Below are 55113 nucleotides of genomic sequence, written 5' to 3' on the forward strand. Positions count from 1 at the left end.
GAAAGCGAGATAGATGCGACGACGCATTTCTACTGCGTCTTCAATGGTTTTTAACCCCGGAGCGTAGGGCTGCCATTGATCATTGCCAAAATAGTGATGACTGACTCCCGTGGCAATAACTAATTGATCGTAGGCGATCGGTGGGTGATCTTCCAAGATCACTTCTCCCTTGACCGGATCTATATCTATGGCATGATCGAGGAGAATATCTGTATTGTCATGACCCCGTAGGATTAAGCGCAAAGGTGAGGAGATATCGGCCGGAGATAGCGCCCCAGTAGCGACTTGATAGAGGAGGGGCTGAAAAAGATGGAAATTTCGCTTATCGATGAGGGTAACATGAACGGGGGCGTTTTTTAGGGCTTTGGCCGTGTATAAACCCGCAAATCCGCCGCCGATGATAACAACTCTTGGCTGTTTTTTAGTCATTGCTTAACAATAATTCATAAATTTTTCCCTAGTGTAGTCCGGATTGTCACAATTTAGCGGTGACAAGCGTTACCGAAAACAGTAGTCTTTACCCTAGAAAAAAATATAAATACTGGCTTTTTTGACCAACCAAGAGGGCAAAACTAAGGAAGTACAGGGAATCTCCCCAGAATTTGACCTATATATGCTCGAAAAACTTGAAAAGACCGCTACGCCGTTTTACCTAAGTTTATGACCTGGGTTAACCAGGTGGGAACTTATATTCCGCATTTCTGTTTCCGAGTACAAGCTCGGTTTACTACCACACGGATTGGTTATTCGCTCCCTTATCACAATCAAGCATAGATCAAAAAACTTGAAAGGCAGTCACCAACGTAGAAGCCCGATTTGTTCTCATCATAGCATTTTTTTTCTCAGAGGCAAGGGGGGAAGTGGGGAAGTGGGGAAGTGGGGAAGTGGGGAAGTGGGGAAGTGGGGAAGTGGGCAAACTGTCTTATCACCCTATCACCCTATCACCCCAAAACCCTATCTCCTATCTCCCGTCTCCTGAATACTGACTTCTAACACCCAACACCTGATCTTGTTGGCTCTGTGAAAGTCTGGGACTACAATAGAGAAAAGTGACAATTTTTGCCAGAGTGATTACCGAGGACTAATAAAGAATGACGGCTATCCTAGGGAAACCTGCCACGCTTAACACTCCGATTCTGCACCGTCTTGCCAATGGTTTGACGATTATTGCCGAAAGTCAACCGGTAGAAGCGGTTAATCTCAATGTTTGGCTGCAGGTCGGCTCGGCCTTAGAATCGGATCAGATCAATGGCATGGCTCATTTTCTCGAACACATGGTTTTTAAGGGAACCCCTAACTTAGACAGTGGTGAATTTGAACGGGCGATCGAATCGAGGGGAGCGGTGACTAATGCCGCTACTAGCCAAGAATACACCCATTATTACATTACCACTGCCCCGCAGGACTTCGCCCATCTGGCCCCGCTGCAGCTAGAAGTGGTTTTAGAAGCTTTAATCCCTGATGAAGCTTTTGAGCGGGAAAGACAGGTTATTTTAGAAGAAATTCGTCGTTCTCAGGATAATCCCCGTCGTCGCACTTTTTATCGCACCATGGAGACTTGTTTTCAAGTTTTACCCTATCGTCGTCCAGTGTTGGGTCCGATGGCAGTGATTGAAAATCTTACTGCTCAACAAATGCGCGATTTTCATCGGACTTGGTATCGTCCCGAATGGATGACGGTGGCGGTGGTGGGTAATTTGCCGGTAGATGATTTAATGGCTATTGTGAGGGATTCTTTAGATACTTTAGGCAGTAAGGGCAATTCTGGGCTTATTTCTCATCCTATCGCTAATCTACAGCCCGAAGCTCCTTTTAACGAGATTATCCGTCAAGAATACGAGGATGAAAATTTGCAGCAGGCCCGCTTAATCCTATTTTGGAAAGTGCCGGGGTTGAGAGACTTAGAAAAAACCTATCCTCTCGATGTTTTAGCGGCTATTCTGGGTCAGGGCAAGGTATCGCGATTATTTCAGTCTCTGCGCCAAGAAAAGGGCTTAGTTTCCCAAATAACTGCCAGTAATATGTCCCAAGCAGTGCAAGGGGTGTTTTCCGTGTCGGCCCAATTAGCCTCGGAAAATATCGAGCAAGTGGAGAGAGAGGTGGTAGCACAGATTGGACAAATTCAACAAGAAGCTGTGACAGTTTCTGAACTGGAACGAGTTAAAACCCAAGTGGCCAATCGGTTTATTTTTAGCAATGAAAGACCGAGCGATCGAGCCAACCTTTACGGTTATTATCATACTCAGCTCGGTGATTTACAACCGGCTTTTTGTTATCCCCAACACATTGAAGCTCTCACTTTAGAAGATATTCAAAATGCCTGTCAAGAGTATTTAAATCCCCACGCTTACGGTGTGGTGGTGGTAAGACCAATTCAGTAATCAGTGAACAGTAATCAGTAATCAGTGAACAGTAATCAGTAATCAGTGAAAGAGCCTAAATTTGTTGAAAATTGAAAACCTAAACCTGATAACTTAAAACTTAAAACTTAAAACTTAAACCTGATAACTGATAATTGATAATTGATAACTGATAATTGATAACTGATAACTGATAACTGATAACTGATAACTGATAACTGATAACTGATAACCTATGTGGACTCAAATTGCTCGACATATTACCCAAACCACAGAAAAACCCTTTGAAATTGAGAAAAGTCATCCCGTTAGTGGTGGCTGTATCAATCAGGGTTATGCCGTTAGTGGCAATAGTTTAATTTATTTTGTTAAGATTAACCAAGCGAATCAAGAGGCCATGTTTGCAGCCGAAGCTTTAGGATTAAAGCAAATTCACGCTACCAAGACTATCAGGGTTCCAGAGCCAATTTGTTGGGGAATTGCTGATAAGTCGAGTTATTTAGTGCTAGAGTGGCTAGAATTTGGCGGTGGCAATAGTCAAAGCTGGGAAAAAATGGGGCAAAATTTAGCTCATTTACATCAAGTTTCCCTGTCCGATCGCTTTGGTTGGCAGTGTAATAATACCATTGGTTCTACTCCCCAGATTAATACCATTAGTAACAATTGGGCGGATTTTTTCGCTTATCAGCGTATTGGCTATCAATTAAGACTTGCGAAGGAGCGCGGGGGCAATTTTCCCGACGAGGATCAAGTTATTCCCGCTATTAGCGAGATTTTGAGTCAGCATCAACCCCATCCCTCTCTCGTCCACGGTGATTTGTGGTCGGGAAATGCGGCAATTACCGTCGATGGGGAACCAGTAATTTTAGACCCTGCCACCTATTGGGGAGACCGGGAGGTAGATTTAGCCATGACGGAACTTTTTGGCGGTTTTCCGGCGGCTTTTTATCGGGGTTATAACGATGTTTTCCCCCTCGATGCCGGTTATCAAAAGCGCAAAACTCTTTACAATCTCTACCACATTCTCAATCACTTTAATTTATTTGGTGGTGGTTACGCTTCCCAGGCCAATCGGATGTTACAGGAAATTCTTTAAGGGTTTTACTTGTGAATCTTTACCAAGGATAAATTATGTCTGTTCGAGAAAATACTGTGATTAAAACTCCAGAGACAAAAGTATGGACTGATGCAGAATTTATGGCGTTACCTGACGATGGTAATAGTTACGAATTGGTCAAGGGAGAGTTAATTAACATGGGCAATTCTGGGGCTTTACACGGTTATATTGCCATTATTTTAAGTGCTGCTTTATTCGCTTTAGTAACATCTCGAAAACTAGGAGTATTATTGGACTCCAGCACTGCTTTTACTATGAAAAATGGCAATAAACGCTCTCCTAATATAGCTTTTTTTGCTAAGGAACGTCTGCAAGGATTGGAAGAATTGCCGACGGGTTTTTTAGAAGGTGGGCCAGATTTAGTGGTAGAAATTCTCTCTCCAGGGAATACAGTGGCAGAAATCGAGGACAAAATTGCCGAGTATTTTGCCAATGGTACTCGTTTGCTCTGGGTTATCAGTCCAGGTCAACACTATGTTTTAGTTTATCGTTGCGGGTACGAACCGCAGGGATTATTAACATCAGGAGATTTTTTGGAGGGGGAAGATGTGGTTCTGGGGTTCACTTTTCCCGTGGCCGATTTGTTTCAAAAACTATCTTTTTGACTCTTTCTTCTCAACAAATCGGCTAATAAATCGGCACTGTCACTAATAGCTAGATGAGAAGCTTCTTGAGCCATGGCGGCCAATTTTTCGGGATTAGACCATAAATCGAGGACTAATTCGCTTAAAAACTGAGCAGTTAACTCATTTTGACGATAAAGATAAGCGGCTTGAGCTTCGGCGAAAACTTTGGCATTATAGAACTGATGGTCTTCGGCAGCAAAAGGATAGGGAATTAAAATCGAAGGCGTACAAGTGATCGCTAATTCTGTTAAAGTGCTGGCTCCGGAGCGACTGATAGCCAGATTAGCTCTTTGCCATAATCCCGCCATATTGTCGTAAAAAGGCCAGGAAAAATAGTTAGAATGGCGTAAACTATCTGCTTCGGGGTCGTTTTCTCCCGTGAGATGCACGATATAAATACCTTTTTCTAACCATTGGGGAGCGCTTTGTCGGACAATTTGATTAAGAGCCACGGCCCCCTGAGAACCACCGGCAACGACAATTAAAAAAGCATCCTCTGGAATCGGTAAATCTAGGGACTGGGGAATGAGAAACTGCTTGCGTACTGGTGTACTAACCCAAATGCTGCGAGTGCCGGGTAAATAGCTGGCGGTTCCCTGAAAACCGAGGGCAACCGTATCGCACCAGCGACCGAGAACTTTAGTGACTTTGCCCGGTATGTAGTTAGATTCGTGTAGGATGACGGGAATATTGGCTAAACGAGCCGCTAAAATGGTGGGTCCTGCGATATAACCCCCGGTGGTAAAAACTGCCGCTATCTGACGTTTTTTGATTAAACTACGCACTTGCCAAATGGCCCGCAGTTGACCGAACAGAATCTTGAGAGTTTTTAACCCCAAACGGGATTGAAACCCCTCAATCGGGATGCTGTGCAGGGGATAGGTTTTTGGAACTAAGGACTGTTCCAGACGGTCTGGAACTCCTAACCATTCAATCTCGTAATCCGGCAAGCGCTCGGCCAGGGCCAAAGCGGGAAATAAATGACCACCAGTACCACTAGCGGCAATCAGGAGACGGGTTGGAGTGCGTGCCATAATTCGAGAGAGGGTAAATTCAGTCCTAGAATGAAATAATCTACCATAGTTATCGATCCTTACACAAACTATCACTAATGCGTAACTTGAACACGATTCCCGATAAATTTTTTCGTCAATCCCTCAATTTTTCTCTATCGTTGCTGTTAGGTTTGGGGTTAACTTTTACCCTTGCCAACAGTTTGCGGGCCGAAAAGCCAGAAACTGCTCCAGCTAATTTAAAAACCCTTATCTCCAAAATTGAAACGGCGGCTAATGAGCGAAATCTCAAGCAATTAATGGAGTTTTATAGTCCGAAATTTACTAACTCCGATGGTTTGACCTACGAAAAAACTAAAAAGGCTTTAACTCATTTTTGGGAACGTTATAACAATCTAGAATACACCACGACCCTCGAATCTTGGAGTCGTTCTGGGGACAAGTTAACGGCCAATACAATTACTAAAATTACCGGGACGGGAAAGGTGCAGGGAAGAGTGGTGGGAATGAATGCCACGATTCGTTCTCGTCAGCAATTTCAAGGGAATAAACTGGTTTATCAGGAGATTTTAAGCGAGAGGGTTGAGTTAAGCACCGGCAAAAATCCTCCCAGTATTCAAGTGAGAATTCCGGAAAGGGTGAAAGTCGGTCAAGAATTTGATTTTGATGTGATTGTTCGCCAACCTTTAGGGGATGATTTATTGGCCGGAGCGGCGATCGATGAGAAAGTAGATATTGAGCGTTATATTAATACAAAGCCTCTAGAATTGGAATTATTACAGTCCGGCGGTTTGTTTAAGCGGGTAAAAGCGCCGGCAACACCAGAAAATCGTTGGTTATCGGCGATTTTAATTCAAGGAGATGGGATTGTTGTCGTTACTCAACGGGTTAAGGTAGAAAAATAAATTTTATCTGGCGGCTTTTTTGGCATTCCCCCTCTAGAGTTACCATCTTAGCTGCCCATAAACCACTGAGTACCAGTAACTAAATAATAGGCTCCCGTCGCCATCAGTGCCACGCTACCTAAACGGATAATCGTCTCGGAATGTTGCAATAAATTCCGGCTTTGTTTGGCTAGACCAGTAAATAAACTGGCCAAGAAAATGAGAATTGTATAACCAAGAGCATAACTAACCATGGTCAGGGTGCCGAGGACTTGAGAACCAGTAGCGGCAGCGGCGGCCAAAACAGCAAAGAGGACAGGACTAGCACAGGGAGAGCTAACAAGAGCAAAAGTTAATCCGACTCCGTAGGGACCTGCTTGGGGGAGATTTAAGTTCATTTGCGGTAAAGGTAGCTTAATTACTCCCAATAACCACAGACCCATGACCGCCATAATCAAACCGACAACAATATTAATATAACCTCGGTACTCCACCATCACCGCCCCAGCAAAGGAAGAAACTAAACCAAAAAGACTTAAAATTGTCACCGCTCCTAGTACAAATAAACCTGCTTTGCTGAAGGCATCCCAACGAGATTCTATTTTCAGGGTGCCAATATAGCTGAGGTTAACGGGTAATAGTGCCAGAATACAGGGAGATATGCTGGCAATTACGCCCCCCAAAAAAGCTAAGGGCAGTAAAATTAGAGGATTGGTTGTGTCTTGTCGATCTAACCATTGCTGATAGCTATTTTCGACGATCGAGATTGCTCTTTCCAGAGGATGGCCGATAATTGGTCCGATAGTAAGGACTAAAATAAGAGCTAGAAGCCCTAAAACCAGATAAAATAATAATTTTTTCGATATTTTCGCTTTTTTGTCAGGTTTCAACCCTTCGACTGACTCCGATACTCGTCGCATAAAATTCTCCTGAAATGATCCAAAAAAATAAAATTGCCCCGGGAGTCCTTGGCGATCGCTGGTACTCCCCAAGCTGGGCAATCTTCGACTATTTTTTATTAATAGCCGAGTTCAGTACGGAGGAATAGGCAGATTTATCGGCATTATTCCGGTATTGTGCCAAAATACTACCCGTAGCGGGATCAATAATCGCAATCATGCCAGTTTGGGACTTATTGGCCTCAAAAAAACGACCTAGACCCAATTCTTGGGCTTTGCGGGCTGATTTGTCCGCTTTCGAGCGATCGCTGACATCTAAGACGATAAAATTAGCTTTACCCGCGTAATCTTTTTTAAGTTGGGAAAGAGTGGGGGCAACATTTTTACAGGCAGGACACCAACTAGCATAGATATCGACAACCACGGGTTTTCCTTGCAATTGTCGCGCTAAGGGACCGCCCACATTACCCTGTTTAGCAGCGCAGGGATTTTTCGAGGCACAGGGATCAGTGCTAGCGCAGGGATTTTTCGAGGCACAGGGATTAGCTTGGGCAATACTAAAAGTACCTTTACTGACCACTGAATCAGAATTAGTCAAGGTTTTCGCCGATGTTCCAGCTACCAGGGAAACCGTAACCGCTAAACTACTAAGACAAAGACCGAGCCATAATAACGCTGATGGTTTACGCATGAGTTAAATTTTCCAATTAAGATTAGAGATTTTTTGGTAAGTCAAGGGTATTACCCCGGAAGAATCCAGCTTGCCACCGGAGGAAACCGGTGTAGCTGACAGTTAAGATTAAATTCTAGAAACCTGAGTCTCAGATGAAGACCAGATAGATAATAGATAAAAAATCTGACTTTAACTGGCAATTGCCCTCATCCATCCAGGAGAATCGTCCTTCAATCTTTTCAGCAAAAATTCATCTACCGATCACGAAGGGATCATCTTTTCCCGAAATCTTGCTGATAAAATCAAGAAGAAACCCGATTAATTGCGGCTAAAAGACAACTTTTCGCCCTAATATGCTAATTTAAACCATTCAGATCGCAACTATGACAGGAAAAGACTGGTTGGTGGATAATCATGGGCAATGCTCGGCCTACGAAATAACCCCCGCAAAATCCGAATTATCCCATCCCTACTGGCTCTATCGCTTTTTATCCGATCTAGAAGATACCTTAACCCAGATTAGCGACGATCGCTCACGATTAGAAGCAATTCGGATTCTAGTTCGCCAACTCTTAAACAATTCGCCCTGGTTGGATATTCTTAGTTTAGAACCCAATCCCGAAACCGGTTGGGAGGTATTAACCCTCTACGATGAGCCATTTTTTCCCCTGACAGTACAACTGGTCGCTTGGTCTGTGGGTAGCACTTCCCCGATTCATAATCATGGTTGTTGGGGGGTAGTAGCTTTGTTAAAGGGACAGGAAAAAAATAGCTTCTGGCAACGTTCCCCCACCCCCGAATTACCGGATCAGATTAGAAAAGTCGGCGATCGCCTACTCGTCCCGGGTGATATTCTCTGTTTAATGCCGGCTGCTATTCACCATATAGAAGCGATCGGAGATGAGCCAACTCTGAGCTTTAACCTGTACGGTGAAACTAACTATAGTCAGCGTTTCGAGTTCGATCCCGGACAAGGTACGGCGAAAAATTTTTAAATCTCCCTATTTTTGATCACTAACCATACACCCATGAAGCTACCTCGCCTTGTCGGCATTTTTGGGCAATTTTTGCCTAGTAAACCTGTTTCTACTAGTTCGCTTCAGTTTCGCTTAACCTTAGAACTATTGACCATCTCGATTATCGGACTTGGTAGCGTAGCCATTTGGGCCGGTTGGCAAATGGAGCAGAATTTAGTCGCTGCCCATAAACAAACTCTAGAATATATCGCCAAGCGTTTTCCTGAGCAGTTGGAAATGTACGCTCAGATGGGATCTCTGACTACGGGATTAGAAAAAACCATTGAGCGAGTCTCCACTGCGGGGTTAGTCATCTGGGTTAAAAACTCCGATGGACAACTGTTGGGACAGTCTCCTAGGGTTGATGGCAATGTCACCGAGATGCGTGCGGCGGCATCCCTAACCAGAGTACCCGATGCACCCCAAATTATTCACTTTGATGGACGCGATATTGTTTTATGTGGCACTCCTCTGACTATCAAGGGTCAACTGTCGGGGAAATTGTATCTATCCCAAGATATCACGGCCGATCACCAGAAATATCAGGCGGGGTTATGGGGCTTATTTTGGCTGAGTATTCTCGTCCTATTGAGCTTAATTGTCTTAATTTCCCAACGGATCCGTCAGGCTATGTTGCCGCTGACTCGCATGAGTCAAATTGCTAGTGCCGTTTCTGCCGATGATTTAAATGGGGCGAAATTGCAACTTGAACAAGCGCCAGATGAAATTTTAGGACTAGCTACCGCTTTTAATCAGATGTTGTGGCGATTATCGGGAGCTTGGGAACAGCAACGTCAGTTTGTCGGCAATGTTTCCCATGAACTGCGTACCCCTCTAACAGTCGTGATCGGTTATTTACAAAGTCTCCAGCGACGCAGCACTAATTTAAATCCCTACCAACAGCAAGCTCTGGAAACAGCCACGTCAGAAACCGAGAGAATTATCCGGATGTTACAAGATTTGCTCGATCTCGCCCGTGCCGATAGCGGTCATCTCCATTTTCGCTCCCATCCTATTATTCTCAATACTTTGCTGACAGAAGTGGCAGCGATGAGTCAAAAAGTTAGCGATCGCAAGATGACTTTATTATTAACCAATGAAGATGTGGTAATTTGTGGCGACCAAGATCGATTACAGCAAGTTTTAATCAATTTGCTCGATAATGCGATCAAGTATTCTACCCCCGAGCAACCAGTCGATCTGATCTTAGAAAAGCAGGCTAATTCGGCTCTTATCCATGTACGCGATCGGGGAATCGGTATCTCTCTCTCCCATCAAAATCGCATTTTTGAACGGTTTTATCGGGTTGATGAGTCGATGACTCGCTCGCGAGACGGCACGGGTTTGGGTTTGGCGATCGCTAAAAGTCTAATTGAAGGAATGGAGGGTCGCATCACTCTCCGCTCTCAACCCGGTCAAGGCAGTACCTTTACTATCATTCTACCTCTCTGGCAACCGCAGTTATGAACGACCATATTCTTCTCGTAGAAGATGATCCCAAGCTCGCCGAATTTATCGCCACAGAACTTCATTTAGAAGGCTATCAAGTTACTATTGCTTCTAATGGCATGGATGGACTGAAAATCGCTAGGGATTCTTTACCAGATTTGTTAATTTTAGATTGGATGCTGCCGGTTATTTCTGGATTAGATTTATGTTTACGACTGCGAAAAACCGGGATGGAAGCACCGATTATTATTTTAACAGCTAAAGATGAAATCCCCGATCGAGTGACGGGCTTAAATGCCGGAGCCGATGATTATGTTACTAAACCTTTTAGCATGGAAGAACTCTTAGCTAGGGTGAAAGCTCGTTTACGTCGCACCCATGCCCAAGATTTAAATATATTTACTTTTGAAGATTTGACCTTGAATTGTCTTGCTCGGGAAGTGTATCGAGATAGTCAATTGATTGAATTAACGGCTAAAGAGTTTGACTTATTAGAGTTTATCTTACGTCATCCCCGGCAGGTACTCACTCGCGAGCAAATTCTTGAAACCGTTTGGGGTTACGATTTTATGGGCGATTCTAATATTATTGAAGTGTATATTCGTGCCTTACGGGTTAAGTTGGAGTCTGCTAATCCTAAACGTTTGATCCAGACAGTGCGAGGAGTAGGCTACGTTTTAAGAGATTATGCTTAATTGTGATTTATCAGAGGAACCGAGGGAGGAATTATTTAGCCCTGATTTGATCAAAAAGGCTGTAATAAATACTCTGATTAAATCTAGAGATGGGAAACATCCCTCGTCCATACTTTAAATTTTGTTAAATTTACTTGACCAAAAGACGTTGTTAGGGCAGCATCGACGGCATCTAAGCCGCGAGTCATTAAAATTCGCCCGATTCTGGGGGTGTTATGACGAGCATCAAAAGTGTACCATTGATGGTCTAAATAGACTTCAAACCAAGCACTAAAATCCATCGGTAGAGGTTGGGGAGAAATACCGATATCTCCGAGATATCCAGAGGCATAACGAGCAGGAATATTTAGGCAACGGCAAAAAGTCAAAGCTAGGTGATTAAAATCGCGACAAACCCCCGTTCTTTCCCGATAGACATCATAGGCGGTTTTCGTCACCCGCGCGTATTCGTAACCAAAACGAATGTGACTATGAACCCAATCACAAACCGCTTGTACCCTTCCCCAACCAGGGGGAGTTTGTCCGAAAAGTTCCCAGGCAGTTTCCGAAAGCAAATCTACTTCACAATAACGACTACTCATTAAGTAGGGGAAAACTTGGGTTGGTAACTCTGCTAAAGGAATTTCTTGGGCATTCCAATTAACAATATCGGGTTTCCATTCATTCTCGATAACTGCTTCATTGTGAACGCGGATCTGTCCGGCGGGTAAAATTAGACGACTGGTTCGATTACCGAAACTATCTAAAAATTCTTCTATTTTTGTTGCTGGTTGCACCCGCAAGTTTTCCGATTGTCTAACTTGATCTAAAATTGAGGGGTGTAGATAAAGTTTTAACAACATGACTAGGGGTAAAGGGGCATCAAAGCCAAATTCGTAACCAACATGGATTAACATTAGGCCTCCTATCTAGATGAAATTTTGTCAGGATTGGTAGAGATGGAACGCAAATAATCGTCAGACTGAAAAAATTTAGGCCTGACCACTTAGTTAAAAGTTTGAGGAGAAAGTAATAGTTAAGCTGAAAACCGATAAGTAGTCGTGCAAAATTAATTTCCCAGTGAAGATAGGCAAGAGGCAAGAGGCAAGAGGTGGTTAGATATATGTAATTAATTTTGCTTAGGTACTTAAGCTTGATACAGAGTTACTCTCATTGTAAACTACTTCAAATAAAAGCTTTGTAACTTTGAACACAAGCCATCAGCAGGATTAGATCTGTTAAAAAGAGTCCGAGGTGGATGGTTCCTCTAATAGACGGATTTCAATGGGGATGTAGGCCAGTTTAGCAAAAATCTTTTGTTGATAACTGACAGGCCACCATTCGTAAAGAAAAATTTCTAAAGGTCGCCAGAAGGCCACCCAACCACTAATTAATAATCCTTCTTCTAAGAAGTGAATAAATGTATCGCTGCCAAAACGACCAATTAATTCGCTGAGACTCAAACAAACAAAAAGAAAGGAGAGACCAATTATTAAAGATATGCGTCCCTGTCGCCAAATTGTGCGTAATTTTCTTTGTTCTCCCTGTTGGCGATAGTCAAAATAATTATGTAAAGCTGAGGGTAACAAATTTCGAGCATTATCCTGTTCTTTATCAGGAAGATAAAAGACTAATTTAAGGGAGGTATTGATGGGAAATTCATTCACAGAGTTAATAATATAATTTTCGGCATTATCATCTAAATCTCTATCTAAAAATGGCGAAGGATCAAGAGAATTAAAGACTTGCTGTAACTGATTAAGTTTAATTTCAATTAAGTAAGTTCCTTCCTCCTCTCGATAATAGGATTGTAATTTATTTACCAGTTTAGACATTAGTTGTTAATGTTAAGCAAATGGGGTGAACTGATACAACTAAAATCTACTACTAGAAGTTAATTAATCTTGCCTATGCAGGCTGAAGATTGAACTATCTCTGAGAATATTTTAGCTGTATCAGTCCCAGAACATTAATTTAATTTAGCGACCGAAACCGGCGTACCAAAAATAAGTGACCATGGGAATTACTGTAGCTAAAACCAGTAAAACTATCACCCAAATTGTGGCATTTTTATCGTCAGTTTCTTCTGCGGTAGTAAAGGTACTTTCGATATTAATTGTCGCTACTTCCGGCGGTCCGGGATCCGCTTCTCCAGAAAGTACCGCCGTTAGACGACGACTAGCATCGAGTAAAGCTTGATTATATTTTCCCCCATCTTTGAGGGGAACTGCCATAGTTTCCGAGAGGATACTATCGGCAATAGCATCGGTTAATAGGGTTTTTGCTTCCTCGCCAACCCGCATAGCTGTTTTATTGGTTAAAGTATCAAGGACGATGATAGTTTGATTAGTCCGATCTTCAGGATTAGGATACCATTCTCTCAGGATATCATCGGCTAAATTGTCAATTTTTTGACCGTAATCCAAGCGCCGGACTACCACCATTCTCACTTCTTGTCCGGTTTTTTCGGCGAGATTTTTCAGATCCTTATTTAATTTTCCCTCGTTAGCGGCACTAATGGCTGAAACAGGATCGACCACATAAGTGGGCGCTCCGGGGCTTAAAATAGGAAGGTCATAGACTCCCATGGCAGCAGCCGGTGACAGGGAAACACCCAAGACTACACAGCAGGAGAGAAGGAGAGAAGCTAATAATTTGAGCATATTGATTCGGTAAAATTCCTATAGAACATAATAGGGGAAAAGTTTACTGTTTTTTGATTAGGAAGACAGGAGATGGGAAGTGGGGAAGTGGGGAAGTGGGGAAGTAGGGAAGTGGGGTGATGGGGAAAATCAACTAATACCCTAAAACCCTACAACCCCAACACCCAAACTTTTTTAACTGATAACTGATAACTGATAACTGATTATGAGTGATTTTGAGGAACTAGAGTTTAAAAAACGGGAAAAACCCCTAGAAACGCAGTCCTATCGCGATAACTTGCTCTCGCGGGTGACAAGATTACTAATTTCTCAAGATGTCCACTTGGCGATCGATCATACCCTAGAACTGCTCTGTCAATTTACCCAGAGCGCTCACTGTTACATTATTCAATATTCCACCTGTCGTCAGCAGTGGAGTATGGTTTATGAATACTGTCACCCCGACTATCCGCAGGTTATCCCGATTCGGGAACAATCACAAAATCTCTCGACGGAAACCTTTCCCTGGTTTTCGGAACAATTATTAAACGGTATTCCAGTTAAACTGAACTCTTTAGACGATTTACCCGCTACTGCTATCCCTGAAAGAACTATTCTCGCTCATAGTCCTACTCCCTGTCTCTTAATCGTTCCCATGTGGGATAGTTGCGGGGTAACGGTGGGTTATCTGGGATTGGATGCAAGTGCAGAAAAGCAATGGACAGGGGAAGATGTCACCTTCGTCCGGTTGTTGGGAGAATTAATTGCGATCGCACAAAGTAGATATGAAGCGGAAAAAGAGTTAAAAGAAGCTAAAGAAGCGGCAGTTAAGGCAAATAAAGCTAAAAGTGAGTTTCTAGCTAACATGAGCCATGAATTACGCACTCCTCTTAATGCTATCTTGGGTTTTACTCGCTTAATATCCCGGGATAGCAGCATCAGCAGTGAATATCGCCAATATTTGGAAATTGTCAATCGTAGCGGGGAACATTTATTAGAGTTAATCAACGATATTCTAGAAATGTCGAAGATAGAAGCGGGAAGAACGGTTTTTAACCCCAGTAATTTCGATTTATACGCTCTTTTAGATAATATTGCCGAAATGCTCCGTCCCCAAGCGCAAGCAAAAGCTTTAAGCTTAATTTTTGATCGCAGCTCCGATCTTCCTCAATACATATGTACTGATGAAAGTAAATTGCGACAGGTGTTCATCAATCTCTTGGGTAACGGATTGAAGTTTACCGAGTCGGGAGGGGTAACTCTCCGGGGAAAAGTAGGGGAGAAAAGAGGAGATTACCAGCGATTGCTCTGGGAAATTGAAGACACAGGCGCAGGAATCGCCCCAGAGGAGATTTATAAGCTATTTCAACCCTTTAACCAAACGGAAACGGGACGAAAATCCCAACAGGGGACAGGATTGGGTTTACCTATCAGTAAAAAATTTGTTGAGTTGATGGGAGGTGCGATCGGGGTTAGTAGTATTCTGGGTCAAGGAAGTGTTTTTAGTTTTGATATTCAGGTGGGTTTAGTGGGGGAAAATGAGATTAAAACCGAAACCAATAGGGCAAAAGTGATCGCTTTAGAGGAAAATCAGCCTAAATATCGCATATTAGTGGTCGATGATCGACCAGAAAGCCGTTTACTGTTGCTGAAACTCCTGACTACCCTAGGATTATCCGTGCAAGAAGCTGCTAATGGACAAGAAGCGATCGCAATTTGGCAAGCATGGCAACCTCATCTTATCTGGATGGACATGAGAATGCCAGTGAAAGACGGTTACGAAGCAACCAGGGAAATTCGGCAGTTAGAGGCTGATAATCGCGGAAAAACGGTAATAATTGCCCTAACTGCCAGTGCTTTTGAAGAGGATCGCGCCTTGGTTATTGCCGCCGGTTGTGATGATTTCGTGCGTAAACCTTTCCGAGAGGAAGTTATTTGGCAAAAAATGGGCGAATATTTAGGATTAAAATATATTTATGCTGATAATGAGCCAAATCAGCCCAATTATTCGCCAGTTTTCCTCGATTCCCTGCAATCCCTATTAAAATTAATCAGTCCCGACTGGATTGGACAATTGCAACAAGCGGCGCGAGAATGTGATGATGAAAAAATTATCGCCCTAACCGCAGAAATTCCCCCCGATTATGCTATCCTTACCCAAGGTTTACAACAGTTAGCCAGAGAATTTTCCTTTGATGCGATCGAAAACATAATTAAAGATTTAAACATATCTTAAGAGAGTATTTTATCCATACCTCAAAAACGTGATATTCTAAAGGCATAAATCCCTAAATATGGCAATTTTAAAGGATGAAACTGTTAAAAATGCTCATCGGTACTTGGTTAATACTACCGATTTTTTCTGTTAATGCTCAAGTTCCCTCGCTGCCCCCAATTAAGCAAAATTCCCCCAATCTTGATGATCTACCGAATAATCCCACCCAGCAGAGAAATTGGGTTTGTAACCAAGGAGATCAACGCATTGCCGTGGCTGCCAAAGAAGTGCAAGGTTGGAAAGAATTAATTGAAAAACAAGGTTGGCAATGTAATGAAGGAAATACCGATATACCCGATCAAACTCTCAGCTTTTCCTGTGAACCAGAACAAACCATCGGCATCTTGACAGTTTACTGGTTAAATGGTAGTAATGGTCAACAACAATTAAGCCAATGGCGGGATAAATTAGCGGCACAACAGGGTATGGTTTGTACCATTAATAACGTGCAGTTATTCGATACTCAAGAAAATATACCCAACCCATCACAACCATGATTAAATTAGCAGTTTTGCCTCAATCTATCCTCCTGGGTATCGGTTTACTATTAAGCAATTCTCTGCCCTTACTTGCCCAATCTACACCCCTGAGCGTCGATAATTTAAGAAACACCGTCTATAACATTCCCAATCGGGGTTCCGTAATTGTCAGCGATGGTATTTTTCAATCCAATGAAGGACCAATTTTAGGAGTACAAGTCAGTCGAGAAGCCTTGATGGGGGACTATAATAATGATCAAAGGACTGATGGTATTGTCGTATTAAGAGTGATTACTAGAGAGCAACAGCAATTACATTATTTAGCCCTAGTGATTGATAATAATGGTACTGCCACTAACACCGATACTGTCCTGTTAGCCGATCGAGTAATTGTCGATAATCTGAGTGCTAAAGATGGTATGATCACCGTCAACATGAGAAGATTTCTCCCCCGGGATCCTTCCTGTTGTCCATCGGGAGTTATCACCCAACAATTTGCGATTAATCCTAGTATTAATCAATTGACTTTACTGAGTACCAACGAAAGTCAACCCACCACCCCCAATGTGCAGTTAGTACCTACTTCCCCCCTGAGAATTAATAATAGTAATCTCCCCTTTCAACCTCCTGCTGGGGCCATCCAAATCCGCTTTTAACCTTATTTTTGGTGCGTTACGCTTCCCTAACGCACCCTACCTTTTTACTTAACAAGAAATGGCCTACAAATATCCCATCCAACGCTGGTATATTGCCGCAACTAATCCCGAAAAAATCGAGGGGTTAGCGCGGGAAATGGGATTATCATCCTTATTAGCAACTATCTTAATTAATCGCGGTATTGATACCCCCGAATTAGCTAAAACTTATATAGATCCTGAAGCGGATATCCTACCCTCTCCCCTGGGAGAATTTCCCGACTTAGAAAAAAGTGTCAATTTATTAGTAAAAGCGATCGCTAGAGGCGATAAAATTGCTATCTGTGGGGACTACGATGCCGATGGCATGACCAGTACATCTTTACTGCTAAGAGCCTTGAGACATCTCGGTGCTAGGGTAAATCATGCCATACCTAGTCGCATGAAAGAGGGATACGGAATTAATCAGCGCATTGTCGAAGAATTTGCCGAATCGGGAGTCGGATTGATTCTCACCGTTGATAATGGTATTTCCGCTCACGAACCGATCGCCCTAGCGATAGAATTAGGATTAAAAGTTATTATCACCGATCATCACGATCTGCCGCCAATTTTACCAAATGCCTCCGCTATTCTCAACCCAAAATTATTAACCCCGAACTCTCCCTATCAGGGATTAGCGGGGGTGGGAGTCGCCTATATTTTAGCGGTGACAACTGCCCAAAAAATGGGTAAATTACAGGGATTAACCGAGTCATTATTATCATTATTTACCCTAGGCACTATAGCAGATTTAGCTCCATTAATTGGGGTAAATCGTCGCTGGTTAAAACGGGGTTTAAGAAAATTACCCAAATCCCAATTAGTTGGGATTCAATCCCTCATGCAAATAGCGGGAATTAGCGAGGAACAAAAGCAATTACAACCGGATGATATTGGCTTTAAATTGGGGCCGAGAATTAATGCCATTGGCAGAATTGGCGATCCCCAGATAGTTATTGAATTATTAACCACCGATGATGCGGGAATTGCCTTAGAAAGAGCGATGCAGTGCGAACAAATTAATCGTACCCGTCAAGAATTGTGCGAAAAAATTGAAGAAGAAGCGATTAAATTAGTAGAAGAAACGCCGATTCTTTGGCAAAAAGATCGAGTTTTGGTATTAGTCGAAAAAGATTGGCATCATGGGGTAATTGGTATTGTGGCCTCCCGTTTGGTGGAACGCTACGGAGTGCCAGTTTTTATCGGTACTTACGAGGAAGAAGATGCGGGTAAAATTCGCGGATCTGCCAGAGGAATTGAAGAATTTCACGTTTTTGAAGCCCTGCAATTTTGCCAAGATTTACTAGGAAAATTTGGCGGTCATAAAATGGCGGGGGGTTTTAGTTTACCCACAGCTAATTTACTAGCATTTAAACAAAGATTAAGTCAATTTTCTCACAAAATTTTACAAATAGAACAATTAAAACCTTTAATTAAAATTGATACTATCATCGATTTTAAACAAATTACTCTAGAACTTTTTCAACAAATTGATAGTTTGCAACCCTGGGGAATTGGCAATGAATTACCCGTTTTTTCGACTCCTAACGTGCGCGTAGTGGAACAGAAAACTATCGGAAAAAATCATTTAAAATTATTGCTGGCTCAAAGGGATGATACCAGAATTAAAGCCCTAGCATGGCGTTGGGGCGAATATTGTCCTTTACCAACTCGTTTAGATATTGCCTATAAACTTAAAGAAAATACTTGGAATGGTAATACAACCATAGAAATTGAATTAGTGGGAGTGCGATTACCCCAAGAAAATGATAATATTAAAAAAGCAATTTTTATGCACGCCGATAAAATGTATCAATGTAGTTTTTGGGGTGATTTAAACGAGATTCGCATCAAAAATGAACAGGGCGATATTTTAGTCGTGCAGAAAGGGCAGCGCATTGGTTTATTAGGCAAAAATCGGCAACAAGCTAGAGAAGTCAACGTGACTGAACCCCGTTTTTATACTTTAATTAAAGTTGCCATCAAAGCTTTGGCTATCTAGCAAAACCTCCAAAAAAAGCGCCTTGACAATGAACCAAACCATAGTGATCAAAATCGGTACTTCCAGTTTGACCGATAATGAAACCGGTCAATTATCCCTCTCCACGATCGCCGCTTTAGTGGAAGTCCTCACCCGGTTGCGCGCTGCCGGTCATCGGGTGGTATTAGTATCTTCCGGGGCCGTTGGGGTGGGCTGCCGTCGTCTGGGAATACAGGAAAGACCGAAAAAAATCGCCCTCAAACAAGCGATCGCCGCCGTCGGTCAAGGTCGTCTGATGCGGATCTATGATGACCTCTTTACCAGTCTTGGTCAACCGATCGCCCAAATTTTGCTGACCCGTCCCGAATTGATGGAACGCACCTGTTATGTCAACGCCTATAATACCTTTCAGGCTTTGTTTGAATTAGGGGTAATTGCCATTGTCAACGAAAATGATACGGTGGCGATCGATGAGTTAAAATTCGGCGATAATGACACTTTATCAGCCCTTGTGGCCAGTTTAATCGAGGCTGACTGGTTATTTATCCTCACCGATGTGGATCGCCTCTACAGTGCCGATCCGCGGCTATTTCCCGAAGCGGCGGCTATTGCCCGAGTTAGTCCCGCGGAATTAGCGCAACTATCGATCAATGCCGGTAGTAGTGGCAGTCAGTGGGGGACCGGGGGTATGGCGACTAAATTGGCCGCGGCCAGGATTGCCACCAGCGCCGGGGTAGAAATGGCGATTACTAGGGGAGGGCAGCCCAGCAATATCTTAAAAATTATGGCAGGAGAGGCGATCGGAACCCGTTTTGAGGCCCAAAAACGCAGTGATAACGCCCGCAAACGCTGGATCGCCTACGGACTAATGCCCATGGGTAAAATCTATCTCGATGGGGGGGCGATTCAAGCCATTTGTCAGGGGGGAAAATCTCTCCTCGCGGCCGGTATTACCAAAGTGGAGGGGGAATTTAGCGCCTCGGAATCGGTGCAATTGTGCGATCGAGAAGGCCGGGAAGTGGCCCGGGGAATTGTTAATTATAGTAGTGAGGAGATCGATCGAGTTAAAGGTCAACATTCCGAGCGTATTACCAGTTTATTAGGTTATATGGCTGCAGAAACCATCATTCATCGGGATAATCTCGTCATTTTGAGTGCCTCGTCCACTACCTCGACAAATAAGGGATAATTCCGCCACCCAGAGGCGGTCCAGCCAATGCCTTAAATGTAAAGAAATGTCTCAAAAAAACAACAAATTGTTAGACAAGCAAGGGAGTTAGACTAGGGATGTCCCCCGAAGTTCAACCCTGTGAGATTATAAATAAAGCGAAACTCAAAAATGTCTTTATTGCTGTTGGGAGAAACTTAATAATGCGAGACGCGGTAACTAGCCTGATTAGAAAATACGATGTCACCGGACGTTATCTCGATCGAGATGCGATCGATAATCTTAAACAATATTTTGCCTCGGGAACTGCCCGTCTAGCTGCCGCCACCCTGATTAACGCTAATTCGGCGGCGCTCGTGCGTGGGGCGGCGATTCGTCTATTTGAAGAAGTTCCCGAATTGATCCGCGCCGGGGGTAATGCCTACACCACCCGTCGTTATTCTGCCTGTCTGCGGGATATGGATTACTATCTCCGCTATGCCAGTTATGCGCTGGTGGCTGCCGATACTAATGTTCTAGATGAGCGGGTACTGCAAGGACTGCGGGAAACCTATAATTCCCTCGGTGTCCCCATCGGTCCGACGGTGCGCGGTATCCAAATCATGAGCGAAATGATTCAAACCATGGCTACTGAGGCGGGTATTGCCGACACCTCTTTGATCGCCGAACCCTTTGATCATCTCACTCGTGAATTAAGCGAAGTCTCTATTTAAATTCAGTTATCAGTTATCGCTTATCAGTTTTGTTCGTTCAATCAATGAGTTGATTTTTTGCTTGCTAGAATTGAGTAAAGTCTTCCGTTGCTACGGTCAGATGACTGAGTTTCTTAGTGGATTCTTTTCATGAACAGCGAACAGTTATTGCTATCGAGATGGCGTGATTTGCCGCCAGACAAACAGAGAGAGGTCTTAGATTTTACCGAATTTCTAGCCACACGTCTCTTGTCGTCGCCAGAATCAGAAGCTAGTCCGAACTTGTCCGCATCGCCAGAAAACTCTCAAACTCCCGATCGTCGCTGCCAGTCGATTCCCGCTTTGATCGAGGCAGTCAAACAACGCTATCGGGAATTACCCGATGATGTGAAATGGCTAGACAGTACGGTATTGATTCGCCAAGAGCGAGACGGGCGATGACAAATGCTTTTAGATGCGTTGTCGATGCCAGCGTTGCCATTAAACAGTTTATTCGCGATCCCCTTTCTGAAAAAACGATCGAATTATTTGCCCTTCTCGTCGAACCAGAAACGGAATTTTTGGTTCCTGATCTGTTTTACATTGAAATGGCAAACATTCTCTGGAAATATTTGCGGGCAGGACAATTGACTGCAAGGCAAGTTCAAGAGGCCTTGACCTTTCTAGAAGGTTATCCCCTGTGGGTTTTTTCTACTGTCCCTCTCATGAGAGAAGCTGTGAATCTCGGCATCGCCTATAATCTGACCGCCTACGATGGCTCTTATGTCGCCCTTGCCAAGCGGCTAGACGCACCCTTGTTGACCTTGGATCGGAAGTTATTCGAGGCTTTGGCTACCAGTTCCCTTGCCGTTTTTTGGTTCGACGATTTCCCTATCCCCTAAAACAACACTATTAACTCGCCGCCGGCGATCGAGCCATTGTTGTAAAATAATCGCCGCCGCTTCCCGATCGATCGCTCCCTTATCCCAAGAGGAAAACTGTTTTTTAGCTTTTAAGAATTCTTCCGCCTCCAGGGACGTGCAACGCTCATCCATGTATTCCAGGGGCAAATCCAAGGCGATGGCTAGTTTCTGGGCGTATTTTTGCACCTGTTGGGCCTGAAATCCTAACTCTCCGGCCATGGTATAGGGCAGTCCCGCCACCAAAATCTTAATATTTCTTTCCTTGACAATCGCCTCAAACTGTGCTATATCGGCAACAAAGGAAGAACGGATAATCGTGGTCAAACCGGTGGCAATTAAACCAGTGCCGTCACATCCTGCCACTCCCACCCGTTTTTTGCCGATATCTAAGCCCAAGGCGGCGACCCTTTCCATCACACTGGATGCCCCTGATCCGGGGGTTCCGAGGGGGGTTTAACTGGGGGAAGTTCTCCCGGACTGTCGAGGGAGTCTAGGGGGGGATTATTGGGCCATTTTAACCAAGACATCCGACTAGGGATCGGAGTTCGCGGCACCGGTTGTAAACCCTGCAGCATTTCTGCTAGGGCGGAATTTTCCGGCTTAGTTTCGCGGATTTTGTGCCATACCGAGCGCGACATCATCAGGGTGTGGGAACTGCGGATCGCTCCCAATTGTTCCAGATATTCCCGTCTTTCGTGCTGATAATCAGCCGATATCAACTCTAACGATCGAGGGGCATACTTGCGAGTGATCTGGGCCATCTGGATTAATAACTTAGGATAGAGCCAAGTGTAGGCGGGATGGACAATTAATTTCGCTTGATGGGGTCGCTCATCCCGATTAGATAGAATTAATTCAAAATAACCGATCGCCGCTTTTCGTTGTGGTTCAAAAACGTAACCGCGACTAATTTGCGGACCGCCGCACCAACTTTGACAGCGACCGAACAAACTATCAACTAAACTGATTTTAAAATCCTGGATATGGCGATCAAATACCTGACGCAATAACGGTGGCATAGACACACAATCTAACTGATAAAGTAATTGAGCGTCAGCATTGCTCACGGGCAGTAAATTCGGTAAATCTGCCTCTTGTTTGCTCAATTCCTGTAATAATTGCGGCGGTAAAGACCAATAGGTTAATTCTGCCAAAGGCTGAAAACCGTGTTGCCGAAAAAGTGCCAAACTGTCCTTTTGATTGATATTAACCTCTAACACCCAGGTGCGTGCTTCCCAAACCGTTTCTAGACAATAACGCAGTAATTGCGCCCCGATGCCCTTGGGTTCGCCTAAAGACTCCTCCGGATGCACCCGCACCTGTTCCACCCGCCAAGTGCTGCGACTACTATTAAAAGGGGTGACTTGGATTGCGCCGCGAATTTTTCCCTCTTCTCCCCGATTGGCCAGGGACTCGGCCACATAGACGTGAAAACGGTGTTGGAGAGGATTGGGAAAAAAACTGAGAATTTTAAACAACCCAAACCAAGGCCGCACCTGCTGCACCTGAGTGCGAAAATTTTGGGCGCGACGATCAATATCCTCATCGAAGTCATCCAGGGTTAAAGCTTCAATGTCTTCCAAATCCCGATACTGTACGGGACGGATTGGGCGATCGCTAAAATCGTCCCCTTGGGGAACAGGAGAAGTGGTCATGGCTCTGGGGTAAATATCGTCTATGCACCTATCTTACCGAAAAATTGGGTTGAAAGCAGCAATTCTCAGTTTTAGACACAGCAAGCCTTTTAGGGATTTAAAGAACATTTTAAAGGGGAATTTTTGGGGCAACTTTGAGTGTACTATCACGTCAAAAGCCTGAAGACTTGTAAAATGACATTCGCCATCCCATTGAATTTTACCCCGTATTATGGGAACTAACTCCCAAAAGTATTGCTACAGGGCAAATTTAGAATTGCTGGGGTTTTTTGGGCTAAATTTCCAATCATGACCATTCGATGCTACAATAACGGACGGTTAATCAGTCCGAATTTGCAGTAAAAGTCTTTGAGTCAATCTGTAGATACCACTAACACCCTAGACACTCTAGCTCAAGAACTAGCCGCCATTCAGCAGACCGGTTCTAAGCGCGTCGCCTTATTGGGTTCCCGTCACGTTCCCATCACACACCAGCAATTGATCGAAATGATGGCCTATGCCCTCGTGCTGGCGGGCAATCGGATTATGACCTCCGGGGCGACGGGAACCAATTCCGCCGTCATTAAGGGGGCAATGCGGGCAGATCCTAATCTGTTAACCGTGATCTTACCCCAAAGTCTCGATCGCCAACCCTTGGAATCCCAAGAACAACTTCAGCAGGTTATCCATCTGGTGGAATGTCCCGAAAATGACCATCTATCCCTAGGGGAAGCCAGCAGCCTCTGTAATCGGGAGATTATCAATCGTTGTCAACAGTTAATCTGTTTTGCTTTCCACGACAGTCAAACCCTTTTGCAAACCTGCGCGGAAGCGGAAGATCAACGCAAGCTAGTTACCCTATTTTATTTTGACTAAATTCAGCGATGAATCTCTCCGTCAGTGCCATTCTTCTCTATTCGATAGTGGCTGCCGCTATCTCTGTCTATCTACCTTTTCTGCTGGTGGCCTACGCTAGAGCTAAGGTGGGTTACAATACCTCCGCTCCCCGGGCAATGTTCGATCAACTCCCGTACTACGCCAAACGAGCAACTTGGGCCCATCAAAATGGTTTTGAAACCTTTATGATCTATAGTGCCGCCGCTCTCATGGCCTACGTCACAGGAGTCTCCTCACCCCTGGCTGCTAACTGCGCAATCGCTTTTGTAGTCCTCCGGCTTTTATTTTCCCTTTTTTATATCATTAATATCCCGATCGCTCGTTCCCTGATGTTCGGTCTTGGTTCTCTGTGTACTTATACTCTCTTTGGGTTGAGTTTAATCAAGATTCAGTAGAATTCCCGAAACCCGATGCAGGAGAGTGGAAAAACCCTATAGTTCGGGAGCGGTAAAGAATTTGCCTAACCCGAACTAAGGTTAATTTTGTTACTGATAAACCGGTAATTTGGGATTATCCACTGATAACAAACCGGTTAAAAGTGAGGCGGGTTTTTGACTATAGGGCCAGGCAAAAGCATGGCGAAAAGCCGCATCTTGACAAGCTTGTAATTGTCGAAAGTCGATCACGTCTAGGGTGAGTAAATTCTCGTACTCGAAGGGGAGCCGGACATTGTGTAAACCAGCATTATCGGTACAGATAGCAATATCAACCCCCGCTTCAAAACAGCGATCGAAGACTATCTTTAATTGCGATAAACTTTCGAGGGTGCCAGTTTTTAAATAGGTGGTGGGACAGACTTCTAAACATTGATGATGACGGGCAACTTCTGGCAGCAATTCTGGGTATTGTAGGGGAATTTGAATACCGTGACCGATTCTTTGCAGATAGGGTAGTAATTGGGGATAACAACCGTTCCTTGTTTCGTAAAGATGGCCGGTGGTATTTAAACCGTTTTCCCTAGCATAACTGTATAAACCAGCAAATTCCTCTAGTCGAGTTTGGTAGTAGGAATCGCCCCCGGCAATATCGATCGCACAGACGTATTCTCTCATCTCTAGGGCTAGATCAACGATCGCTTTGTTGACTTCGTAGGGAAGTCGCGAGTGCATACAGAGAATTTGACTGGTAATAATCGGATATTCGCTCATTTTCGAGGCTTGACCAACGATTTCGACAATCGATCGCATTTGCTCGATTCGCTCTGTTTGGTTCAAATGTTCGTCGGTGCGATAGTAGGGAGTATAGCGCAATTCTAAATAGGCCAGATTCTCGAAGATGTAAGCACCGCGAATCAGACGATAGATAAAATAGGGCAAAGTTTGCGCGGTTTGGACACTTTCGACGAGGGTGTGTAATTCTAAATATTCATCTAAACTATTGCGTTCGCGGGTGTAAAATTCCTCAAAAGCGTGATATTCTGGGAATTTATCCGCTAAATCTTGCTCATGTCTGTGAAAGTAGCGCCAGAGAACTCTTGGTACTACCGATCCCCCTAAATGCCGATGCAAATCCGCGTATAAAGCCACAACTCCGCTGCTCCTTAGTCTCTCAAATGTTCCTTAAATATAACGAAGTTTTACAATTGTTTGACAATCGTTCCCAAATAGTATCAGTACCTAGTTGGTGAACAGTGTGGGAATTATGAATTATGAATTATGAATTATGAATTAGGCTCTTCGGGACTTGGTATGGTTCGATATGGGAGCATAAATCGACTAAATCCTTATCTGGCAAGAGACTTAATTGATTAGTTCGCTCTAGATCAAAAATAATTGACAAAAATCACTAAATGCTTTTCTATATAAGGGTTCCATCCCTTATAACCCCTGTCCATTGCATAACAGAAACCGAAGAACCATGAATTATACTAAATCTGGTTATTAAAAACTGATTATTTATTCCCCTTTGGGCTCTTCTAGGTTCTGTGTGATGAGTTTAACTTACATTATGATCGATCTTTGTGTCCTTTGTGTCTTTGTGGTTCGTTCCACCCCCTCGCTAGGAGGAATGTATCTTAGAATACACTTTACCCACCAAATCCAAGAGAGCCGAAATGGGAGCAGGGGAGATGGGAAAAAAGCTGATAACTGATCAGTGATCACTGGTAACTGCTCACTGATTTGATAGCATGGAGGAAAACCTCTGGAGGGTAAAGCGGTATGAGTGACCATAAAGATTCTTCTTCCATGCGCTATTTTCTGGCAGGGTTAAAACCTTTTGCCCGACCTTTATTTTGGCTGCCGTTAGGAATACTTTCCTTGGCCCTAATTACTTTCTCGGCATATCAACGGAATCCTGAATCGTTGAGTCCGGTATCGGATAGCCCTGGAGTGTCCTTGGAGGAATGGGAAATCCAAGCCGACCGGATTAACGATCCTCCTTCCCCCGCTGCTGTACCACTGCCGGCTACTACTAATAATAATACTGCTACCTCGAACAAACCAACCTCGACGCAGACTTTTGAGCCTTCAAATACTAATCCCAATAACAACAAGAAACCTTCGTTATTCGCACCGTTAGTGCCACCGACTAAGCAAAATCAGACACCGAAGGCTAGTAAAAGTCTGCAACCGATTCAAGTCCGCCCGATTAGTGGCGACACTAGCAATTATCCTTTACAAAGGGAAATCGGGAATCCCTATCTCAACTCCAAGAGCAACCCGAGTCAAGTCAACCCCCAGGGAAATCCTTCCCCTGATCAACAAAATGTTCCGCCCGTACCCTCTTGGAATAATGCCAACCCTAACCCGGTTTCTAGCTCTAGCAACCAATCCAACTATTATCAACCCCCCGTATATCAGGCTCCCGTCTATGGTAATCAACCTAACGTCACTGGTTATCCCAATCAGGGAATAACACCCAACAATAATGGCACCCCCAATCAAGTTCCCCCTCAAACTACTAACCGAGGCTTCACCATTCAACCACCTATTAATACGAGGTCTTCTGGTTACTAGAGGAACTTAGATTTGAGCTTGCAGGAAGTCTAATAAAATCGGATTAACTATTTCTGGAGCCTCATCCTGGGGACAGTGGCCTAAACCAGCTAAGGGGATAAACTGTTTTACCGTCGGGAATCGTGCTAATTCTTGGCCTAGGGACAAGGGTTCCCAGGGATCTTCGCTACCCCAAAGCAGAATAGCTGGACAGGGGAGAATCGGCAGTAGGTCTTCTGGCAGTGGGCCGCCAGAATAACCAGTAAAAGCGAGGAAAACTTCGATCGCTCCTGGATCTCTGGCGGGTTTTAAGATTATTTCTACTAATTCCTCTGTTACTGCTTCGGAGCGCCGATAAGCTTGCAGGAGAATTTTACGCACTGTCTGGGGTTTAGCGATCTGTTGGAAGAAAAAAGCCCCAATTGACTTATTTTTGAGAATTATTTGGGCAAAATCCGCACCTAAACGACGATACCAGGGTAATTCCCCCCGTTTTCTTTCGTGCAGTAGTCTGAGGGAACAATTAATCGCCGCCACCCCAAGGACAAAATCGGGATAATCGACGGCAGCCTGCATAATGGCCACACAACCGATGGAATTACCCGCCAAAAAAGCAGGTTCTCCCACCACTTCCCGACAAAAATCGGCAATTTGCGCCCCCCAAGTCTCGAAAGTGTAATCGATCTGGTTTTTTGGTTCGGGTTTGTCGGAACCGCCAAAACCAATTAAGTCTAGGGCAAAACAGCGACATTTTTCGCCTAAAACGGGGATATTTTTCCGCCAATGTCCCCAAGATGCCCCAAATCCATGCACAAGTACGATCGCTGGACCTGTCTCCCCCGCACTTTGATAGGTGATTTTGAAACCCCGCCAATGCCAGATTTTCGGTTGTGTCTCTAATTCTAGGATTTGCTGCATACTTTGTTGTACCTGTACGGTATTTGTTGCTTTTCTTAATATATACTGTCAGGTCAAGTGACGGCTAGGAGAAGGGAAGGTCATCTGGGAAGGCAATGCTTGCAGCCAAAATGTAACTACTGATACTAAATCCGTTGAGTATAGGTAACATATCAGGATAGGCACTCATGCAAGAGGCAAGAGGCAAAAGGGGGAATAAATAATCAGTTTTTAATAACTGGATTTAGTATGATATAAATTAACGGAAGTTCTAGTAAATCTCGCTGATAAATGCTAGTAACAAAGAAACGTGCAGCATTTTCTCGATGCTGATTTAGTCGTTGAATTTGAGACTGTAAGGGGGTAAAATAACGATGATAAACATAAGTGTCTTTTTCTTGCCAATTAAGGTGTTGATAATGAGTATCATAAGCTAGTTTGTTAGCTTCTTCTGTGAGATTAATCAGACAGAAATCCACTTTATTTAAAAGATTAATAAGTGAAAAACTTGAGAGCATTCCCTATTCCTAATTCCTATTCCTAGAACCATCAAAGTTATATATAACATTTCCCAATTTTATGAGGTATAGTCAATTAGTTGAAAAAACAGTTCTGTATAGCTTTTACTTCCGACTTCCGACCTCATAGTTCTGACTTCTGCTATAATGATTTTAACTATTTTCAAATAGCTTAATCTTATGACTTCCTATCAAACTCAGATAACCCTTGATAACTCTCAGCAAATCCTTCTCTCTAATTTATCCTTCAAAGAAGGAACAAAGCTGAACATTAATATTGAGGTCGTCGAAGAAGATATAGCTGGATCTTCTCCCGATTTTGAAACGCTTTTAGAAAATACTCAAGGAATATGGACAAAAGGAGATGGGTTAGAATATCAACAGAAAATTCGAGAGGAATGGTCATGAAAAAACTGATAGATTCTTGTATTCTAATTGACCATTTTAACGGAGTTTCAGCAGCAACCAGCTATCTTAAAAAACATAAAAACGATGCTTGTATTTCTATCATTACTAAAGCAGAAGTCTTGATTGGATTTGAGGATGAAACCACCTTTCATCAAGCTCAACAGGTTTTATCCTACTTTCACCTAATAGAATTAGATCAAACTATCATCGATTTAGTTATCCAACTTCGTCGTGAACAAATCAGGAAAAAGTTGAACAAACTCCCCCATCAAAAGATCATACAATGGAAATTACCCGATGCAATTCAAGCAGCGATCGCCTTTCATTATAACCTTAAATTAGTCCCTCACAATACTAAAGATTTCGACTTAACTCAATATCCCTTTGTTGAAGTCCCCTATACAGTTTAACCTAGTTTTTAGGATATAGCGTTTCCTGTTCGCAAGAGGTACATTGTCGATGGTGAAAAGCTTAATTAGCAAAGGTTTAACTGTGCCACACAGGTGTGAGAAACGCTATAGTAAAGTATCGTTCTAACATTAACTCATTTTGTGTCATGACTTGATCCTCATTAACTTTCTTTAGTCTATCCCATTTATCGAAGTTAAATGCGATCGCTGATCCAGCTTCGCCTAAATTTTATCTCAACTATAATAAAATTGTATTATTTAACCGCTCCCCTGCATAACTTCCCCCCTATCCTCAGCCTTAGAAATTGCCATTCGTTTGATTGCATGGACGATTTTAGGAGCCATTGTCGCTTTAGGTATTTCTTATTTTATTCCCAATTTACAAAGATTTAGAGCTTTTTTAGGCGGTAGCTTAGGGGGGAGTTTAGCGTCAATTGGATTTCTCCTCATGTCTTTAATATTAACTCAATTTATTCCCATAGAAACCAGTTTAGCAGATCGGTTAGGACGTTTAATTGGTGCATTTATTTTAGGGTTTTGTATCGGTTTGATGATCTTTTGGGAGGAGGAACGTCAATTACAAAAAAGTACATATTTATTAATTCAGTGGAATGACCAAGAAAGTCCTAAAATCCTTTTAGGATAAATTCCTATTTGGTTAGGTTCTTCTCTCGATGCTCAAATTGCTTTAAGTAAGACTAAATATCCCGATCAATTTGCTAAAATTTTTAAAGCAGAAAATCAAGTATTTTTTGAGTTTCATTCTGATTATGCTCAAGCAAAAGGGATTAAAATTACTCAACAGTAATGGTCATCAAGTCAGTCTCGAACTTTTGACGGAATTACACTGACAATTGTTGATGAAACCAGATAAATTTACTGCTAGTGAGTAGTCATAAATAAAGTATCAAATAGCTTCGATTTTTTAGAGAAATATGGACTGTTTATTACTAATCTATAAATCCTTTATTGAAAGTTATCATTAAGTCTTTCAATAGGATTAGTTTCGCCAGTTTTTTCCCTACCGCTCGATGACCTTTAATACTAAATCCTGTGGTGAAAAGGTGATAAAAATCAATCATAAGTTAGCCAATGATAGTTAGTCAAATTTTTAACTTCATTAGTTATTGTTTCGAGATACTGACAACGAGTGATCAGAATTTCTGACCTTTCTTTAATCATTTCAAAATACTCATTAACCAGAGGCTCATCTTAAGCCGCATTATTCATGAGAGTAAAGCAGAAAAAAGAGGACAAAAAACTCTATAATATTAGGGACAGTAAGAGTTAAAATTTTCTTTGATCATGACTGAGTTTTCTTCTCAACTTCCCCTAAATTTTTTTACCAAAAAAACTTTGGTTCTTCGGTTTGTCTTATGCAATGGACGGGGGTTATAAGGGATGGAACCCTTATAGAGAAAGACATTGGGCGATTTTTGTCAATTGTTTTTTATCTAAAGCGAACTAATCAATTAAATCCCTTACCAGATAAAGATTTTGTCGATTTATGCCCCCCTATCGAACCATAACAAGTAACGAAGAGCCAAAACTTTAGAAGCCAAGTTATACTAAATCTGGTTATTAAAAACTGATTATTTATTCCCTTTTGCCTCTTGCATGAGTGCCTCTCCTCATAACTAGCCTGTACTCAACGGATTTAGTATTATCTCGCCTTGATTTGAGTTCAGATGTGGGGGTACTTCTGGTTAGACAAGCAGAAGAACAACTGAAAATTTGTGAAGGATTAGCAGATTGTTTGGAGGATAATCGAGAGCCGTGTAAAGTCAAACATTCTCCAAATCAGTTAATTAGTCAACGAGTCTATCAATTCGATCGAACTCACCGCTCTTTGCCAACGTTTTTTCCAGTGGCTAGTCGGTTCTAAGTCACAGAGAGCCTGTTCGGTGCGACGACGTTGTATAATCACTTCGGCTCGGTCCGTCAAAGTCGCATCTCGATAGGGAATAGCGGCCTTAGTTTGCAGATGTTCCCGTTCCTGTGCTGATAGAGATGGGGGTAAGGACAAAAAACTGGCTATTGTCCCTGGCGATCGCCGTCCGACGCTATCGGTGGCTCCAATCTGCAATCCCGCTAATTGTAAAGCCTTTCGCACCGAGGCGGCACAGGAATAGGTAACTAAATAACCCGTCGGACTCAGACATTTCGCCACTAAAGCTAAAAACTCCACCGTCCACAGTTGCGGACATTTACCTGGGGAAAAGGGATCAAGAAAAATCGCCTCCGCTTGAAAACCCGCGTCAATCACCTTGGTTATCGTTTGTCGCGCATCCCCGATTAACAGTGTAGCCGTGAGATTAGGCAGGTCTAGCCGGTGATTATGGGCAAAATCACTTAAATGTTCGGGAATTGGTTGACTCCAACTATTTAAAAGATTTTCTCTAATAGCTGCTAGGGGAACCATTCGATCGCTTTCTAAAGCTAATAATTCTACCCGACAATCCCCCCTAACTCGCCAGATGGCTGCTAAAGCTGCGGCGGCATTATACCCTAAGCCGTAGCAAATGTCAAGAATTTTTAAATTATTGCTCTGGTCTGCTTTTGCTGCCAGACGACTGGAGAGGATAAATTTTTTCTCGGCTTCTTCCCTTGCCCCGGAGGTAGAATGATAACATTCGCCGAATTCGGTCGAAAAAAAGGTATAAGAACCATCCTCAGTGACTTTTTGCGGGTAAGCTTCGGGGGAGACAAGCATGGTGATGAAGAATGTCTTTGAGGTGAATATCGGTTTCCAGCAGGCAAGCGTGACCACTATTGGGCAGAATTGTTAATTTTGCGGCGGGTAACTGCTGAATTAGGCGTTTAGCCTCCGCTACCGATGGTAACAGTCGGTCGCCTTGACTGGCTATCACTAACACCTCTAATTGCAGATATTTTAACTCGCTGGCACTAACCTGAAACCGTTGTAACTGGGATAAACGCCAGCTAATCGTCTTCGGTGGGACGTATTGCATGGCTTCAAGGAGAGAGCGGCGATCTTCCCGGGATATTCGACCGAGAGCGGCCAGAAAGGGTAAAATAGCCAGTGCCGAGCTGCCGTGGATGAAATCGGGCATCACCTGGGTGATACCAATTCCCAAGCTTAAAAGAGGTCTTTGATTAAAAGAAGAAGCGGGGTTAACTAAAATCAGTTTTTTAAGTAATTTTGGTGCTTTTATTGCTATTTTCAGGGCTAAACAGCCGCCAAAAGACTCACCGCAGAGATAGACTTTTCTCGATTGTTGCTTTAATTCCTGTTCCAATAAAGCAATCACGCAAGCACTTAACTCCTCCCAATCACCGAGATATTGCGGGGAAATCACCAAACAACGTAAATCGAAGTAAGGGGCAAGGTGTTTAATCTGACGATGGTATAGTTGGCCGCTGCCATCCATTCCGGGTAAAAATATAAACAGAGGATAATCGGGACGGGGATGAGGGGGAATCATCCAACTGACAGGTTGTTCCATGGTGCGAAAAGCGCGATCAATATTAAAAAAGTTTTTTTCTGCCTATCTATCTTAAGGATAATTAATCTTAGAAAGATTTGCCAATCACTCTCCCAAGCTGATTCTAGATTCACTGGTATGCAACCGCTCAATGATTCGACTCCCTCCACCTTCCCTACCCCGCTAGGCTGAGTTTGGGGACTAACTCTGGCTGATTAAAGTCTTTTATCGATAATTACAGTTAGATAAGCACAAAAAGTTCTAAAAATCCGTTGTTATTGTTGTTATCTTTCCTAGCTCTGTCTCCAAAAACTGGGTGTTCGTCATCATCTGCTCTCAGATATTGATAGGACTTCTTGCAGAAGTTGGACAAGTTGAAAATTTTTGAATTTATGCAAGATATCTATTGCCCATAGCTTGTCCAGCGAGATAACCGGTAGTCCAAGCACTTTGAAAATTAAATCCCCCAGTGACTGCATCGATATCTAGTACCTCCCCGGCAAAATATAACCCCGGACAGATTTTACTTTCCATAGTTTTAAAATCTACTTCCTGAAGATTCACTCCCCCAGAGGTAACAAACTCCTCCTTAAATACCCCTTTCCCTTTGATTTTATATTCCCCCTGCTGTAATTCAGTCATTAATCGATTGAGAGTATTTTTAGATAATTCTGCCCAGGGAGTTTCCGAGTTAACAGTCAAGTAACTTAATAAACTCTGCCAAAAACGCTTAGGTAACTGTTCAAAGGGACAATAATTAAAAAGTTTTCTTTTGGGATATTCACTTTTAGTTTGTAAGATAATTTCTCGCAATTTTTCAGGATGATAATCCCCTAACCAGTTAATTATTAAAGGCATTCGGTAATGATGCTCGTGAAGTAACCGCGCCCCCCAAGCAGAAAGTTTTAAAATAGCTGGTCCACTAACTCCCCAATGGGTAATTAATAAAGGTCCGATTTGTTCTAATTTACTTCCCCCAAGACGAACTCGCACTTTATCCACAGTAACCCCTAACAAATCTTTCAGACGAGGATCGGCAATTTGAAAGGTAAATAAAGAGGGGACAGGAGAGACTAGAGAATGACCTAAATCTTGGGCGGCACGATAACCAAAAGGACTACTTCCCGTAGCAATTAAAAGCTTATCTGCTCTAATTTGCTCCTCTCTTTTTAATTCAATTAAAAAACTTTCTTCCTGTTTTTTTACCGATTTAACTGGGGAATTTAGCCTTAAATAAACCCCTGCCAAAGTCGCACTTTCCCGCAGACAATTAACAATAGTTTCAGAATTATCGGTGCTAGGAAACATTCGTCCATCCGCTTCTGTTTTCAGTTTTACCCCCCGCAATTCAAACCATTTAATAGTATCTTGGGGTTGAAAGCGACTAAAAGCTCCCCGTAGTGCTTTGCCACCGCGAGGATAATAATTAACCAATTGGGAAACATCAAAACAATGATGGGTGACATTACAGCGTCCACCTCCCGAAATCCGCACTTTAACTAGGGGTTCTTTTGCTGCTTCTAGGATAGTAACGCCAGCTTTTGGGTTAGATTCTGCCGCTTTAATTGCGCCAAAAAATCCCGCTGCTCCGCCACCAATTACGACTATTTGAGTCATATAAGTAAGTGTTTTTAATTAAATTAAAGATAGATTTTGTCTTTGATCCCCCCTTGATAAGGGGGGTGTCTGATGATTTTTAACGCCTACATACTTATCAAGGAAAGAGTTACGTTTAAACCGCCAAAAATCGCTGGATGACTTCTTGACTTAATTCGCTCGTGGAACCAGAAGCAACAATTCCCCCTTTCTGCATGGCGTAATATCGATCAGCTTGACGGACAAAATGTAGGTGTTGTTCTACTAATAAAACGGCGATTCCTTTGCTGGCAACAATACGCCGTACCGCTGCTTCAATTTCGAGAATAATTGAGGGTTGAATTCCTTCCGTGGGTTCATCTAAAATTAATAATTTTGGTTCCCCCACTAAGGCGCGAGCGATGGCTAATTGCTGTTGTTGTCCACCGCTTAAGTCTCCTCCCATCCGTGATAACATGGTTTTTAAAACGGGAAATAAATCAAAGATTTCTTCGGGAATTGTGGCATTTTTTCTCCTTGTAGGTAAAGCTTCTAAACCGAGAATTAAATTTTCTTTTACCGTTAAACGGGGAATAATATCCCTACCCTGCGGCACATAACCCAGTCCTAATCTGGCTCTTTGATCTGAGGTTTTATTAATCAGGTTTTGTTGCTCATAATTAATTGCTCCCGCTCGCGGTTTTAAGATACCCATTAGGGTTTTTAATAGGGTAGTTTTACCCACGCCATTACGTCCGATTAAACAGACCATTTCTCCCGCATGAATGTTGAGATCAACATTTCTTAAAATATGACTTTCTCCGTAGTAAACATTGAGATCAGATATGTGTAACATTGTCAATCCTTTTTAACTAATTTTGTAATTATTCAGTGCAATCAGAAAAATTAACTGAGAAGGGATAAATAGGACTCTGTGAATGTATCATAGCAGATATGGCAATTAATGACCAACAACTGTTCATCTTAATTAATGCCCCAGACTTGGACTCAGAACAGATGGGTGCGGCCTTTTGGTGCGGAGCTTATGTACTACAGAAAAAAAGAATGAAGATAATTAGTCACTGACTTTTGAAAACCCATAACCTTTGCCTATTAATGCTTTCCTTCCCAGTAATACTTCTATGTTTAGTCATTCTCCATCAGGTTGTCCTTATTCTAGTGACTAATTACGAATAAAGAAAAAAAAAGAATGAAGAATGAAGTTTTTTCCAGTGTAATACCGTTAAACGGCTCTCCCCGGTTTGGTGGGTAAAATGTATTTTAAGATACAGTCTTACGGGCGAGGGAGTGGAAGGAACCACAGAGACACAGAGAACACAAAGATCGGTCATAATGTAAGTTAAACTTATCACACAAAGTCGAGAAGAGCCGTTAAACTGCTGAAGAGTTATAATAGAACAATTCTAAACTTATCTCTATGTTAGTCCTCACCATCCGCGAAGAAGGAATTAACGATGGTGGCTTTACTGCTAGTCTCAATTTTGATAGCGGTAACAGCTACCCAATTACGGTTACTGACCCCTTTACTAACCAAGAAGAAAAACAACTAGAATGGTACTTTGAGGAATGGTTAGTATTTCCGACGCTAGACACGGATAAAGCGCAAAAAGCCGCCAACAGTGTCCAAAACTATGGCGAAAACCTATTTAAACAGGTTTTCCAGAGTAATTTAAATGCTTATGGGGAATATCGAGACTTACGAAAACAGTTAAGTCAACTGCAAATTATCATCGAAAGTCAGTCGCCAGAATTTCAAGCTTTACATTGGGAAGCGCTGAAAGATCCTGATTTACCGCGTCCCTTTTCTATAGATTGTATCATCTCCCGTCAGCGTCGAGGGGCTACAGTTGTCCCGGTGCAAATGGCCACTTATCCTACTATCAATCTTCTGGTGGTGATTGCGCGTCCTAATGAGGAATCTGATGTTAACTATCGCACGATTTCCCGTCCTTTAGTAGAACTGGTAAATAGTAGTGAAATACCGGTAAAAATTGATATATTGCGTCCCGGAACTTATGAATCACTAACCAGACATCTGGATGAGAAGGGAGAAGGATACTATCATGTTATTCATTTCGATGTTCATGGCGGATTAATGGAATATGAACAGTACCAAAGACAGGTTCACGGGGACTCTTGGCGCTATCAAAGGGGATGGGGACTGGAGGATTTAGCAGAATATGAGGGAGTAAAAGCTTTTCTGTTTCTGGAAGGAGAAGAAAAAGGTCAAGCGACTCCGGTAGAAGCGACGGAATTAGCGAATTTACTCACCGGGAAAAATATCCCTATTTGTATTCTCAATGCTTGTCAGTCAGCAAAGCAAATTTCCCAGGAATCAGAAGACTATCGGGAAACCAGTTTAGGAAGTCGTTTAATGACTGCGGGAATGCAAGCAGTGGTGGCGATGGGATATTCGGTGACGGTTTCTGCAGCTAAGTTGATGATGAAACCAATTTATCAGCAATTATTGAACGGAAAAGACCTAACGGAAGCGATGCGAAAAGGACGGTTAGAGTTATTCAATAATAAGCAACGCCGCGCCTATTATAATACGATAATAGATTTAGAAGATTGGTTATTACCGGTGATTTATTGTCGCGGTAAAATTAATCTCAATTTGCGTCCATTTACTCCAGAAGAGGAAGAAAAATACTGGGAACATATCGGCAATCAATATGTCTTTCCTTTACCAGAATACGGCTTTGTCGGCAGGGATTTAGAAATTCTCAAGCTGGAAAAGGCGCTGCTGAAACATAATATCCTTTTACTCAAAGGAATGGGAGGGACAGGAAAAACTACTTTACTCAATTATCTACGAGAATGGTGGCAGAAAACCAACTGGGCGACCCATATTTTCTATTTTGGTTATGATAGAAAAGCTTGGACTTTAGAACAGATTGTCCATGAAATCGGTCAGGGAATTTATAATCGCTTTGAACAGGCGAGTTTCCAAGGGATGAACCTGAAAGCGCGGGTAAAGAAACTAGAGCAAAAACTCCGCAGTGAGGCGTATATTCTCATTTTAGATAATCTGGAGTCGGTGACGGGACAACCGTTAGCAATTCAGAATACTTTACCGGAGAATGAGAGGGAAGAAATCGCCGAATTTCTCAAGAATTTGGTCGGGGGAAAAACGAAGGTGATTTTGGGTTCTCGCAGTGAGGAAACTTGGCTGCAACGCAGGACTTTTAAGGAGAATATCTATCCCTTACAAGGATTAGACCAAGAGTCGAGAACTGAATTAGCGGAGAGAATTTTAGAACGTCAGGCGAAGAGTCGGAAAAATGCGATTAAAAAGGATGATTATTTTAAGCGCTTGATGAAGTTGTTGGCGGGATATCCGTTGGCGATGGAAGTGGTATTAGCGAATCTGAAGCGACAGTCACCGGAGGAGATTTGGCAAGGGTTACAGTTGGCGGAATTAGCTGATGTGGGGGATAAGGATAAGACTAATAATATCATCAAGTGTGTGGAATATTCCCACAGTAATTTGTCGGAGGAGGCGCAGAATTTGTTACTCTGTTTAGCGCCTTTTAGTGGGTTTATTCACAGGGTTGTTATTCCTTTTTACAGTGAAGAATTACAAAAATTAGAACCTTTACAAGGCTATCAGTTTGACCAATTTGATGCAGCAATTGAAGAAGCGATTCATTGGGGTTTGCTTTCGCCGATGAGTGAAGAATTGCCAGATTCTCTGACGATTCAACCCATTTTTCCCTACTTCCTGAAGACGAAGTTAAAGGAATTAGCACCAGAGACACAAGCAGCAATTTGGGAGGGTTTTAAGAATCATTACCGAGACTTGGCAGATTATTATAGTAACTTACTAAATTCCAAAAATCCGCAAGAGAAGCAGTGGGGGATATTGTTATGTCGCTGGGAGTATGAAAATCTGTTTAATGCGTTGCAGATTTGTTTGAAGAAGCAGGAAGATATTTATATATTCTTTTGCTTAAATAAATATTTTGATGTTACCAATGATGTTAGTAGCAGACTGAAACTATGCGAGAGTGTTTGTCAAGCTTGTCAAACTTATCCTGAACAGATTAAAACTGGGATAATCGGTAGTAATATTGTTGGTGCTTTGGGCAATCTCGCCATCGCCTATCAAGAGACAAAAAACTATGAACAGGCGAAACAGACTAATCTAAAAGTTATTGAATTAACTCAAAATCTCCAAGGAGTGGACGAGCAACAAAAAGCCTCAATATTGGGAAATACTTATCACAGTTTGGGAATAGTAGCGCAAGAATTGAGGGAATGGGAGCAAGCCCGAAGCTACTACCAGCAAGCTCTTGAGATCAAGATTGAATATGGGGATCGCTATGAGCAAGCCGGAACCCTGCACCAGTTGGGAAGGGTAGCGCAAGAATTGAGGGAATGGAAGCAAGCACGAAGCTACTACCAGCAAGCTATTGAGATCTTCATTGAATATGGCGATCGCTACTCCCAAGCCATCACCCTGCACCAGTTGGGAGCAGTAGCGCAAGAATTGAGGGAATGGAAGCAAGCACGAAGCTACTACCAGCAAGCTATTGAGATCTTCATTGAATATGGCGATCGCTACTCCCAAGCCATCACCCTGCACCAGTTGGGAGCAGTAGCGCAAGCATTGAGGGAATGGGAGCAAGCCCGAAGCTACTACCAGCAAGCTATTGAGATCTTCATTGAATATGGGGATCGCCACTCCCAAGCCAGCACCCTGCACCATTTGGGAATCCTAGCGCAAGAATTGAGGGAATGGGAGCAAGCCCGAAGCTACTACCAGCAAGCTATTGAGATCTACATTGAATATGGCGCTGCCGGAGGCACGCAAAGCGCCCGCTACGAGCAAGCCAACCCCCTGCACGGGTTGGGAAGGGTAGCGGAAGGAGTTGGGGAATTGAGCCAAGCCAAAAGTTATTACCTGCAAGCCTTACAAATTTGGGCAGAATTTAACGATAATTACACCATACAAACCTTTTCTTTGCCTAGTCTTGTTGATCTTTATCAGCAAACGCAAGATGAGGAGATTTTTGTTGCTGCGGCTGATATTTTGGGGATTGGGGTTGAGGAGGTGCGGGGTTTGCTGGAGGGTTAGAATGGGTTTTGGGCGTAGGCTGCGTGTTTGCGGCTATCAATTCAGTTAACGTAAGTAGCTGGTTATAATTAAATTAAAAATGGATTTTAGGTTCGATCCCCCCTGCCCCCCTTGATAAGGGGGGAATAACGAACCTAGTTTGTTGTTGCGCTTCAGCGCTAACTATTTCGGGCTTGCTGAAAAAGTAAGGGCGAAGCATTCGGATAGGAAATCTACGGTTTCAGCGATAGGTTATCGCCCGAATGCTTCGCCCCTACAATGTTGTGATCTACGGATGAGGTGTAATAGCGAGAATGGTGATTTCCCCCGAATTAGGCCCATAACACCAGAAAATTCGATAGGCTCCCGGTGTATTCTGTTGGGCGTAGGCTTCAAAAACCTTCTGTGTTGAATCATAAGGGTTGTCGAGGGAATTAAATTCGTGGGTTTTTAGTCCTGGATGTCTTGGGTTTGTACTGAGGAGCTTGAGGGCTTTTGTTACCTGTTTGTAGAGACCCTCTTGTTTCGATGCTTTTGTCCTACCTTGAGCCAGGCGAGTCTTTTGAGCCTGTTCCGCTTCTGCTCGCAATTCAGATAGAGTATTTCGAGCTTCCTGTGTCTGTCGTAAAGAGAAATTCAATTACTCCTCGACTTCTTCAGGAATAGATTCAGCAAACTCAAGCATAGCGTCTAAATCGACGGGTTCTTCAGCGAAATCTCCCGTGCTGGCTTCCGCGAGCCCCCGTTTGAGCGACTCGCGGACACTAGGATTCTGAAATACCCATAGTTCTCCCTCTGGAATCGCAACCATGGGAACCAAAAGAAGTTCCCCGCTTGTATTCATCAGTATTCGATAGTGACGGTTGCTACATTCAGTCCCAAGGCTAATCCGTCCCCAAGCATCAGCCTGAATATCTTCTTTAATGAGCGAAAAATTCTGATACTCCATCACGTCTCCTCCTCTCTTCATATACTTATTCTAGATAAGTTGCCTAATTTGGACAATAGGGTTATGTCCATTTAGCTTCTCACTACCTAAAGAAAACAGGTTAAACTTGTTCGGGCTAGAGCCTTGACAACAAACCCAGTTTGTAGTTGCACTCTCTTCGCTAAATTCTCTCCCCTTTCCTTGTAGGATAGGGTTCAGGGGAGAGGTCAATAATTAAGAATCCAATGCGATCACACTATTCGGCAACGATCAAGTATAATTAAGATAACAATGTTACTTAAAGAATAAAGTTAAGTTTGAATCTTCAATTGGTATAAATCATGCAACTCGAAGACTATTTTAATTTTCTTGCTCCTAACGATATTCGGCTAAAAGGAACCCGCGTCGGTATTGAAACCATTTTACACGATTTCATTTACCAAGCCAAAACTCCCGAAGAAATTGCTAATACTTATCCATCTTTAACCCTCGAACAGGTATATGCGACGATTCTTTATTATCTTCATGATAAAGAAAAAGTGAGCCAATACATCGCCGACTGGCTAGAATGGGGGCGAAAAATGCGAGAAGAACAGCGAAAAAATCCTCCGCCTGTGGTTGAACGACTGAGAAAATTGAAAGCTGAAATAACAGCCAAGCAGAAAGCTAATGACACTGAAATATTTAATTGATGAAAATGTTAATTCGGTGTATCCTCAACAATTGCGTCGCCGAGAACCAGAAATCATTATTCGAGTAGTTGGTGAACCAGATACACCAAAATTAGGTACATTAGATCCAGAAATCTTGATTTGGTGTGAGGTGATGGGATTTATTTTAGTGACAAATAATCGTGCTTCTATGCCAGTATATTTAAGAGAACACTTCAAACAAAACCGTCACATTCCTGGAATTTTTATTCTCAATCAAGATTTAAGTATTGGTGATAACTTGTTAGAATTAATTGTAATTGCCAAAGGTTCTTTTGACAATGAATATGAAGACCGAATTGTACATTTACCGTTAACTTAATGAAATCCAAATGAACTTATTAAAACAATCGGACATTCAAGAAAATCCCACAACACTTTACGAACAAGATCTTCAGTTGTGGATTGAGCAAACTATTCATCAATTACAGAATCGACAGTTTGAACAACTGGATATAGAAAACTTAATTGAGGAGTTAAAAGATTTGGGTAAGTCAGAGAAACGCGCCTTAGAGAGCAACTTAATGGTCCTGTTGATTCACTTACTCAAATTAAAGATACAGCATGATGCTCCTGAGACAATGAAAGCAAGTTGGTATAACTCAGTAGATGAGCATCGTCAGCGCGTTCAAGATGATTTACTTAAGATTCCCTCTCTTAAATCTTATCTCTTAATCTCCATCACACAAGCCTATTCCAGCGCTCGTAAAGTCGCCATCAAACAGGGTAAACGCGCTCAATTTGGTATTCGTATTCCCCAAGAAAGTGAGTATCCCCTCGCTTGTCCTTTCACACCTGAACAGATTCTAAATGAGGACTTTTACGGATAAAAACGAAAGTAAACATTATCGATAATAAAACCATGAAACCAGAATATGACCTTGCCAACATTAAAAATCGCCCGAATGACCTAACCCTCCTTCCCTGGGAAATAAGGGGGGAATAAAGTTTTTAACACCTAACTACTTACATCTCAATAAATCTCTTGGATAAATCATAGCAAAGTGAACCTTTCATGTACTCTAAATTAAGGAGAAGACGATGGCTAATCTGGATGATGTAGGAAGAGGGAAAGCAGCTGATAAAAACCTGAACGATGCTAACCGAAGCGATGTGCAGGTAAACAAAACAAGACCATATCCTTAACTGTTCTCTCTGATTTAGAGCAGTTAACCCTGTCAGTAACGGATATTTTGCTGGGTTAAAAATTTAGGTAAATTCAATTAAAAATAGCAAATTACCATTAACATAAATCTTAATTAAGGAGGTAAATATGGTTCAAATTTTACAAGCAAAAGAAGTCACCCTCAGAGATTTAATTAGTCATTTTCAACTAGAGTTTATAGAAGATGAGCATTTTTTTGGGGAATGGCAAGAAGACTTAGAAGCAATCTCTGAACAAGAAAAAGAATTGTTAGATAAAATCAAAACAGGTTATTTTAACTTATTAAATTATCCTCCCTTTTTGGAAACTTCGGTGAGGATGACGGTTTTAGATCCATTATTATTTATTGATAATTTTTATCTATTTCCCTTTCAGATTAAAGCAGAAGAGTCCGTTGAAATTATTACAGAAGAGCAAGATTTAATAATTAAAGGAAGGCTAGATACTTTAATTCTAAAAGATCAATTATGGGTAATGATTATTGAATCAAAACGGGTGATTTATTCCGTTGAAGTAGGTTTACCGCAATTATTAGCTTATTTAATAGCCAATCCTCATCAAAACCGTCCTAATTATGGAATGTTGACCAATGGTTCCGAGTTTTTATTCGTTAAATTATTATGGGACGACAAACCTTTATACGGAACCTCTCGTTTATTTGCCATGAGAAATCCGGGGGATTTATACGAGGTTCTCAAAATCCTTAAACATCTCTGTCAGCTAATTTGAGTATGGAGATAAGTGGCTGGTTATAATTAAATTAAAAATCGATTTTAGGTTCGATCCCCCCTTAGTCCCCCCTTGATAAGGGGGCATCTGAAAGTTTTCAATACCTACCTAGTTAATCATGTTATTTTACGTTATTGCCTACGATATTGCCTGCGATAAAAGGCGTAAAAAAGTGGCTGATTTGCTGGAAGGATCCGGCCAACGGGTTCAGTATTCAGTTTTCGAGTGTGTTTTAAGCAAATCTCTATACAATCAGTTAAGAGAACGCCTGCAAAAGCAAATCAAAGAAAACGAGGATAGTATTCGATTTTACCCGATCTCTGGCCATACTTTAGCACAAATAGAGACTTTAGTCGGTGTCCCGCTAACTAAACCGCCAAGTTCTACGGTCATCTGATTCGGTATCATCGACTAGCGACCGATAGGGGTGGGAGCAGATAACCTCGATTTCTGGTAAAATCCCTCGATCTACCACAGAATAAGAATTTTGGGGTTTATGGGGTTAGCTGTGCGACCGTATCCAGCTATAATTAAACTATCGGTCGCAACCGGCTTCTGAATCTTAATCCTGTTCGGACGTTTGCCCACCGGCTCTCTCTACTCGCACTTAGAAATTAATTGAATAGAAACTTAGGTAATTTTAACCCTACAGGATGAGTTGTACCCCCTCTCTACTCGCGCTTAGAAATTAATTGAATGGAAACTGATTTTTGTTTTACGATTATATCCGTAATAATCTAACCGACTAACCGACTTACCCTATATTGACCATTTAACAACAATTGACAGCCGCAACTTTGACAGTAACGAGTATTCGAGTTATTACTGCTCGGATGCTCCGGTTGAGAACAATCGGGATTAATGCAGTAAGTAGTCGTGCAAAATTAATTTTCCTAGTAAAGATAGGCAAAAGGCAAGAGGCAAAAGGCAAGAGGGGGTTAGATATGTGTAATTAATTTTGCTTAGGTACTTAACAGGGTTTCATCTCGGCTACCAGTTATTTTATCGGGTGAATAATTGAAGGTTTTCCCTTACCTGTCTTTGAAGGCATTTCATCATAAGTAAGCTAAAACGGATTTTAACCGCCTATCCTTAGATTAGCTGTCTCGGAGTCTCGGAGTCTCGACTAGGAAATTAATTTTGCACAACTACTTAACTAACACTCCATTCAGAAAAATTTCGGCAATACCTTCAGCCATTTCTTGTAAAGCTAAGGGGGAAGCATTGCTATCTAAAATAGTTTCACTGGAAAAACCAGCAATTGCGAACATTCCTAGAAAAACTTGGGCCACAATTTTCGGATTCATGGGACGATAGATACCACGATCGATCGCTGTTTGAAAAAAAGCCTCGGCCACATCGGTCATTTTAGCAATTACCTCCGATTGAATCCGCTCTTTTAATTCGGGGTGAAATTGTGCCTCTATAAAACAAACTCGCAATAAATCGCTATTTTCTCGCATTCTCAACACCCTACGTCGCATCACCTGCGCTACCGCTTTATAACTGCCCATTTCGCTCAATTCCGTCAGCAAGTCGGTGAGAATATCCACCCATCCCCTAGTGGCCACTTCGATTAAAATCGCCTTTTTGTTGGGAAAATAACGAAATAAAGTTCCTTCTGCCACATTTGCTTTTCCTGCTAGGTCTTTAGTCGTGGTTCCTTCATAACCCTTAGCGGCAAATAAACGTAAAGCGGCCTGTAGAATACGACTACGGGTATCTTCTTCCCCAGAATTGGTCTCAGTTAGGGAACGTTGAAAAAGACTTTGCATGATTATTGACAGCTAGAACGGGATAGAGCCATTGTCATCGATCAAGTCAGGTGTTTACTCAAATGCTTCATAAAATTTTGAGTAATTGGAGTAACTTGGCCTTTAACAACGAGCGCACGAGCTTGACAATGGGCTAAGTTTCCAGCCAAGATAACCGAAAGATTTTCATTCTCCCAGATAAAGCCTAGTTCTAGACCCAAATCCTAGGGCAAAACGTTGACACTTGCTCCCCTATCAATCAAACCTTCGGTGTTTAAGAAGCGCCCATTCAGACCCAGCGTTATAGGCACACATGGCATTCGGTCAACCATGCTGGAACTGGTGTCAATAATTTTGTAGGGAAATTTTTGACCATCAAGCATTCTGTTCTTTTTGTTTTGTAGCCAGAAGGTTCATTAAGGTGTTGGCCGCTTCAGAACAGCCATAGGGAGACCATATTGGGTACTCTTGACCTTCTACAAAAAAGTCTCTGTTCTCTTCGTTGACAAGCTCAGTCGCCAAGAATTGCATTAGTCGCAGCTTGTCAATTTTTGAAAGTTCCTGGATTTGAGATTGGAGTTCAGCCAAGGACATTTTGAGAGCCTCTTTTCTGAAATTTGGTGTCAAGGTCATGATACCGGCTTCCGGTTCAGGTACAGACCAGCAATCAATATTCTACCATCGAGACTGCTGAAAAACATCGTCAGTGCTGGGCTGTAACCAGTATTTGCCCCGATTTTTTTGACTTTTTACTTTTCTCTTGGGATAAGATTGTGATCGATCGAGTTTAGAGAATTTTTATGACCACAGAAAGTTTAGCGACTTCAGAAGCAATAGAGTCAATGACCGATGAATTTCTGGTTAGTACGAGCAGTCACCAAGAAATGATTGAAACGGTTATTTCTACTCTGCAGCAGAATGATACTGCTATGGTACAACACACAGAAAAAGGTTATCTGTGGAAGTTTCAGTATGGTAGCGTTGAGGTGTTTGTGCAGTTAACTGGGGAAAGCGATGATGATTTTCTCACGGTGTGGTCTTCTGTGCTGAAATTGCCTGTTCAGGATGAATTGGGATTAACCCGCAAGTTATTAGCGATGAATTGTGCCGAAACCTTTGAATCTCATTTTGCCATTATGAATGATCAGGTGGTGGTGATTTCTCAGCGTACGGTGGCCGATTTGTCTCCCGGGGAGATTTCGCGAGCAATTACTCTCGTGGCGACGGTAGCAGATAATAATGATGAAATGTTACGAGAATCCTTTGGTGGCAGCTAAAATTTGGCGTTATATCCCTCCAATTATCTCATCGGCAGAGCAACAAATGGCGATCGATTCTTGGTTACTAGAGCAACACCGTTGTGGTCATCATCCCCCGACTCTGCGTTTTTATCAATGGTCGCCCCCGGCTATTTCCTTGGGCTATCATCAACGGCAATATCCCGATTTTTGGCCTAATTTGACTTGGCAAGGTCAAAAAATCTCCCTAGTTCGTCGTCCTACCGGTGGCCGGGCTGTACTACATCAGGGGGATTTGACTTATATGGTGGTAAATTCGGGGATAAAGGGGAATATTAGGAAAGTTTACTGTCAAATCTGTCAATTTTTAATCACAGGCTGGCAAAATCTCGGTCTAGAATTGTCCTACGGTGCTGCCGGCCGGGGATATATTCATTCTGCTAACTGTTTCGGTACGGCTACTGGTGCGGATTTAGTCGATAATTGGGGAAATAAATTTATTGGGAGCGCGCAACTGCAACGGGGTTCCTCGGTTCTCCAACATGGTTCCATGGTGCTAGAGCAAGATAATTCGCTGTTTGAGCAAGTTTTCGCCAGTGCTGCCCCTCAAAAGCTCAATTTAGCCCCAGATTTGACCCTAGAGACAATTATCGCTACCCTGAAAACCGCGGCCGAGAAATGCTTTGATTGTCAATTGCTAGAGCAACCCCTCGAGGATTGGGAATGGCGATCAATTAAACAAATGAATATAAATACTCATTGACAAAAAAGCTTTTGTGTGTATAAAAAATCAATTATGAGTTAAGTTGTATAGATTTGTAATTTTTTGCTAATAATAGTTAAAGGTAGATAGAGGCCGCAAGGAACCAAAGTCTTACCGAACTCGAAATTATTGTCTAGCTTGTGCTAGTTTAAGAAACGTTAATCTTTTACAGTTTGTGAGGATTAACGAGCGATCGCCCCTAGTTTAGTCAAGCTAATCCAGTCAATCGATCGCGCCATCTTATAAGACAATGGGAGTAATCCCAGACTCAAAAAAGTTAAGAAATCTTGCCCGTGATTTCAGTTAAGCAAGAGGAAAAATACCCATGACCATTGCTGTCGGACGCGCCCCAGAAAGAGGGCTGTTTGATGCTCTCGATGACTGGCTCAAAAGAGACCGTTTCGTCTTCATCGGTTGGTCTGGTTTACTACTCTTCCCCTGCGCCTTCATGGCCCTAGGTGGATGGTTAACCGGCACCACCTTCGTCACCTCCTGGTACACCCACGGGTTAGCCAGTTCCTACCTGGAAGGCGGCAACTTCCTGACTGTAGCCGTCTCCACCCCCGCCGATGCCTTCGGTCACTCCATCCTCTTTCTCTGGGGACCGGAAGCCCAAGGTAACTTCACCCGTTGGTGTCAAATCGGCGGTTTATGGCCCTTTGTCGCCCTCCACGGTGCTTTCGGCTTGATTGGCTTCATGCTACGTCAGTTTGAAATCGCCCGTTTAGTCGGCATTCGTCCCTACAACGCCCTCGCCTTCTCTGGCCCGATTGCGGTGTTCGTCAGTGTCTTTCTGATGTACCCCCTCGGTCAGTCTAGCTGGTTCTTTGCCCCTAGCTTCGGCGTGGCTGGTATCTTCCGTTTCATTCTCTTCTTCCAAGGCTTCCACAACTGGACCCTTAACCCCTTCCACATGATGGGTGTAGCTGGTATCCTCGGTGGTGCGCTTCTCTGTGCTATTCACGGAGCGACGGTAGAAAATACCCTGTTTGAAGACGGTGAAGGTTCCAACACTTTCCGAGCTTTTGAACCCACCCAAGCGGAAGAAACCTACTCCATGGTGACTGCAAACCGTTTCTGGTCGCAAATCTTCGGCATCGCTTTCTCTAACAAACGTTGGTTACACTTCTTCATGCTCTTTGTCCCCGTGACTGGTTTATGGATGAGTGCTGTGGGTGTGGTTGGATTAGCTCTTAATCTACGGGCCTATGACTTCGTTTCTCAGGAATTGAGAGCGGCCGAAGACCCGGAATTTGAAACCTTCTACACTAAAAATATTCTGCTTAACGAAGGTCTGAGAGCTTGGATGGCTCCCCAAGACCAACCCCACGAAAACTTTATCTTCCCTGAGGAGGTTCTCCCGCGTGGTAACGCTCTCTAATATCCCTACCGCTAGTGGTCGTGACCAAAGTTCCACCGGCTTTGCTTGGTGGTCTGGTAACGCTCGTCTTATCAACCTCTCCGGTAAACTGCTCGGCGCTCACGTCGCCCACGCTGGTTTAATCGTTTTCTGGGCCGGGGCGATGACCCTGTTTGAAACCGCCCACTTTATCCCTGAAAAACCGATGTACGAGCAGGGTTTAATCCTGCTTCCCCACCTAGCTACTCTCGGTTTTGGGGTCGGTCCTGGTGGTGAAGTAGTCGATACTTTCCCCTACTTCGTCGCCGGTGTTCTTCACTTAATTTCTTCGGCTGTACTCGGTTTTGGTGGTATCTACCACGCTATCCGCGGACCGGAAACCCTAGAGGAATACTCTAATTTCTTTGGTTACGACTGGAAAGACAAAAACCAAATGACCAACATCATCGGTTATCACCTAATTCTCTTGGGTTGTGGTGCGCTGTTGTTGGTATTTAAAGCCATGTTCTTTGGCGGTGTCTATGATACCTGGGCTCCCGGTGGCGGTGATGTCCGCGTCATCACTAATCCTACCCTCAACCCCGCAGTTATCTTTGGTTATCTGACCAAAGCTCCTTTCGGTGGCGAAGGCTGGATTATCAGCGTCAACAACATGGAAGATATCATCGGCGGTCACATCTGGATTGGCTTAATCTGTATCGGTGGCGGTATCTGGCACATTCTCACCAAACCTTTTGCTTGGGCGCGTCGCGCTTTCATCTGGTCTGGAGAAGCCTATCTGTCCTACAGTTTGGGCGCTCTTTCCATGATGGGCTTTATCGCCGCCGTTTACGTTTGGTTTAACAACACCGCCTATCCCAGTGAATTCTACGGTCCGACTGGTATGGAAGCTTCCCAATCGCAAGCTTTCACCTTCTTGGTGCGTGACCAACGCTTAGGTGCTAACGTCGCTTCTGCCCAAGGCCCCACCGGTCTAGGTAAATACCTGATGCGCTCTCCCACTGGCGAAATCATCTTCGGTGGTGAAACCATGCGTTTCTGGGATTTCCGCGGTCCCTGGTTAGAACCCCTCCGCGGTCCTAACGGTTTAGACCTCGACAAAATCAGAAATGACGTACAACCCTGGCAAGTACGCCGCGCAGCTGAATACATGACCCACGCTCCTTTAGGTTCCTTGAACTCTGTGGGTGGCGTTATCACTGATGTTAACTCGTTTAACTATGTGTCTCCTCGCGCTTGGTTGGCTACCTCTCACTTCACCCTCGCCTTCTTCTTCCTGATTGGACACCTCTGGCACGCTGGACGCGCTCGCGCCGCCGCCGCTGGTTTCGAGAAAGGAATTGACCGCGAGACTGAACCCGCATTGGCAATGCCTGACCTCGACTAATTTCGGTTAGTTCGATGGCAGCGGCTCCCGTCTAGTTGGCGGGAGCCTTTTTGTTGTTAATTTGCATGAGTAGAAAACGGGTTTCTCGGAGAAACCCGTTTTCTGTGGGTTACTCAACGGATCTAGTATCAGACGCTGCTAAAATACTCTCTAAAGCCGATAATAATCGTTGATTTTCTGCCGGTAAACGGACAGCGACCCGAAAATAATTGCTCCCCAATTCCGGGAAACTAAGACAATCGCGGATGAAAATTCGATGATATTTTAATAAAGCTTCCTGTAGGGGTAAACAGGAAGATTGAGATTGTACTAAGAGAAAGTTAGCGGCACTGGTGTGGGGCTGTAATTGCGGAAAATTAGCTAATCCCTGCCATAAATCCTCACGGGCTGCCGTTAACCAGTCCCAGGTTTGTTGTTGAAAATCCCTATCTTCAATTGCCGCAATAGCGGCAACCACAGCCAAGTTATTCACGGACCAAGGATCGCGCCATCTTTGCCATTGTAACAGGCGATCGGGATGAGCGAGGACATATCCTAGTCGTAAACCGGGGAGACTGTAAAATTTAGTTAGGGAACGCAAAATCACGAGATTAGGATATTCTGGCAACAGAGATATTAAACTCTCCTGTTGTTGCGGGGGTAAAAAATCCATAAAAGCTTCATCCACTACCACCAAACCAAATTGCGATAGATAGGGACGAATGTCCGCCACCGTCCAGAGTTTCCCCGTGGGATTATGGGGATTATTAAGTAATAAGCCTTGTTTTTTGGGATTAACCGGCTTTAAACTGGTTAAATCTAGGGAATGTTGGCAGATTTTCCCACCAAAACTTTTCAAGGCCCGTTCGTAATCGTTAAAAGCGGGTGTTAGTACATAAACACTATCAAATGAGGCCAATTCCCGACCGGCCCAGGTTAATAACTCCGCCGCACCATTGCCGGGGAGAATCCAATCTGGTCCAATATTGTGCCATTGACCAAGGGCAGAACGCAACTGCCAATAGGCGGGGTCAGGATAACGAGTCAGACTGGTTAAATGGCTTTTAATAGCGGTTAGGGCGCTTTCCGGCGGACCCAGGGGGTTGATACTGGCAGAAAAATCGAGAATAGAGGAAACCGGACAGCCAGCAATGGCGGCCGCCCAGTCAAGATTACCACCATGTTTAGGTCTAGGCAAAAGACTTACAGCGAACGAAACTCAACAGTAATTATTCCTTATCCGGGGCCACTCTGTCTTTAAACAGTTTACCCGCCGAGAAAGCCGGGACGCGAGTGGCTGGAATCTCCATCTTATCGCCGGTTTTCGGGTTGCGTCCTTCCCGGGCCTGACGTTCCCGGGCCTCGAAGGAACCGAATCCTACTAGGGTTACTTTGTCCCCCTCAGAAACCGCATCGATAATGGTTTCGATGGCGGCAGTGAGAACAGCATCTGCTTGTTTTTTGGTCACAGAGGCTTTGAGAGCGATCTGATCGATTAATTCACCTTTATTCATGCGCTAACTCCTTTTTTTGCGGTTTTTCTGAGTTCAGGGTGGTTGTCAGTAGTTTATTATGGTTCCCCTGTTGAGGACTCGCCAGGATCGAGATCACTAAATAATGCCTCAAATCCTCATTGGCTATATATTCCACTGCATTATTCTAAGCGGGAATTGTCTCGATCGGAATCGCTGAAACCTTTAATTTATCTAGATTTCCCCCCGATTCCCCGACAAGGGAGAAAAAAAAGGGAATAAGCGAGAGATTAACAGCGATATAAGCTAATAAAAAGAGATTAGATGGCGAAATTGCCGATAAATATTCTCTAAAAGCGATAGGCATCCTAACTTCCCAAAAATCGTTCATTGGTTCTCTCCCAGATTTTTGACTAATTTTGCCCCCAAAAACGTTAAAAAAGTTTACCAAAGCAATTTCTGCCCAAAAATTAAGGTTCGGTCTCAGGAGATATTCGCTAGAATTGGAACTTATGATCGTTAAAAATATTCAAAAAAGCAGGATTTAACTGGAAAGTTTGCTATCATTATCTACTCAGCGACAAACTCGCATGGTGATTTACTGCTATCCCCTAGCCGATCTAGGTCAAAGCTTAAGACGTTCTTTTATCGTGACTTTTTTGGCAGTAATCGCCATTCTTGGCGGTGTGATCCCCGAATTTTCTTGGACGACGGAGGTAGTTAGTTTCCGGTCTTCCGCTTATACTCAAGATTTTACGGCTGACCAAATTAAACGTTATGCAACCGCAGTTTTGTGGATCGAAACCGAAAGAAAAGAAGCTTATCAGGCAATTTCGCAAATTTTAGGGAAAAGTCCCCCAGCAATTACCTGTAACCAACGGGAAAGCTTTAATAATCTTCCCGCTAATGCCCAAAGAATTGCCGTAGATTATTGTAATAAATCAAAAAAGATTGTCCAAGATAATGGCTTCACCGCCGCTCAGTTTAACACCATTACTAACCGGATTAGTAGCGATGATAACTTGAGACGACAGGTGCGAAATGAGATGATTCGTCTGCAGCGGGAAAAGAAATAGAAAAAGTTCCTCAGTTTTTCGGGTCAAGTTGGAGTCAGGGCTACAATAAGAATGTTTTTTCCCATTGACCAATATCATGTTAACTTTTACCGAGCGCTTACCCCCCCGTCATACCGCTAGTCCACCTCCCCCAGAAACGGTGGTTTTTAGCCTCCTACTTACGGCCGAAGAACGCACCCGCAGCCGTTATCGTCTCGACAGTCCCGAAGGTTTTTCCCTCTGTTTTCGTTTACCCCGCGGCACCATTCTACAGGATCGCGATTTCCTGCGGGGAGAAAACGGCGAAATTGTTCAAATTATCGCTAAACCAGAACCAGTTATCACTATTACTGCCCCTTCAACCGATTTACTCCTCAAAGCGGCTTATCACCTCGGTAATCGTCATGTAGCCCTAGAAATTAATCCCGATTATCTGCGTCTGGCCCCCGATTCTGTCCTACAAGCAATGTTAGAAGGTTTGGGATTAACTGTAACTGAAGAAATCGCCCCCTTTAACCCCGAAATCGGCGCTTATCAGCACTATCATGATCTGGAAGAGGCAAAAAAGGGATAGTTAGCTAATCTTGCCCAATGCCCTTTCTGATTTAGAGTAAGCAAAAATCAAACTTGGTTTCGACTTACCTTTTTTCCTACCATAAATTGGAGTTTTTGGGCATTATCTTAACAAAATTTAACTGACAAGAAAATAGTAACTTTTTAACAGCCTCTACGGGATATTTTCTTAATCAAGAGGCTCTCATTCTGCTAGTTTCTAGAATTTTAATCGGCCTCGGTGAATTGATTAATTATCAAAGTAAAAATCGAACTACGAGGAATGAATAACCATGGTACTTTCAGAACTAGCACCAACGGCTGTAACCTCTGTCCTGTCTGATTTATCCACACCCACTGAGGTTAAAAAATCCCCTGCTCAAAACAATGATCTAATCTATTTTTGTGAACTAGATTCTAGTAACAAACTGAATCATTGAACCGCAAGAAGTTTATACAACTCTCGACGGACAAATTTATCTAAGTCAAAAATGTTAGGATTTTCAACTATTATCTATATATCTATATTTTCCGTCAGCCAATTTTTAAAGTTTCTGATGGCTTCACTTCTCCCCAGTTGTTGACTTTGTTTAACAAATTGATTAATTAATTCAATAATCGGAATCTGAGGAAAATTGGGACTGCTTAAAGACTCAATATATTCTCCTTCTTGTAATAAATTAATCTGTAGGCCACTTTGAGTATAACGCCACAGTTCGGGAACACCTAACTGTCGATAATTATCTAAATAAGTACGGGAAGTAATATCAATTTCTAGGACTAAATCGGGGGGGGGATCACTTTCTAAATTAAGTCTATTTTTGCCAATAACGGCTTGATGGTTTTTAATATAAAAACAGGCATCAGGTTCAACCGCTTGATTCATCCGCTCGTTTTTAAATGTTGTTGATCCTAACGGTTCAAAATCAATATTGAGTACTTCTAACAAAAACTGAACCATATAACTAATGATTTCTTTATCTTTTTCATGTTCGGGTAAAGGTACCATAATTTCTAATATTCCGTTACTGTAGGATAACCGAGAAGCACGACTTTCTCCTAATTCTGATAATATTGTCTCAAATTTTTGCCAGTTAAGCTCTTTTAAAAGTAACTGTTGACCGGGATTGACGATAATTTGTTCTAAGGCTAATTGCATGGCTTTAGCTGAAAATGTTGATTTCTTAGTTTAATTATACCCTTCCCTTGAGAACGGAATTCGGTATCGGTCAAAGTTTCTAGAAAAGCCCCAGGGATAGCTTGAGTATTTATACTTATTGCAATCTAGGTATGCTTCCCCTAAGATATAGTTGATCGGTAATCGTGCCGAACTAATTACCGAAAATTTGGGTTTAAAACCCTTGGAGTGATGTTTTTATTGTATTCAGGAAGTTAAAAAAATGAAGACCAAATCGATCATAAGCTTACTATCCCTTAGTATTATGGGGATGTCAATCTATGCAGGTCAAGCTAATAGCAGTGATTATCGAGCTTTGACCCCAGAAGAGAAATCACGGTTGACCGCTGCTTTGCTAAAACAGGGTTGTAGGAATCCTAAAGCGATGAAATTTGATGTTGAGACTAACCTATTTGAAGCAGAAGATGCTGTGTGTGAGGGAGGAAGAAAGTATGATATTTACCTTGATAGAAACTTTAGGATTGTTTCAATGAAACCAGACTAAAAGAGCAAATCCCTGAGAAACTTTTACCGATCGCCGCGAAGATTACCGATCAGGTATAACAAAGCCATTCTGACAGCGACACCACTGGTAACTTGTTGGGAAATCAGACTAAAATCGGGATCGTCCATTAAATCGGAACTAATTTCCACTCCCCGATTCACAGGACCTGGATGAAGTACCTTCACCCCCGGTTGACAGGATTGCAAACGAGGACGAGTAATGCCAAAACTTTGATGATATTCCCGTAAACTGGGCAAAAGATTGGCAGTCATTCGTTCTTTTTGCAGTCTCAGAGTCATCACAAAATCGGCCTTTTCTAAAGCTGGTTCTAAATCCCAGTGGAGAAATAGGCGATCGCACAGTTCCCCAAAATATTTCGGCAGTAGGGTAGGGGGTGCGGACAAATGTACTTCCGCCCCCGCCGTAGTTAAACTCCAGATATTGGAACGAGCGACACGAGAATGGAGTATATCCCCGACAATAGCGATTTTTTTGCCCTCTAACAGTTCTAAACGGGGATTTTCATCATCTAACAGACAACAGATCGTAAACAGGTCTAAAAGTCCCTGGGAGGGGTGTTCGTGTTGACCGTCCCCAGCATTAAGAATACTGACCCCCGACTGCAAACGATCCATTTCTGCGGCAATTAAATCGGGAACTCCCGACTGTTGATGTCGGATAACAAAAATATCCGTACCCATGGCCACATAGGTTAAAGCGGTATCGAGAATCGTTTCCCCCTTAGTCAAACTGGAACTACCCGGGGCAAAATTAAGAACATCGGCCGAAAGACGTTTCGCCGCTAGTTCAAAACTACTACGGGTGCGGGTGGAAGGTTCAAAAAAAAGATTTGTCACCACTTGTCCCTGTAGGGCCGGCACTTTCTTGGTGCGTCGGGAAAGAACTTCACGAAAACTAGAGGCCGTTTGTAGCAGGGTTTGGTATTCTTCCGGTTGCCAGTCTTGCAATCCCAAAATGTGGTGTCGGATCCAAGTGAAAGCCATAGGAGTT

59 protein-coding genes, 1 other RNA gene and 2 pseudogenes (1 of these 62 cut by a window edge) are annotated in these 55113 nt (G+C 43.0%); 35 read left to right on the plus strand and 27 right to left on the minus strand.

Annotated features, from left to right (window positions below; translation table 11 throughout):
• Both ACE3JL_RS00265 and ssrS read right to left on the minus strand, forming a co-directional pair.
• A protein-coding gene (locus ACE3JL_RS00265; protein WP_375328589.1) for an NAD(P)/FAD-dependent oxidoreductase crosses the window boundary here: on the minus strand, positions 1–429 show its 5' end (the start). The gene continues 951 nt to the left of window position 1, outside the view; only the first 429 of its 1380 coding nucleotides appear in the window; the start codon lies at positions 427–429; the stop codon falls past the left edge of the window.
• 199 nt (positions 430–628) lie between these two features.
• A non-coding RNA gene (gene ssrS / locus ACE3JL_RS00270) (6S RNA) lies at positions 629–816 on the minus strand.
• Between the two features lie 275 nt (positions 817–1091).
• Between ssrS and ACE3JL_RS00275 the strand changes: the two genes are divergently transcribed.
• The 3 genes from ACE3JL_RS00275 to ACE3JL_RS00285 all read left to right on the plus strand — a co-directional run bounded on the left by ACE3JL_RS00275 (position 1092) and on the right by ACE3JL_RS00285 (position 4082).
• Entirely contained in the window at positions 1092–2381 is a 1290-nt protein-coding gene (locus ACE3JL_RS00275; protein WP_375328590.1) for a M16 family metallopeptidase, read from the plus strand.
• A 214-nt stretch (positions 2382–2595) separates the two neighbouring features.
• Positions 2596–3456 (plus strand): fructosamine kinase family protein, encoded by an 861-nt coding sequence (locus ACE3JL_RS00280; RefSeq protein ID WP_271989154.1) that lies wholly within the window; start codon positions 2596–2598, stop codon positions 3454–3456.
• A gap of 35 nt (positions 3457–3491) precedes the next feature.
• Positions 3492–4082: a Uma2 family endonuclease gene (locus ACE3JL_RS00285; RefSeq protein WP_375328591.1), complete on the plus strand. Its 591-nt coding sequence runs from the start codon at positions 3492–3494 to the stop codon at positions 4080–4082.
• On the opposite strand, the gene murG is transcribed toward ACE3JL_RS00285, so the two are convergent.
• On the minus strand, positions 4064–5137 hold the full coding sequence (gene murG, locus ACE3JL_RS00290; RefSeq protein ID WP_375328592.1) for an undecaprenyldiphospho-muramoylpentapeptide beta-N-acetylglucosaminyltransferase: 1074 nt from the start codon (positions 5135–5137) through the stop codon (positions 4064–4066). The genes ACE3JL_RS00285 and murG overlap by 19 nt on opposite strands.
• A 77-nt stretch (positions 5138–5214) precedes the next feature.
• Here murG and ACE3JL_RS00295 point away from each other — a divergent pair, with 77 nt between their 5' ends.
• Entirely contained in the window at positions 5215–6021 is an 807-nt protein-coding gene (locus tag ACE3JL_RS00295; protein ID WP_271989150.1) for a nuclear transport factor 2 family protein, read from the plus strand.
• Positions 6022–6068: 47 nt separating this feature from the next.
• Here the strand turns inward: ACE3JL_RS00295 and ACE3JL_RS00300 are convergent, their stop codons facing one another.
• Together ACE3JL_RS00300 and ACE3JL_RS00305 are read right to left on the minus strand one after the other, a co-directional pair.
• The gene (locus ACE3JL_RS00300; RefSeq protein ID WP_002741108.1) at positions 6069–6920 is read right to left on the minus strand and encodes a cytochrome c biogenesis CcdA family protein; all 852 of its coding nucleotides are present in this window, start codon (positions 6918–6920) and stop codon (positions 6069–6071) included.
• Between the two features lie 88 nt (positions 6921–7008).
• Positions 7009–7590, minus strand: a complete 582-nt coding sequence (locus ACE3JL_RS00305) for a thioredoxin family protein (protein WP_002741102.1) — start codon at positions 7588–7590, stop codon at positions 7009–7011.
• Between the two features lie 365 nt (positions 7591–7955).
• Here ACE3JL_RS00305 and ACE3JL_RS00310 point away from each other — a divergent pair, with 365 nt between their 5' ends.
• The 3 genes from ACE3JL_RS00310 to ACE3JL_RS00320 are packed head-to-tail and all read left to right on the plus strand — an operon-like array spanning position 7956 to position 10732.
• Positions 7956–8567: a cupin gene (locus ACE3JL_RS00310; protein WP_271989147.1), complete on the plus strand. Its 612-nt coding sequence runs from the start codon at positions 7956–7958 to the stop codon at positions 8565–8567.
• Positions 8568–8600: 33 nt separating this feature from the next.
• Positions 8601–10055, plus strand: a complete 1455-nt coding sequence (locus ACE3JL_RS00315) for a sensor histidine kinase (RefSeq protein ID WP_375328593.1) — start codon at positions 8601–8603, stop codon at positions 10053–10055.
• Positions 10052–10732: a response regulator transcription factor gene (locus tag ACE3JL_RS00320; RefSeq protein ID WP_375328594.1), complete on the plus strand. Its 681-nt coding sequence runs from the start codon at positions 10052–10054 to the stop codon at positions 10730–10732. The genes ACE3JL_RS00315 and ACE3JL_RS00320 overlap by 4 nt, the downstream gene beginning before the upstream one ends.
• 83 nt (positions 10733–10815) lie before the next feature.
• On the opposite strand, the gene ACE3JL_RS00325 is transcribed toward ACE3JL_RS00320, so the two are convergent.
• The 3 genes from ACE3JL_RS00325 to psb32 form a co-directional block, all read right to left on the minus strand.
• The gene (locus ACE3JL_RS00325) at positions 10816–11628 is read right to left on the minus strand and encodes a transglutaminase family protein (RefSeq protein WP_271989144.1); all 813 of its coding nucleotides are present in this window, start codon (positions 11626–11628) and stop codon (positions 10816–10818) included.
• A 321-nt stretch (positions 11629–11949) separates the two neighbouring features.
• Complete coding sequence (locus tag ACE3JL_RS00330) at positions 11950–12546, minus strand: hypothetical protein (RefSeq protein ID WP_375328595.1); 597 nt, start codon at positions 12544–12546, stop codon at positions 11950–11952.
• Between the two features lie 144 nt (positions 12547–12690).
• On the minus strand, positions 12691–13374 hold the full coding sequence (gene psb32 / locus ACE3JL_RS00335; protein WP_271989141.1) for a photosystem II repair protein Psb32: 684 nt from the start codon (positions 13372–13374) through the stop codon (positions 12691–12693).
• 205 nt (positions 13375–13579) lie between these two features.
• On the opposite strand from psb32, the gene ACE3JL_RS00340 reads away from it, so the two are divergent.
• The 8 genes from ACE3JL_RS00340 (at position 13580) to ACE3JL_RS00375 (ending at position 21506) form a co-directional block, all read left to right on the plus strand.
• Entirely contained in the window at positions 13580–15589 is a 2010-nt protein-coding gene (locus tag ACE3JL_RS00340; protein ID WP_271989140.1) for a GAF domain-containing hybrid sensor histidine kinase/response regulator, read from the plus strand.
• Positions 15590–15663: 74 nt separating this feature from the next.
• Positions 15664–16125, plus strand: a complete 462-nt coding sequence (locus tag ACE3JL_RS00345) for a hypothetical protein (RefSeq protein ID WP_271989138.1) — start codon at positions 15664–15666, stop codon at positions 16123–16125.
• A complete protein-coding gene (locus tag ACE3JL_RS00350; protein ID WP_375328596.1) occupies positions 16122–16763 on the plus strand; it encodes a hypothetical protein in 642 nt (213 codons plus the stop codon). The genes ACE3JL_RS00345 and ACE3JL_RS00350 overlap by 4 nt, the downstream gene beginning before the upstream one ends.
• Before the next feature lie 58 nt (positions 16764–16821).
• A complete protein-coding gene (recJ, locus tag ACE3JL_RS00355) occupies positions 16822–18786 on the plus strand; it encodes a single-stranded-DNA-specific exonuclease RecJ (RefSeq protein WP_375328597.1) in 1965 nt (654 codons plus the stop codon).
• Between the two features lie 28 nt (positions 18787–18814).
• Complete coding sequence (gene proB / locus ACE3JL_RS00360) at positions 18815–19954, plus strand: glutamate 5-kinase (RefSeq protein ID WP_375328598.1); 1140 nt, start codon at positions 18815–18817, stop codon at positions 19952–19954.
• 98 nt (positions 19955–20052) lie between these two features.
• Entirely contained in the window at positions 20053–20646 is a 594-nt protein-coding gene (gene apcB, locus ACE3JL_RS00365; protein WP_206669335.1) for an allophycocyanin subunit beta, read from the plus strand.
• A gap of 129 nt (positions 20647–20775) precedes the next feature.
• Entirely contained in the window at positions 20776–21066 is a 291-nt protein-coding gene (locus ACE3JL_RS00370; RefSeq protein ID WP_024968627.1) for a hypothetical protein, read from the plus strand.
• Complete coding sequence (locus tag ACE3JL_RS00375; RefSeq protein WP_238141860.1) at positions 21018–21506, plus strand: type II toxin-antitoxin system VapC family toxin; 489 nt, start codon at positions 21018–21020, stop codon at positions 21504–21506. The genes ACE3JL_RS00370 and ACE3JL_RS00375 overlap by 49 nt, the downstream gene beginning before the upstream one ends.
• Here the strand turns inward: ACE3JL_RS00375 and ruvX are convergent.
• Positions 21441–21941: a Holliday junction resolvase RuvX gene (gene ruvX, locus ACE3JL_RS00380; RefSeq protein WP_375328599.1), complete on the minus strand. Its 501-nt coding sequence runs from the start codon at positions 21939–21941 to the stop codon at positions 21441–21443. The two genes, ACE3JL_RS00375 and ruvX, sit on opposite strands and share 66 nt — an antisense overlap.
• A complete protein-coding gene (locus ACE3JL_RS00385) occupies positions 21941–23182 on the minus strand; it encodes a GNAT family N-acetyltransferase (protein WP_271989131.1) in 1242 nt (413 codons plus the stop codon). Before ACE3JL_RS00385 ends, ruvX begins: the two co-directional genes overlap by 1 nt.
• A 348-nt stretch (positions 23183–23530) precedes the next feature.
• On the opposite strand from ACE3JL_RS00385, the gene ACE3JL_RS00390 reads away from it, so the two are divergent.
• Together ACE3JL_RS00390 and ACE3JL_RS00395 are read left to right on the plus strand one after the other, a co-directional pair.
• A complete protein-coding gene (locus tag ACE3JL_RS00390; protein ID WP_002741066.1) occupies positions 23531–24037 on the plus strand; it encodes a hypothetical protein in 507 nt (168 codons plus the stop codon).
• Positions 24038–24045: 8 nt separating this feature from the next.
• Positions 24046–24453: an MAPEG family protein gene (locus tag ACE3JL_RS00395; protein ID WP_375328600.1), complete on the plus strand. Its 408-nt coding sequence runs from the start codon at positions 24046–24048 to the stop codon at positions 24451–24453.
• Between the two features lie 90 nt (positions 24454–24543).
• On the opposite strand, the gene ACE3JL_RS00400 is transcribed toward ACE3JL_RS00395, so the two are convergent.
• The gene (locus ACE3JL_RS00400; protein WP_271989129.1) at positions 24544–25584 is read right to left on the minus strand and encodes an adenosine deaminase; all 1041 of its coding nucleotides are present in this window, start codon (positions 25582–25584) and stop codon (positions 24544–24546) included.
• A gap of 633 nt (positions 25585–26217) precedes the next feature.
• On the opposite strand from ACE3JL_RS00400, the gene ACE3JL_RS00405 reads away from it, so the two are divergent.
• Entirely contained in the window at positions 26218–27015 is a 798-nt protein-coding gene (locus ACE3JL_RS00405) for a hypothetical protein (RefSeq protein WP_375328601.1), read from the plus strand.
• Positions 27016–27021: 6 nt separating this feature from the next.
• On the opposite strand, the gene ACE3JL_RS00410 is transcribed toward ACE3JL_RS00405, so the two are convergent.
• Together ACE3JL_RS00410 and ACE3JL_RS00415 are read right to left on the minus strand one after the other, a co-directional pair.
• The gene (locus tag ACE3JL_RS00410) at positions 27022–27912 is read right to left on the minus strand and encodes an alpha/beta fold hydrolase (protein ID WP_271987991.1); all 891 of its coding nucleotides are present in this window, start codon (positions 27910–27912) and stop codon (positions 27022–27024) included.
• A gap of 203 nt (positions 27913–28115) precedes the next feature.
• A complete protein-coding gene (locus ACE3JL_RS00415; RefSeq protein ID WP_271987993.1) occupies positions 28116–28370 on the minus strand; it encodes a hypothetical protein in 255 nt (84 codons plus the stop codon).
• Between the two features lie 219 nt (positions 28371–28589).
• On the opposite strand from ACE3JL_RS00415, the gene ACE3JL_RS00420 reads away from it, so the two are divergent.
• From ACE3JL_RS00420 to ACE3JL_RS00435, 4 genes and pseudogenes are all read left to right on the plus strand, one after another.
• Positions 28590–28817, plus strand: coding sequence for a hypothetical protein (locus tag ACE3JL_RS00420; protein ID WP_375328602.1), 228 nt, complete (start codon positions 28590–28592; stop codon positions 28815–28817).
• Positions 28814–29227: a PIN domain-containing protein gene (locus ACE3JL_RS00425; RefSeq protein ID WP_271987997.1), complete on the plus strand. Its 414-nt coding sequence runs from the start codon at positions 28814–28816 to the stop codon at positions 29225–29227. Before ACE3JL_RS00420 ends, ACE3JL_RS00425 begins: the two co-directional genes overlap by 4 nt.
• 316 nt (positions 29228–29543) lie before the next feature.
• Entirely contained in the window at positions 29544–29873 is a 330-nt protein-coding gene (locus ACE3JL_RS00430; protein ID WP_271987999.1) for a hypothetical protein, read from the plus strand.
• Positions 29874–30848: 975 nt separating this feature from the next.
• A pseudogene (locus tag ACE3JL_RS00435) lies at positions 30849–31055 on the plus strand (transposase); the annotation flags it as partial.
• On the opposite strand, the gene ACE3JL_RS00440 reads toward ACE3JL_RS00435, so the two are convergent.
• The 4 genes from ACE3JL_RS00440 to urtE all read right to left on the minus strand — a co-directional run bounded on the left by ACE3JL_RS00440 (position 31032) and on the right by urtE (position 35104).
• Positions 31032–31940: a tRNA (5-methylaminomethyl-2-thiouridine)(34)-methyltransferase MnmD gene (locus ACE3JL_RS00440; RefSeq protein ID WP_271988001.1), complete on the minus strand. Its 909-nt coding sequence runs from the start codon at positions 31938–31940 to the stop codon at positions 31032–31034. The pseudogene ACE3JL_RS00435 and the gene ACE3JL_RS00440 overlap by 24 nt on opposite strands.
• Positions 31900–32694, minus strand: a complete 795-nt coding sequence (locus ACE3JL_RS00445; protein WP_271988003.1) for an alpha/beta fold hydrolase — start codon at positions 32692–32694, stop codon at positions 31900–31902. The genes ACE3JL_RS00440 and ACE3JL_RS00445 overlap by 41 nt, the downstream gene beginning before the upstream one ends.
• A 369-nt stretch (positions 32695–33063) precedes the next feature.
• Positions 33064–34290, minus strand: a complete 1227-nt coding sequence (locus tag ACE3JL_RS00450; protein ID WP_271988005.1) for an NAD(P)/FAD-dependent oxidoreductase — start codon at positions 34288–34290, stop codon at positions 33064–33066.
• A gap of 115 nt (positions 34291–34405) precedes the next feature.
• Positions 34406–35104, minus strand: a complete 699-nt coding sequence (gene urtE, locus ACE3JL_RS00455; RefSeq protein ID WP_271988007.1) for an urea ABC transporter ATP-binding subunit UrtE — start codon at positions 35102–35104, stop codon at positions 34406–34408.
• A gap of 582 nt (positions 35105–35686) precedes the next feature.
• Here urtE and ACE3JL_RS00460 point away from each other — a divergent pair.
• Positions 35687–39349 carry a tetratricopeptide repeat protein gene (locus ACE3JL_RS00460; protein ID WP_375328603.1) on the plus strand — a complete coding sequence of 1221 codons (3663 nt, stop codon included), beginning with the start codon at positions 35687–35689 and terminating at the stop codon, positions 39347–39349.
• A gap of 268 nt (positions 39350–39617) precedes the next feature.
• On the opposite strand, the gene ACE3JL_RS00465 is transcribed toward ACE3JL_RS00460, so the two are convergent.
• A complete protein-coding gene (locus ACE3JL_RS00465) occupies positions 39618–39968 on the minus strand; it encodes a hypothetical protein (RefSeq protein WP_375328604.1) in 351 nt (116 codons plus the stop codon).
• Positions 39969–40277, minus strand: a complete 309-nt coding sequence (locus ACE3JL_RS00470; protein ID WP_375328605.1) for a hypothetical protein — start codon at positions 40275–40277, stop codon at positions 39969–39971. It lies immediately after the preceding gene.
• Positions 40278–40597: 320 nt separating this feature from the next.
• Here ACE3JL_RS00470 and ACE3JL_RS00475 point away from each other — a divergent pair, with 320 nt between their 5' ends.
• From ACE3JL_RS00475 to cas2, 5 genes are all read left to right on the plus strand, one after another.
• The gene (locus ACE3JL_RS00475) at positions 40598–40948 is read left to right on the plus strand and encodes a DUF433 domain-containing protein (RefSeq protein WP_002737461.1); all 351 of its coding nucleotides are present in this window, start codon (positions 40598–40600) and stop codon (positions 40946–40948) included.
• Complete coding sequence (locus ACE3JL_RS00480) at positions 40926–41288, plus strand: hypothetical protein (protein ID WP_375328606.1); 363 nt, start codon at positions 40926–40928, stop codon at positions 41286–41288. Before ACE3JL_RS00475 ends, ACE3JL_RS00480 begins: the two co-directional genes overlap by 23 nt.
• 10 nt (positions 41289–41298) lie before the next feature.
• Positions 41299–41796, plus strand: a complete 498-nt coding sequence (locus tag ACE3JL_RS00485; protein WP_002745368.1) for a DUF29 domain-containing protein — start codon at positions 41299–41301, stop codon at positions 41794–41796.
• A gap of 443 nt (positions 41797–42239) precedes the next feature.
• Positions 42240–42860, plus strand: a complete 621-nt coding sequence (locus ACE3JL_RS00490) for a type I restriction endonuclease (protein ID WP_375328607.1) — start codon at positions 42240–42242, stop codon at positions 42858–42860.
• A 118-nt stretch (positions 42861–42978) separates the two neighbouring features.
• Entirely contained in the window at positions 42979–43257 is a 279-nt protein-coding gene (gene cas2, locus ACE3JL_RS00495) for a CRISPR-associated endonuclease Cas2 (RefSeq protein WP_271990488.1), read from the plus strand.
• A 346-nt stretch (positions 43258–43603) separates the two neighbouring features.
• Here the strand turns inward: cas2 and ACE3JL_RS00500 are convergent.
• From ACE3JL_RS00500 to ACE3JL_RS00510, 3 genes and pseudogenes are all read right to left on the minus strand, one after another.
• Positions 43604–43723 (minus strand): annotated as a pseudogene (locus ACE3JL_RS00500) (4-Cys prefix domain-containing protein); the annotation flags it as partial.
• A gap of 285 nt (positions 43724–44008) precedes the next feature.
• The gene (locus ACE3JL_RS00505) at positions 44009–44635 is read right to left on the minus strand and encodes a TetR/AcrR family transcriptional regulator (RefSeq protein ID WP_002747032.1); all 627 of its coding nucleotides are present in this window, start codon (positions 44633–44635) and stop codon (positions 44009–44011) included.
• Positions 44636–44989: 354 nt separating this feature from the next.
• The gene (locus ACE3JL_RS00510; protein WP_375328608.1) at positions 44990–45247 is read right to left on the minus strand and encodes a hypothetical protein; all 258 of its coding nucleotides are present in this window, start codon (positions 45245–45247) and stop codon (positions 44990–44992) included.
• 167 nt (positions 45248–45414) lie between these two features.
• Here ACE3JL_RS00510 and ACE3JL_RS00515 point away from each other — a divergent pair, with 167 nt between their 5' ends.
• The 4 genes from ACE3JL_RS00515 (at position 45415) to psbC (ending at position 49362) form a co-directional block, all read left to right on the plus strand.
• Entirely contained in the window at positions 45415–45891 is a 477-nt protein-coding gene (locus ACE3JL_RS00515) for a YbjN domain-containing protein (RefSeq protein ID WP_375328609.1), read from the plus strand.
• The gene (locus ACE3JL_RS00520; RefSeq protein WP_375328610.1) at positions 45854–46615 is read left to right on the plus strand and encodes a biotin/lipoate A/B protein ligase family protein; all 762 of its coding nucleotides are present in this window, start codon (positions 45854–45856) and stop codon (positions 46613–46615) included. Before ACE3JL_RS00515 ends, ACE3JL_RS00520 begins: the two co-directional genes overlap by 38 nt.
• Before the next feature lie 325 nt (positions 46616–46940).
• A complete protein-coding gene (psbD, locus tag ACE3JL_RS00525) occupies positions 46941–47996 on the plus strand; it encodes a photosystem II D2 protein (photosystem q(a) protein) (RefSeq protein WP_002737445.1) in 1056 nt (351 codons plus the stop codon).
• Positions 47980–49362 carry a photosystem II reaction center protein CP43 gene (gene psbC, locus ACE3JL_RS00530; protein WP_193958450.1) on the plus strand — a complete coding sequence of 461 codons (1383 nt, stop codon included), beginning with the start codon at positions 47980–47982 and terminating at the stop codon, positions 49360–49362. The genes psbD and psbC overlap by 17 nt, the downstream gene beginning before the upstream one ends.
• A 109-nt stretch (positions 49363–49471) precedes the next feature.
• On the opposite strand, the gene cobD is transcribed toward psbC, so the two are convergent.
• The 3 genes from cobD to ACE3JL_RS00545 all read right to left on the minus strand — a co-directional run bounded on the left by cobD (position 49472) and on the right by ACE3JL_RS00545 (position 51204).
• Complete coding sequence (cobD, locus tag ACE3JL_RS00535) at positions 49472–50539, minus strand: threonine-phosphate decarboxylase CobD (RefSeq protein ID WP_375328611.1); 1068 nt, start codon at positions 50537–50539, stop codon at positions 49472–49474.
• A 31-nt stretch (positions 50540–50570) separates the two neighbouring features.
• Positions 50571–50855 (minus strand): HU family DNA-binding protein, encoded by a 285-nt coding sequence (locus ACE3JL_RS00540; protein ID WP_002739253.1) that lies wholly within the window; start codon positions 50853–50855, stop codon positions 50571–50573.
• A gap of 145 nt (positions 50856–51000) precedes the next feature.
• Positions 51001–51204: a hypothetical protein gene (locus ACE3JL_RS00545; protein ID WP_110980739.1), complete on the minus strand. Its 204-nt coding sequence runs from the start codon at positions 51202–51204 to the stop codon at positions 51001–51003.
• Positions 51205–51403: 199 nt separating this feature from the next.
• Between ACE3JL_RS00545 and ACE3JL_RS00550 the strand changes: the two genes are divergently transcribed.
• Positions 51404–51889 (plus strand): DUF4168 domain-containing protein, encoded by a 486-nt coding sequence (locus tag ACE3JL_RS00550; protein ID WP_271992087.1) that lies wholly within the window; start codon positions 51404–51406, stop codon positions 51887–51889.
• Positions 51890–51965: 76 nt separating this feature from the next.
• On the plus strand, positions 51966–52442 hold the full coding sequence (ureE, locus tag ACE3JL_RS00555) for an urease accessory protein UreE (RefSeq protein WP_002747017.1): 477 nt from the start codon (positions 51966–51968) through the stop codon (positions 52440–52442).
• 492 nt (positions 52443–52934) lie between these two features.
• Here ureE and ACE3JL_RS00560 read toward each other — a convergent pair whose 3' ends face one another.
• Entirely contained in the window at positions 52935–53579 is a 645-nt protein-coding gene (locus tag ACE3JL_RS00560) for a Uma2 family endonuclease (RefSeq protein WP_375328612.1), read from the minus strand.
• A gap of 241 nt (positions 53580–53820) precedes the next feature.
• Between ACE3JL_RS00560 and ACE3JL_RS00565 the strand changes: the two genes are divergently transcribed.
• Positions 53821–54102, plus strand: a complete 282-nt coding sequence (locus tag ACE3JL_RS00565; RefSeq protein WP_002750987.1) for a hypothetical protein — start codon at positions 53821–53823, stop codon at positions 54100–54102.
• Positions 54103–54125: 23 nt separating this feature from the next.
• On the opposite strand, the gene ACE3JL_RS00570 is transcribed toward ACE3JL_RS00565, so the two are convergent.
• Positions 54126–55106 (minus strand): aspartate carbamoyltransferase catalytic subunit, encoded by a 981-nt coding sequence (locus ACE3JL_RS00570; RefSeq protein ID WP_271954578.1) that lies wholly within the window; start codon positions 55104–55106, stop codon positions 54126–54128.
• Between the last annotated feature and the right edge of the window lie 7 nt (positions 55107–55113).

This window comes from Microcystis sp. BLCC-F210 (genome assembly GCF_042134685.1).
GTDB classification, from domain to species: domain Bacteria; phylum Cyanobacteriota; class Cyanobacteriia; order Cyanobacteriales; family Microcystaceae; genus Microcystis; species Microcystis aeruginosa_D.

What these genes read in the sequence shown, in the direction of transcription:
- ACE3JL_RS00275 (WP_375328590.1), top strand. Translation starts at nt 1,092, where the DNA reads ATGACGGCTATCCTAGGGAAACCTGCCACGCTTAACACTCCGATTCTG.
- ACE3JL_RS00280 (WP_271989154.1), top strand. Translation starts at nt 2,596, where the DNA reads ATGTGGACTCAAATTGCTCGACATATTACCCAAACCACAGAAAAACCC.
- ACE3JL_RS00285 (WP_375328591.1), top strand. Translation starts at nt 3,492, where the DNA reads ATGTCTGTTCGAGAAAATACTGTGATTAAAACTCCAGAGACAAAAGTA.
- murG (WP_375328592.1), bottom strand. Translation starts at nt 5,137, where the DNA reads ATGGCACGCACTCCAACCCGTCTCCTGATTGCCGCTAGTGGTACTGGT.
- ACE3JL_RS00295 (WP_271989150.1), top strand. Translation starts at nt 5,215, where the DNA reads ATGCGTAACTTGAACACGATTCCCGATAAATTTTTTCGTCAATCCCTC.
- ACE3JL_RS00300 (WP_002741108.1), bottom strand. Translation starts at nt 6,920, where the DNA reads ATGCGACGAGTATCGGAGTCAGTCGAAGGGTTGAAACCTGACAAAAAA.
- ACE3JL_RS00305 (WP_002741102.1), bottom strand. Translation starts at nt 7,590, where the DNA reads ATGCGTAAACCATCAGCGTTATTATGGCTCGGTCTTTGTCTTAGTAGT.
- ACE3JL_RS00310 (WP_271989147.1), top strand. Translation starts at nt 7,956, where the DNA reads ATGACAGGAAAAGACTGGTTGGTGGATAATCATGGGCAATGCTCGGCC.
- ACE3JL_RS00315 (WP_375328593.1), top strand. Translation starts at nt 8,601, where the DNA reads ATGAAGCTACCTCGCCTTGTCGGCATTTTTGGGCAATTTTTGCCTAGT.
- ACE3JL_RS00320 (WP_375328594.1), top strand. Translation starts at nt 10,052, where the DNA reads ATGAACGACCATATTCTTCTCGTAGAAGATGATCCCAAGCTCGCCGAA.
- ACE3JL_RS00325 (WP_271989144.1), bottom strand. Translation starts at nt 11,628, where the DNA reads ATGTTAATCCATGTTGGTTACGAATTTGGCTTTGATGCCCCTTTACCC.
- ACE3JL_RS00330 (WP_375328595.1), bottom strand. Translation starts at nt 12,546, where the DNA reads ATGTCTAAACTGGTAAATAAATTACAATCCTATTATCGAGAGGAGGAA.
- psb32 (WP_271989141.1), bottom strand. Translation starts at nt 13,374, where the DNA reads ATGCTCAAATTATTAGCTTCTCTCCTTCTCTCCTGCTGTGTAGTCTTG.
- ACE3JL_RS00340 (WP_271989140.1), top strand. Translation starts at nt 13,580, where the DNA reads ATGAGTGATTTTGAGGAACTAGAGTTTAAAAAACGGGAAAAACCCCTA.
- ACE3JL_RS00345 (WP_271989138.1), top strand. Translation starts at nt 15,664, where the DNA reads ATGAAACTGTTAAAAATGCTCATCGGTACTTGGTTAATACTACCGATT.
- ACE3JL_RS00350 (WP_375328596.1), top strand. Translation starts at nt 16,122, where the DNA reads ATGATTAAATTAGCAGTTTTGCCTCAATCTATCCTCCTGGGTATCGGT.
- recJ (WP_375328597.1), top strand. Translation starts at nt 16,822, where the DNA reads ATGGCCTACAAATATCCCATCCAACGCTGGTATATTGCCGCAACTAAT.
- proB (WP_375328598.1), top strand. Translation starts at nt 18,815, where the DNA reads ATGAACCAAACCATAGTGATCAAAATCGGTACTTCCAGTTTGACCGAT.
- apcB (WP_206669335.1), top strand. Translation starts at nt 20,053, where the DNA reads ATGTCCCCCGAAGTTCAACCCTGTGAGATTATAAATAAAGCGAAACTC.
- ACE3JL_RS00370 (WP_024968627.1), top strand. Translation starts at nt 20,776, where the DNA reads ATGAACAGCGAACAGTTATTGCTATCGAGATGGCGTGATTTGCCGCCA.
- ACE3JL_RS00375 (WP_238141860.1), top strand. Translation starts at nt 21,018, where the DNA reads ATGGCTAGACAGTACGGTATTGATTCGCCAAGAGCGAGACGGGCGATG.
- ruvX (WP_375328599.1), bottom strand. Translation starts at nt 21,941, where the DNA reads ATGGAAAGGGTCGCCGCCTTGGGCTTAGATATCGGCAAAAAACGGGTG.
- ACE3JL_RS00385 (WP_271989131.1), bottom strand. Translation starts at nt 23,182, where the DNA reads ATGACCACTTCTCCTGTTCCCCAAGGGGACGATTTTAGCGATCGCCCA.
- ACE3JL_RS00395 (WP_375328600.1), top strand. Translation starts at nt 24,046, where the DNA reads ATGAATCTCTCCGTCAGTGCCATTCTTCTCTATTCGATAGTGGCTGCC.
- ACE3JL_RS00405 (WP_375328601.1), top strand. Translation starts at nt 26,218, where the DNA reads ATGAGTGACCATAAAGATTCTTCTTCCATGCGCTATTTTCTGGCAGGG.
- ACE3JL_RS00410 (WP_271987991.1), bottom strand. Translation starts at nt 27,912, where the DNA reads ATGCAGCAAATCCTAGAATTAGAGACACAACCGAAAATCTGGCATTGG.
- ACE3JL_RS00420 (WP_375328602.1), top strand. Translation starts at nt 28,590, where the DNA reads ATGACTTCCTATCAAACTCAGATAACCCTTGATAACTCTCAGCAAATC.
- ACE3JL_RS00425 (WP_271987997.1), top strand. Translation starts at nt 28,814, where the DNA reads ATGAAAAAACTGATAGATTCTTGTATTCTAATTGACCATTTTAACGGA.
- ACE3JL_RS00440 (WP_271988001.1), bottom strand. Translation starts at nt 31,940, where the DNA reads ATGCTTGTCTCCCCCGAAGCTTACCCGCAAAAAGTCACTGAGGATGGT.
- ACE3JL_RS00445 (WP_271988003.1), bottom strand. Translation starts at nt 32,694, where the DNA reads ATGGAACAACCTGTCAGTTGGATGATTCCCCCTCATCCCCGTCCCGAT.
- ACE3JL_RS00450 (WP_271988005.1), bottom strand. Translation starts at nt 34,290, where the DNA reads ATGACTCAAATAGTCGTAATTGGTGGCGGAGCAGCGGGATTTTTTGGC.
- urtE (WP_271988007.1), bottom strand. Translation starts at nt 35,104, where the DNA reads ATGTTACACATATCTGATCTCAATGTTTACTACGGAGAAAGTCATATT.
- ACE3JL_RS00460 (WP_375328603.1), top strand. Translation starts at nt 35,687, where the DNA reads ATGTTAGTCCTCACCATCCGCGAAGAAGGAATTAACGATGGTGGCTTT.
- ACE3JL_RS00470 (WP_375328605.1), bottom strand. Translation starts at nt 40,277, where the DNA reads ATGGAGTATCAGAATTTTTCGCTCATTAAAGAAGATATTCAGGCTGAT.
- ACE3JL_RS00475 (WP_002737461.1), top strand. Translation starts at nt 40,598, where the DNA reads ATGCAACTCGAAGACTATTTTAATTTTCTTGCTCCTAACGATATTCGG.
- ACE3JL_RS00480 (WP_375328606.1), top strand. Translation starts at nt 40,926, where the DNA reads ATGACACTGAAATATTTAATTGATGAAAATGTTAATTCGGTGTATCCT.
- ACE3JL_RS00485 (WP_002745368.1), top strand. Translation starts at nt 41,299, where the DNA reads ATGAACTTATTAAAACAATCGGACATTCAAGAAAATCCCACAACACTT.
- ACE3JL_RS00490 (WP_375328607.1), top strand. Translation starts at nt 42,240, where the DNA reads ATGGTTCAAATTTTACAAGCAAAAGAAGTCACCCTCAGAGATTTAATT.
- cas2 (WP_271990488.1), top strand. Translation starts at nt 42,979, where the DNA reads ATGTTATTTTACGTTATTGCCTACGATATTGCCTGCGATAAAAGGCGT.
- ACE3JL_RS00505 (WP_002747032.1), bottom strand. Translation starts at nt 44,635, where the DNA reads ATGCAAAGTCTTTTTCAACGTTCCCTAACTGAGACCAATTCTGGGGAA.
- ACE3JL_RS00510 (WP_375328608.1), bottom strand. Translation starts at nt 45,247, where the DNA reads ATGACCTTGACACCAAATTTCAGAAAAGAGGCTCTCAAAATGTCCTTG.
- ACE3JL_RS00515 (WP_375328609.1), top strand. Translation starts at nt 45,415, where the DNA reads ATGACCACAGAAAGTTTAGCGACTTCAGAAGCAATAGAGTCAATGACC.
- ACE3JL_RS00520 (WP_375328610.1), top strand. Translation starts at nt 45,854, where the DNA reads ATGATGAAATGTTACGAGAATCCTTTGGTGGCAGCTAAAATTTGGCGT.
- psbD (WP_002737445.1), top strand. Translation starts at nt 46,941, where the DNA reads ATGACCATTGCTGTCGGACGCGCCCCAGAAAGAGGGCTGTTTGATGCT.
- ACE3JL_RS00540 (WP_002739253.1), bottom strand. Translation starts at nt 50,855, where the DNA reads ATGAATAAAGGTGAATTAATCGATCAGATCGCTCTCAAAGCCTCTGTG.
- ACE3JL_RS00545 (WP_110980739.1), bottom strand. Translation starts at nt 51,204, where the DNA reads ATGAACGATTTTTGGGAAGTTAGGATGCCTATCGCTTTTAGAGAATAT.
- ACE3JL_RS00550 (WP_271992087.1), top strand. Translation starts at nt 51,404, where the DNA reads ATGGTGATTTACTGCTATCCCCTAGCCGATCTAGGTCAAAGCTTAAGA.
- ureE (WP_002747017.1), top strand. Translation starts at nt 51,966, where the DNA reads ATGTTAACTTTTACCGAGCGCTTACCCCCCCGTCATACCGCTAGTCCA.
- ACE3JL_RS00560 (WP_375328612.1), bottom strand. Translation starts at nt 53,579, where the DNA reads ATGCAATTAGCCTTAGAACAAATTATCGTCAATCCCGGTCAACAGTTA.
- ACE3JL_RS00565 (WP_002750987.1), top strand. Translation starts at nt 53,821, where the DNA reads ATGAAGACCAAATCGATCATAAGCTTACTATCCCTTAGTATTATGGGG.
- ACE3JL_RS00570 (WP_271954578.1), bottom strand. Translation starts at nt 55,106, where the DNA reads ATGGCTTTCACTTGGATCCGACACCACATTTTGGGATTGCAAGACTGG.